The organism is Gluconobacter kondonii, assembly GCF_002723995.1.
GTDB classification, from domain to species: domain Bacteria; phylum Pseudomonadota; class Alphaproteobacteria; order Acetobacterales; family Acetobacteraceae; genus Gluconobacter; species Gluconobacter kondonii.
The window spans coordinates 1-57,671 of sequence record NZ_BEWP01000005.1 but is presented as its reverse complement, the minus strand read 5'-3'; the positions used below and the strand labels follow the sequence as shown (position 1 = coordinate 57,671).

At 58.8% G+C, this 57,671-nt stretch carries 44 protein-coding genes and 1 tRNA gene (1 of these 45 running past the window's edge); 19 read left to right on the top strand and 26 right to left on the bottom strand.

The window, feature by feature from the left end; translation table 11 throughout:
- Both GKO01_RS06845 and GKO01_RS06840 read right to left on the bottom strand, forming a co-directional pair.
- Positions 1-511 carry the 5' end (the start) of an APC family permease gene (locus GKO01_RS06845; RefSeq protein ID WP_099286403.1) on the bottom strand. The gene continues 1,031 nt to the left of window position 1, outside the view, so the window shows 511 of its 1,542 coding nt (coding positions 1-511); it begins with the start codon at positions 509-511; its stop codon lies beyond the left edge, outside the window.
- 38 nt (positions 512-549) lie between these two features.
- Positions 550-1,392 carry an undecaprenyl-diphosphate phosphatase gene (locus GKO01_RS06840; RefSeq protein WP_099286402.1) on the bottom strand — a complete coding sequence of 281 codons (843 nt, stop codon included), beginning with the start codon at positions 1,390-1,392 and terminating at the stop codon, positions 550-552.
- Between the two features lie 158 nt (positions 1,393-1,550).
- Here GKO01_RS06840 and GKO01_RS06835 point away from each other — a divergent pair, with 158 nt between their 5' ends.
- Positions 1,551-2,015: an MlaD family protein gene (locus GKO01_RS06835; RefSeq protein WP_099286401.1), complete on the top strand. Its 465-nt coding sequence runs from the start codon at positions 1,551-1,553 to the stop codon at positions 2,013-2,015.
- Positions 2,016-2,027: 12 nt separating this feature from the next.
- Here GKO01_RS06835 and GKO01_RS06830 read toward each other — a convergent pair whose 3' ends face one another.
- Both GKO01_RS06830 and GKO01_RS06825 read right to left on the bottom strand, forming a co-directional pair.
- Positions 2,028-3,092 (bottom strand): ATP-grasp domain-containing protein, encoded by a 1,065-nt coding sequence (locus tag GKO01_RS06830; protein ID WP_099286400.1) that lies wholly within the window; start codon positions 3,090-3,092, stop codon positions 2,028-2,030.
- 5 nt (positions 3,093-3,097) lie between these two features.
- Complete coding sequence (locus GKO01_RS06825; RefSeq protein WP_099286399.1) at positions 3,098-3,664, bottom strand: DedA family protein; 567 nt, start codon at positions 3,662-3,664, stop codon at positions 3,098-3,100.
- Between the two features lie 193 nt (positions 3,665-3,857).
- Here GKO01_RS06825 and GKO01_RS06820 point away from each other — a divergent pair, with 193 nt between their 5' ends.
- Genes GKO01_RS06820 through GKO01_RS06785 form a run of 8 tightly spaced genes read left to right on the top strand, consistent with a single transcriptional unit; the run spans position 3,858 to position 11,679 of the window.
- Complete coding sequence (locus tag GKO01_RS06820) at positions 3,858-4,865, top strand: lytic murein transglycosylase (RefSeq protein ID WP_099286553.1); 1,008 nt, start codon at positions 3,858-3,860, stop codon at positions 4,863-4,865.
- Entirely contained in the window at positions 4,819-5,703 is an 885-nt protein-coding gene (locus tag GKO01_RS06815; RefSeq protein WP_244901365.1) for a septal ring lytic transglycosylase RlpA family protein, read from the top strand. Before GKO01_RS06820 ends, GKO01_RS06815 begins: the two co-directional genes overlap by 47 nt.
- Positions 5,700-6,974 (top strand): D-alanyl-D-alanine carboxypeptidase family protein, encoded by a 1,275-nt coding sequence (locus GKO01_RS06810; RefSeq protein ID WP_099286398.1) that lies wholly within the window; start codon positions 5,700-5,702, stop codon positions 6,972-6,974. The genes GKO01_RS06815 and GKO01_RS06810 overlap by 4 nt, the downstream gene beginning before the upstream one ends.
- 4 nt (positions 6,975-6,978) lie before the next feature.
- Entirely contained in the window at positions 6,979-7,623 is a 645-nt protein-coding gene (gene tmk / locus GKO01_RS06805) for a dTMP kinase (protein ID WP_099286397.1), read from the top strand.
- On the top strand, positions 7,620-8,543 hold the full coding sequence (locus GKO01_RS06800; RefSeq protein ID WP_099286396.1) for a DNA polymerase III subunit delta': 924 nt from the start codon (positions 7,620-7,622) through the stop codon (positions 8,541-8,543). The genes tmk and GKO01_RS06800 overlap by 4 nt, the downstream gene beginning before the upstream one ends.
- A gap of 30 nt (positions 8,544-8,573) precedes the next feature.
- Positions 8,574-10,109: a methionine--tRNA ligase gene (gene metG / locus GKO01_RS06795; protein WP_099286395.1), complete on the top strand. Its 1,536-nt coding sequence runs from the start codon at positions 8,574-8,576 to the stop codon at positions 10,107-10,109.
- Positions 10,106-10,891, top strand: a complete 786-nt coding sequence (locus tag GKO01_RS06790; RefSeq protein ID WP_099286394.1) for a TatD family hydrolase — start codon at positions 10,106-10,108, stop codon at positions 10,889-10,891. The genes metG and GKO01_RS06790 overlap by 4 nt, the downstream gene beginning before the upstream one ends.
- Complete coding sequence (locus GKO01_RS06785; protein WP_099286393.1) at positions 10,888-11,679, top strand: MBL fold metallo-hydrolase; 792 nt, start codon at positions 10,888-10,890, stop codon at positions 11,677-11,679. Before GKO01_RS06790 ends, GKO01_RS06785 begins: the two co-directional genes overlap by 4 nt.
- Before the next feature lie 46 nt (positions 11,680-11,725).
- Here the strand turns inward: GKO01_RS06785 and GKO01_RS06780 are convergent, their stop codons facing one another.
- Positions 11,726-13,351 carry a porin gene (locus tag GKO01_RS06780; RefSeq protein WP_099286392.1) on the bottom strand — a complete coding sequence of 542 codons (1,626 nt, stop codon included), beginning with the start codon at positions 13,349-13,351 and terminating at the stop codon, positions 11,726-11,728.
- Positions 13,352-13,923: 572 nt separating this feature from the next.
- On the opposite strand from GKO01_RS06780, the gene GKO01_RS06775 reads away from it, so the two are divergent.
- Positions 13,924-15,351 (top strand): peptide MFS transporter, encoded by a 1,428-nt coding sequence (locus tag GKO01_RS06775; RefSeq protein WP_099286391.1) that lies wholly within the window; start codon positions 13,924-13,926, stop codon positions 15,349-15,351.
- Here the strand turns inward: GKO01_RS06775 and GKO01_RS06770 are convergent.
- From GKO01_RS06770 to mutM, 12 genes are all read right to left on the bottom strand, one after another.
- Entirely contained in the window at positions 15,348-17,921 is a 2,574-nt protein-coding gene (locus GKO01_RS06770) for a cation:proton antiporter (protein ID WP_099286390.1), read from the bottom strand. The two genes, GKO01_RS06775 and GKO01_RS06770, sit on opposite strands and share 4 nt — an antisense overlap.
- 49 nt (positions 17,922-17,970) lie before the next feature.
- Positions 17,971-18,591 (bottom strand): thiamine phosphate synthase, encoded by a 621-nt coding sequence (locus tag GKO01_RS06765; RefSeq protein WP_099286552.1) that lies wholly within the window; start codon positions 18,589-18,591, stop codon positions 17,971-17,973.
- Between the two features lie 117 nt (positions 18,592-18,708).
- Entirely contained in the window at positions 18,709-21,675 is a 2,967-nt protein-coding gene (locus GKO01_RS06760; RefSeq protein WP_099286389.1) for an FAD-binding and (Fe-S)-binding domain-containing protein, read from the bottom strand.
- Positions 21,676-21,753: 78 nt separating this feature from the next.
- Positions 21,754-23,580 carry a glutamine--fructose-6-phosphate transaminase (isomerizing) gene (gene glmS / locus GKO01_RS06755; protein WP_099286388.1) on the bottom strand — a complete coding sequence of 609 codons (1,827 nt, stop codon included), beginning with the start codon at positions 23,578-23,580 and terminating at the stop codon, positions 21,754-21,756.
- The gene (gene glmU / locus GKO01_RS06750) at positions 23,580-24,914 is read right to left on the bottom strand and encodes a bifunctional UDP-N-acetylglucosamine diphosphorylase/glucosamine-1-phosphate N-acetyltransferase GlmU (protein ID WP_099286387.1); all 1,335 of its coding nucleotides are present in this window, start codon (positions 24,912-24,914) and stop codon (positions 23,580-23,582) included. The genes glmS and glmU overlap by 1 nt, the downstream gene beginning before the upstream one ends.
- A gap of 103 nt (positions 24,915-25,017) precedes the next feature.
- Positions 25,018-25,809, bottom strand: coding sequence for a DUF3108 domain-containing protein (locus GKO01_RS06745; protein WP_244901364.1), 792 nt, complete (start codon positions 25,807-25,809; stop codon positions 25,018-25,020).
- Positions 25,799-28,243 (bottom strand): DNA topoisomerase (ATP-hydrolyzing) subunit B, encoded by a 2,445-nt coding sequence (gene gyrB / locus GKO01_RS06740; protein WP_099286385.1) that lies wholly within the window; start codon positions 28,241-28,243, stop codon positions 25,799-25,801. The genes GKO01_RS06745 and gyrB overlap by 11 nt, the downstream gene beginning before the upstream one ends.
- An 85-nt stretch (positions 28,244-28,328) precedes the next feature.
- The gene (gene recF / locus GKO01_RS06735) at positions 28,329-29,432 is read right to left on the bottom strand and encodes a DNA replication/repair protein RecF (protein ID WP_099286384.1); all 1,104 of its coding nucleotides are present in this window, start codon (positions 29,430-29,432) and stop codon (positions 28,329-28,331) included.
- Positions 29,433-29,445: 13 nt separating this feature from the next.
- On the bottom strand, positions 29,446-30,570 hold the full coding sequence (gene dnaN, locus GKO01_RS06730; RefSeq protein ID WP_099286383.1) for a DNA polymerase III subunit beta: 1,125 nt from the start codon (positions 30,568-30,570) through the stop codon (positions 29,446-29,448).
- Positions 30,571-30,660: 90 nt separating this feature from the next.
- Positions 30,661-32,085: a chromosomal replication initiator protein DnaA gene (dnaA, locus tag GKO01_RS06725; RefSeq protein ID WP_241009321.1), complete on the bottom strand. Its 1,425-nt coding sequence runs from the start codon at positions 32,083-32,085 to the stop codon at positions 30,661-30,663.
- A gap of 333 nt (positions 32,086-32,418) precedes the next feature.
- Positions 32,419-32,688, bottom strand: coding sequence for a 30S ribosomal protein S20 (rpsT, locus tag GKO01_RS06720; protein WP_062031354.1), 270 nt, complete (start codon positions 32,686-32,688; stop codon positions 32,419-32,421).
- A 136-nt stretch (positions 32,689-32,824) separates the two neighbouring features.
- A complete protein-coding gene (gene mutM / locus GKO01_RS06715) occupies positions 32,825-33,658 on the bottom strand; it encodes a bifunctional DNA-formamidopyrimidine glycosylase/DNA-(apurinic or apyrimidinic site) lyase (protein ID WP_099286382.1) in 834 nt (277 codons plus the stop codon).
- Between the two features lie 30 nt (positions 33,659-33,688).
- Between mutM and GKO01_RS06710 the strand changes: the two genes are divergently transcribed.
- From GKO01_RS06710 to GKO01_RS06690, 5 genes are all read left to right on the top strand, one after another.
- Entirely contained in the window at positions 33,689-34,477 is a 789-nt protein-coding gene (locus GKO01_RS06710; RefSeq protein WP_099286381.1) for a class I SAM-dependent methyltransferase, read from the top strand.
- 4 nt (positions 34,478-34,481) lie between these two features.
- Positions 34,482-35,681: a bifunctional phosphopantothenoylcysteine decarboxylase/phosphopantothenate--cysteine ligase CoaBC gene (gene coaBC, locus GKO01_RS06705; RefSeq protein WP_099286380.1), complete on the top strand. Its 1,200-nt coding sequence runs from the start codon at positions 34,482-34,484 to the stop codon at positions 35,679-35,681.
- A 19-nt stretch (positions 35,682-35,700) separates the two neighbouring features.
- Complete coding sequence (dut, locus tag GKO01_RS06700) at positions 35,701-36,156, top strand: dUTP diphosphatase (protein ID WP_099286379.1); 456 nt, start codon at positions 35,701-35,703, stop codon at positions 36,154-36,156.
- A gap of 92 nt (positions 36,157-36,248) precedes the next feature.
- Positions 36,249-37,892: an ABC transporter permease family protein gene (locus GKO01_RS06695; RefSeq protein ID WP_099286378.1), complete on the top strand. Its 1,644-nt coding sequence runs from the start codon at positions 36,249-36,251 to the stop codon at positions 37,890-37,892.
- Between the two features lie 38 nt (positions 37,893-37,930).
- The gene (locus GKO01_RS06690; RefSeq protein WP_099286377.1) at positions 37,931-39,244 is read left to right on the top strand and encodes an ABC transporter ATP-binding protein; all 1,314 of its coding nucleotides are present in this window, start codon (positions 37,931-37,933) and stop codon (positions 39,242-39,244) included.
- 3 nt (positions 39,245-39,247) lie between these two features.
- Here GKO01_RS06690 and GKO01_RS06685 read toward each other — a convergent pair whose 3' ends face one another.
- From GKO01_RS06685 to GKO01_RS06675, 3 genes are all read right to left on the bottom strand, one after another.
- Positions 39,248-40,630 (bottom strand): DUF2252 domain-containing protein, encoded by a 1,383-nt coding sequence (locus tag GKO01_RS06685; protein ID WP_099286376.1) that lies wholly within the window; start codon positions 40,628-40,630, stop codon positions 39,248-39,250.
- A gap of 51 nt (positions 40,631-40,681) precedes the next feature.
- The gene (gene msrA / locus GKO01_RS06680; RefSeq protein WP_099286375.1) at positions 40,682-41,236 is read right to left on the bottom strand and encodes a peptide-methionine (S)-S-oxide reductase MsrA; all 555 of its coding nucleotides are present in this window, start codon (positions 41,234-41,236) and stop codon (positions 40,682-40,684) included.
- A gap of 73 nt (positions 41,237-41,309) precedes the next feature.
- Positions 41,310-43,253: a CocE/NonD family hydrolase gene (locus tag GKO01_RS06675; RefSeq protein WP_099286374.1), complete on the bottom strand. Its 1,944-nt coding sequence runs from the start codon at positions 43,251-43,253 to the stop codon at positions 41,310-41,312.
- 152 nt (positions 43,254-43,405) lie between these two features.
- On the opposite strand from GKO01_RS06675, the gene ilvD reads away from it, so the two are divergent.
- Positions 43,406-45,262: a dihydroxy-acid dehydratase gene (gene ilvD / locus GKO01_RS06670; RefSeq protein WP_099286373.1), complete on the top strand. Its 1,857-nt coding sequence runs from the start codon at positions 43,406-43,408 to the stop codon at positions 45,260-45,262.
- Here ilvD and GKO01_RS06665 read toward each other — a convergent pair.
- The 4 genes from GKO01_RS06665 to GKO01_RS06650 all read right to left on the bottom strand — a co-directional run bounded on the left by GKO01_RS06665 (position 45,240) and on the right by GKO01_RS06650 (position 50,850).
- Complete coding sequence (locus tag GKO01_RS06665; protein WP_099286372.1) at positions 45,240-46,121, bottom strand: alpha/beta fold hydrolase; 882 nt, start codon at positions 46,119-46,121, stop codon at positions 45,240-45,242. The two genes, ilvD and GKO01_RS06665, sit on opposite strands and share 23 nt — an antisense overlap.
- Positions 46,114-48,780: a valine--tRNA ligase gene (locus GKO01_RS06660; protein WP_099286371.1), complete on the bottom strand. Its 2,667-nt coding sequence runs from the start codon at positions 48,778-48,780 to the stop codon at positions 46,114-46,116. Before GKO01_RS06660 ends, GKO01_RS06665 begins: the two co-directional genes overlap by 8 nt.
- A gap of 55 nt (positions 48,781-48,835) precedes the next feature.
- Positions 48,836-49,234 carry a DUF2497 domain-containing protein gene (locus GKO01_RS06655; RefSeq protein WP_244901363.1) on the bottom strand — a complete coding sequence of 133 codons (399 nt, stop codon included), beginning with the start codon at positions 49,232-49,234 and terminating at the stop codon, positions 48,836-48,838.
- 158 nt (positions 49,235-49,392) lie between these two features.
- Positions 49,393-50,850 (bottom strand): TolC family outer membrane protein, encoded by a 1,458-nt coding sequence (locus GKO01_RS06650; protein WP_099286369.1) that lies wholly within the window; start codon positions 50,848-50,850, stop codon positions 49,393-49,395.
- Between the two features lie 156 nt (positions 50,851-51,006).
- On the opposite strand from GKO01_RS06650, the gene GKO01_RS06645 reads away from it, so the two are divergent.
- Positions 51,007-51,080 (top strand) — tRNA-Cys (locus GKO01_RS06645).
- 308 nt (positions 51,081-51,388) lie between these two features.
- On the top strand, positions 51,389-54,364 hold the full coding sequence (locus GKO01_RS06640) for a hypothetical protein (protein ID WP_099286368.1): 2,976 nt from the start codon (positions 51,389-51,391) through the stop codon (positions 54,362-54,364).
- 86 nt (positions 54,365-54,450) lie between these two features.
- On the opposite strand, the gene glk is transcribed toward GKO01_RS06640, so the two are convergent.
- Both glk and GKO01_RS06630 read right to left on the bottom strand, forming a co-directional pair.
- Entirely contained in the window at positions 54,451-55,419 is a 969-nt protein-coding gene (gene glk / locus GKO01_RS06635) for a glucokinase (RefSeq protein ID WP_099286367.1), read from the bottom strand.
- Positions 55,420-55,530: 111 nt separating this feature from the next.
- Positions 55,531-56,334 (bottom strand): SDR family NAD(P)-dependent oxidoreductase, encoded by an 804-nt coding sequence (locus tag GKO01_RS06630; protein ID WP_099286550.1) that lies wholly within the window; start codon positions 56,332-56,334, stop codon positions 55,531-55,533.
- 139 nt (positions 56,335-56,473) lie between these two features.
- On the opposite strand from GKO01_RS06630, the gene GKO01_RS06625 reads away from it, so the two are divergent.
- A complete protein-coding gene (locus tag GKO01_RS06625) occupies positions 56,474-57,667 on the top strand; it encodes a hypothetical protein (RefSeq protein WP_099286366.1) in 1,194 nt (397 codons plus the stop codon).
- Positions 57,668-57,671 lie beyond the last annotated feature (4 nt).

Sequence of the window (57,671 nt, the reverse complement as noted above, 5' to 3'; positions counted from 1 at the left end):
TCTGTGCTCCGGCCGTGCCTGCAACAGGCTGAAGCGTCGCATGGGTCAAGGCCGCAGGGATATGAAAACCGGTGATGCCCAGAAGGGAACTGGCATAGCCTGAAAGACCGGCGGCAACGGCGGAACACGATATGCCGTATTCCAGAAGCAGCAGCCAGCCGACCATCCAGGCCACTTTTTCGCCCATTGAGATATAGGCGTAGGAATAGGCCGATCCCGAGACAGGCAGCGTCGAGGACAGCTCGCCGTAGGAAAACGCCGTGAACAGGCAGGCGAGGGCGGCAATGACGAAAGAGATCAGAACGGACGGACCGGCATATTCGGCCGCCGCCGTGCCGGTCATGACATAGATGCCAGCGCCGATCGTGGACCCGACGCCGAGGATGACCAGTTGGGTCGCCGTCAGGCTGCGCTTGAGGCCGTTCGTATCGTTTTCGAACAGGACCTGTTCAAGGGTCTTCCGGCGACCTGATCCGGAAACGTCAGGAGGAGATTGTATCGAAGCTGGCATGATCCGTAATGTGCCGCGAAAAACGGCGACTGGGAAGTTTAGAGAAGGATGACGGCAGCGGAAAACGCCCCGGCCACGATGCAGTAGACGCCGAACGGTGTGAGCGCCCAGCCGTCATGGTTGCGGAAGAAGCGCAACATCAGAAGCGAGCAGATCAGCGCAGTGATTCCGGCGACGATGGCACCTGCGACGCACTGCACCATGACATCATGGGAGATCGTCATGTGGCGCATCTGCCAGGCTTCACGGACCGTGGCAGCCAGCACGATGGGCTGGGCCATCAGCAGGGAGAAGCGCGCAGCCGTTTCGTGGTCCAGCCCCCGCAGAAGACCGCCATTCATGGTGGCACCGGAGCGGGACAGGCCGGGCAGAAGGGCAAGGCACTGCCAGACGCCGATGATGGCAGCATCTTTCGGGGCAAGGGTCGAAATGGGGCGATGGTCGCGCTGGCCTTTCTGGCGACGGAGCCACTCGGTCGCCATCAGCAGGAAGCCATTGAGGATCAGGAAACCTGCGACAGCGATGGGGGAGCCGAAAACATTCCGCAGACGATGTTCCAGAAGCCAGCCGACCAGTACGGCGGGAATGGTGGCGATGACGAGGAGCAGGAAGACCCGAATCGCATCCATCTGGGCGTGGCGACCATGACGGCCCATCATTCCGGTCAGAATAGCCACCCAGTCTTTCCAGAACACACCTGCCAGTGCGACCAGTGTTCCGACATGCAGCATGGTCAGGAACGGCAGGAACGTCGGTGCGTGCTCATCCAGATCCCAGTGCAGCAGCGCAGGAAGCAGAACGGCATGACCAAGGCTGCTTACCGGAAAAGGTTCGGTAATTCCCTGGACGACGGCGAGAATGAGGGCTTGGAGAAGCGTCATGGAGCCTGTCTCGGTGAAAGCCTTCGTTTACAAAGGCGGAAAAGAGATCACTTGCCCGATGGTTACAATCGACGCAACCACGGATGTAGCCTTGACCGGTCGGTCATGGGAGGACTAACTCCCGATCTGTTCAAGATTTTCCGGAAGGCGAGGCTGGCATGCAGTCAACATTGAGCGGCCGTGGGGGCGCCATCCTGGCCAGTGGTCTGGTGCTGGCGATTGCCGGAACATTCCTCGCTTACGGTAACGCCCTGCGCAAGGGACCGGATTTTCAGGGCTCGGTCCTGCACGCCGCCTTCAATTCCGCGAACGGGCTTCATACGGGCGCGAATGTCGATCTCGCGGGTGTTCCGGTGGGGCGCGTCGTGTCCATTAAGCTCGACCCCAGAACGCAGATGGCGGATGTTGCCTTTACGGTGGACCAGCGTCTGCATCTTCCGGTGGATACGGCTGTGGGAATCGGTGCCCCGACCATGACGGCGGACAACGCCCTGCAGATCCAGCCGGGTCATTCCCGCACGACGCTCTCCAGCGAGGGCAAGATTACCGATACGCAGGATCAGCTCTCTCTGGAGCAGCAGGTCAGCAATTATATTTTCGGTGGTGGCAAGCTGGGCCAGTAAGGCCCGCTTTCGTCAGTCGTTCAGAGGATAGGACGCCAGCAGGCGACGCTGTTTGCGCCAGGAATGCAGCATCGAGAACGCGCCGGACGTTTTCCAGCCTCGCGCCCGGTTGGCGGCACCGATCAGGAACGTCTGGCGGTAATGGGAGAACTGGGCGCGATAGGCTTCCCAGAGCGTCGTCCGCCGGTCCCAGATATGGGTGGCTTCTGAGCCGACACCATTGATTTCGATAATCCGGAAATTCTCACCACGACGCAGGTCTTCGATGGAGGCGGCTTTCACATCCACACGCCCGAAATGGAAATCCGGTATGTCCTGCATGATGGCATCCAGACGGGCCGTCAGCGCATCCGTGGTATCGGCGCGCCCATCCCGGAAAACGGAACCCTTGCAGTGATTGCCTGCAAAAACCAGTGACATCTCCTCGCCTTTGGCAAGGACGTTCTTTTCCCGACCTGCAAGGCGCGGCAGGTAGATCTGCGGGACGAGGCTCATGCGCGCGTCGCTCAGGATCAGTTCCTCAATCGTCGACAAGCCATCGCCCGTCAGGACCGGTGCTTCCTTGTAAGTGATAGAGGTGATGCGGCCACGCGGCTCGTCGGGATGGCGGATGTAGAACAGTCCGGCCTCGACGGGATAGGTGATGAGTTCCTGAACCAGCATGTCCACATCGTCGGGAAACTGCGGCAGAACAGTTTCAAGCTGTTCGCGGGACTGGACGAGCTTCACACCCGTGCCGTTGCAGCCAATATCGGGCTTGATGACGACGGGAAAGGACAGGCCCTTGCGCGTCATGGCATCCAAAGCTCGATGGTCTGCGCCTTTGCCGCTGCGGAAGACAGCATAGGGCGCGATAAAGGACTGCGCCGTGGCGCCCCCCATGTCGAGAATGGACGACTTGCTCTCACCACACAGACCGCCCGTTTCGATGCGCGGGTTGGCGGCCGTGGAAATGCTGAGATCGCGGTATTTGATCCCCATGACGATCCAGTACAGGACGATGGGTGTATAGAAGATGGAACCGGGCCAGAATTCAAAAAGGGAAAGCGGGTTCTGGTCGGCTTCTGACTTGGACATTGCTGTTATTTGCTCACGGTCTGGAGACGGGCGATCAGATGCCCGACGACGACGATACACAGGACAAACCCCGCCAGTCCGGCCCAGCGCCAGCCGCCCTGATGGGCAAGAAGCCAGCCGCCGACCCGCATGGCGAGCAGGAAAAGACACGTCGTCCATACCAGCGTAGCCAGAACGGCGGTCAGGGCAAAACGCAGGAACGGCGCGTGGAAAAAACCGCAGGCGGTATAGAGCGGAAGCCTGGCGCCGGGCACGAAACGGGAGATGGCGACGATGCGGATGACATTCGTGCTGAACCAGTCCTGCGTGCGTTCGCGCTTCGGCAGTGTCAGAAAGCGTCTGAGATAAGGCCAACGCGCACCTGCCGCCCCGAGGCCGTACAGGCCAAGATCTCCGACCGCCACGCCGAAATAGAGCGCGCCCAGAGCCAGCGGAACACTGACCTCGCCCGCGCGGGCCGCGATGGCGGAGAGCACCGTGGCCACGTCTTCAAGGATGAAGGTGCCCACAATGATTGTGGCCGCCTTCAGCCATGCTGGCTGCGAGGCCATGGCGGGGCCGATGGCGATCATGAGTGGGGGGAGTCCATGAACATTCAGTCGCCGGTTTCGCATGCCAGCGCGCCAACCACAATCTTGCCGTGCCATATTTCGGCGCGAATGCTCTGCGAGAGTGCTGACAGAGTTCTGGCGAGGCTGGCGGTCCGGGCTGCGGATTGCTAGCGTGTGTCCTATCATTTTTCCCTGTAAGGGACTGGTCCTGACCGTGCTTCAAAGACGTCATCTGCTTGCTACCCTGACCTCCGCTGCCGGTTCGGCCGCAGTGGGACTTTCTTCTGCCAGAGCGCAGGCTGCCGCCCAGACACCAGCGCAGAGTTATGCCGCTTTTCTCGACAGCGTCCGGACGCAGGCTCTGGCACAGGGGATCGCGCCGTCGATCGTCTCACAGGCTCTCACCCTGACCCGCATCCCCAATGCCTCCGTCCTCAAGCTGGACCGCCATCAGCCGGAGTTCACCCTGACCTGGGCGCAGTATCGCGATCGCGTTCTGCCGGAGTCGCGCTTTGCGAAGGGCCGGAGCGTCTATGCCGCCCAGCAGTCCGTGATGTCTCCTGTAAGCGCACGTTTCGGATGTGACGACCGTGCCGTTATGGGAATCTGGGGGCTCGAGTCGGGTTTTGGTGCCCATGACGGGACATATTCCGTCATCGATGCACTCGCGACGCTGGCCTATGACGGACGACGCTCGGCATTTTTCCGTAACGAGCTCATGAAAGCGCTCCAGATCCTCAATGATGGCGATATTGCCCCTGCGGCCATGATCGGCAGCTATGCCGGGGCCATGGGGCAGGCGCAGTTCATGCCCAGTGCTTATCTGCGCTATGCGGCGGACGGGGACGGAGACGGCAAGCGCAATATCTGGACGTCGGAAGCAGACGTGTTCGCGTCCATCGCCAATTATCTCGGAAAGTCCGGCTGGCAGGTCAATGAACCATGGGGTCAGGAAATCATCCTCACCAAAGCGCTCGACAAAAATGAAACCGGTCGGACCCGCCAGCGGACACTGGGGGAATGGATGGCGCTGGGCGTGCGCCGGGCAGACGGGACGGCATTCTCGCGCCGGGACGTGAAGGGCGCTGTCGTGCAGCCCGATGGTCCGGGAACGCAGGCTTTCATGGTCTATCACAACTTCAACGTGATCCGCCGGTATAACCCGTCGGATTATTATGCGCTGGGCGTCGGGCTTCTGGGGACTGGCATTGTTTCTGCGTAATTGCGGGGCCGTTCTGGCCCTTCTGCCGGTTCTGGGTGCGTGTCATCGCGACGAACCTGCGCCTGTTGCGCATCCGCATTACGAACTGGGTGCTGCGTGGCATGGTGCACAGGGATGGTTCTACCCAAGCGAGCAGTTTGATTATCGCATGACCGGTCTGGCGACGCGCCAGAACGCGCCTGCTTCCGGCCTGAGTGCTGACGGGGAAATCTGGGCGGCAGAAAGCATGACGGGCGCGCATCAGACGCTCCAACTCCCGGCGATCGTCAGCGTCCGCAATCTGCTGAACGGGCGGATCGTGCGCATCCGCCTGACAGATCGTGGACCAGAGGGGCAGGGGCGCATTATTGCACTCTCTCCGAAAGCGGCTGACCTGCTGGTTATGACCGCAGACACGCCCGTTGAGGTGATTGAAGATGAGGCGGCCAGCCGCACGCTGGCGGAAGGGCTGGGGGGAAGACCCGCCGCGCAGAGCATTTCCGCCGCACCGGTAGGCGAAGTGCGCGAAACATCGCTCAGTGACGGGTCTTCGCATGTCTATGGCAACGACTCGTCTTCGGCGAAGGCATCCGCGGCCGTTGGGCCGCTGCCCGCGACATGGATGCAGGGCAGTCCGGGGCCGTCGGGGTTGTATGTCCTGATGGGAATATTTTCCGGCCATGCGGCAGCAGCAGGTGTCGCCCTGCGCTGTAACGGTACGGTTCTGCACGCCTCCGAAGGTGCTGGACTGGAGTGGCGCGTTCTTGGTGGACCCTATGCCGACATCGCACAGGCCGATGCGGCACTGGACCACACCCGCCTGTGCGGGGTAGAGGGCGCGCGGATCATTGTGGAATGACGGCCCGTTGTCTGAAGGCCGTGGAACTGGGGACGAACGTGCGGACTAGACGCTCTCTTTTCGGTGGGGTGGCAGGCATCGCGGCCTGTGCTTCTTTTGCGGGACCCCTGAAGGCGTTTGCCCGCCCGCACCACCATGCGGCTCACGCTGCGAAAGCTGCTGCGGCCCCTGTGGCCGAGGCTCCGGCTGGAACGCCCGCGAATACGCCGATCGGCCCGTTCGATACCGTGGCGCGCTGGGCCTATGTCGTGGATTACGACACGGGCGCGGTCCTGCTCGACAAGGCATCTGACGAGCGTATGGCCCCGTCTTCGCTGACGAAGATGATGACGGCCTACATCGTGTTCGGCATGCTGGCTACTGGGCGTCTCCGTCTGGAACAGAGCCTGCCGGTCAGCGAGAAAGCCTGGCGCACACAGGGCTCCAAGATGTTCGTGCCGCTGGGCCAGAGCGTTCTGGTGTCCGACCTCATTCAGGGTATGCTGATCCAGTCCGGCAATGATGCCTGTATCGTGCTTGCAGAAGGTATCGCCGGGTCTGAAGAACGCTTCGTCGCGATGATGAACGAGGAAGCGCCGAAGCTCGGCATGATGAACTCGCACTTCCTCAACGTAACGGGCCTTCCGGCGGACGGCCACTACATGACGGCCCGCGATGTAGCGACGGTGGCCTCGCATCTGATCCGTGATTTCCCGCAATATTACCATTATTTCGGCGAGCTTGAGTTCACCTACAACCACATCCGTCAGGGCAACCGGAACGTGCTGGTCGACAAGGGCCTCGCTGACGGCCTGAAGACCGGTCACACCGATGCAGGCGGGTTTGGCCTCTGTGCCAGTTCCAAGCGCAATGGCAACCGCGTGATTGTTGTCATCAACGGCACGTCGTCGAGCAACGAGCGCGCGCATGAGGGCGAGCGGCTGATGTTCTGGGCGTTTGCGAATTTCGAAAATGCCACGCTGTTCCGTCGTGGGCAGGTCGTGGATTCCGCTCCCGTCTGGATGGGCGAGCGTCGTCAGGTTCCGCTGGTTGCCGGTGCGGATATCGTCATGACGCTGCCCGTCGGCTGGCAGCAGCGTTCGCATATTGCCGTGGACTATGCCTCGCCGGTGATTGCCCCGGTGACGAAGGGGCAGGTTTGTGGCGCGCTCGTGATTTCCGCCCCGAACATGGCCGATATCCGCGTCCCGCTTGAGGCTGGCGAATCGGTAGCGAAACTTGGACTGGTCGCCCGCGCCATGACGCGTCTGGGCCACGGCCCCGCGCAGTAAGGGGATGGCTGGAACAGGACTGTTCATTACGCTTGAAGGCGGTGAGGGCGCGGGGAAATCCACGCAGGCCCGCCTTTTGGCCGAAGCCCTGCGCGTGGAGGGACATAACGTCCTTCTGACACGGGAGCCCGGTGGCACGCCGGGCGCGGAAGAAATTCGCAACTTGCTGCTGTTTGGGAAAGTTGATCTGTCCTGGCGGGCGGAAATCCTGATGCACATGGCGGCGCGTTCGGACCATCTCGATAACGCCATTCTCCCGGCGCTGGAGCGCGGTGAGATCGTGGTGTGTGACCGCTTCCATGACTCGACGCTTGCCTATCAGGGCTATGGCGTTGGGCAGGGTTCACCCGAGGTTCTGGCGTTTCTGAATGGTGCGCGCAAACTCGTGAATTTCGAGCCGGATCTGACGCTCATGCTGGAACTGCCTCGGGCACAGGCGCTTGAACGTCTGAATGCCCGCGGCGGCCAGACGGATCGTTACGAAGGTCAGGCAGAAGCGTTTCACGAACGCGTTCTGGCTGGATTTGACGCGATTGCCTCAGCTGACCCATTGCGTGTGAAACGTGTGGATGCTGGACAGACGCCGGAAGCCGTCAGTGCAGCTCTTCTACAAGCGGTGCAGAACCGCCTGATGGTTCAGGGCGTGTGAGCGACCCGCGTCACACTCTGGATCTGTACGGTCACTCTGAGGCCGAAACGACGTTTCGGCAGGCTCTGGCCACCGGCAAGCTGCATCATGCCTGGTTGATCTGCGGTCCGGCAGGGATTGGCAAGGCGACGCTGGCCTTCCGTCTGGCCCGGCTGCTGTTGAATGCGGAAAATCCGGACTCGGCACCGGCGCGGCGCATCGCAGCGTCCACACACGGGGACCTGCTGGAAATCTCGCGGGCCGTAGACGAGAAAAAAGGCCGTCTGCGAGGCGAAATCACGGCGGCCGATGTCCGTCCGGTCCAGACCTTCCTGCATCACACAGCGACCGAAGGCGGCTGGCGCGTGGTGATTGTGGATGGGGCGGAATATCTGAACCGGTTCGCAGCCAACGCCCTGCTCAAGATCCTTGAAGAGCCGCCCCCACGCTGCGTCCTGCTGCTGACGACGTCTGCTCCGGGTGCGCTCCTGCCTACGATCCGCAGCCGGTGCCGGATGCTTACCCTGTCCGCGCTGTCCGACGCGGATATGCGCGCTGCACTGCCCGCCATTTCTGTGGATGTGTTGGCGCGCGCCCACGGATCGCCGGGCCGGGCACTCTTTCTCTCGCACGATCGGGACGGGGCGATTGCAGCGTTTGTGGCGGAAATCCTTGGCGGACAGGTGCGCGCTTCGGCAACCATGGCCCTGAGCGAACGTATTGCAAAAGAAGCGGAAGGTTTCGCATTGCTCTGCGATTTGCTAGGCGAAGGACTGGCAGACCGTGCGCGCTCGGCAGCGCGACATGGGGATCTTGCAAAGGCCGATCTGGCGGCGCGGCAGTGTTCTGAACTGGACACGCTAAGGCGTCAGACCGAAGGCTTCAATCTGGACAAGGCCCAGGCCATCCGTCAGGCAGCGGAACTCGCTTCCGGCAGCTGAGATGGTCAGGGCGTTATGAAACGAGTGGACATGACGCGGCGCTTCACCATCACGACCCCGATCTTCTATGTGAACGGCGCTCCGCATATCGGGCATGCCTACACCTCCATCGCGGCCGACGTTCTGGCGCGCTTCCATCGCCTGAATGGCGAAGAGGTCCTGTTCGTCAGCGGGACGGACGAGCATGGCCAGAAGGTCGAGCAGACCGCTGTGGCCAAGGGCATGGAGCCGCAGGCTTATGCCGATGAGGTTTCGGCCTCCTTCCGCCAGATGCAGAAGGATATGGCGATCTCGACCGACGAATTCATCCGCACCACCGAGGAGCGTCACAAGGGCGCGGCCAAGGCGCTGTGGGAGAAGGTTACGGCGAACGGGCATATCTATCTGGGCGCTTATGAGGGCTGGTATTCTACCCGCGATGAAGCCTTCATTGGCGAAGACGAACTGGTCAAGAAGCCCGATGGAACATTCGTGGCTCCGTCCGGTGCGCCGGTCGAGCGCGTCAAGGAGCCATCCTACTTCTTCCGTCTGTCCGATTTTCAGGACCGCCTCCTGAAGCTGTACGAAGACAATCCCGACTTCATCGGCCCCGTTGGCCCGCGCCGTGAGATCGAGAGCTTTGTGCGTCAGGGGCTTCGTGACCTGTCCGTCAGCCGCACGAGTTTCAAATGGGGTGTTCCGGTTCCGAACGATCCGGATCATGTCATGTATGTCTGGTTCGACGCGTTGGCGAATTACCTGACGGCCGTGGGCTATCCTGATCTTGATGATCCTCGTGCGAAGTTCTGGCCTGCCAACATCCATGTCGTCGGCAAGGAAATCGCTCGCTTCCACTGCGTGTACTGGCCCGCATTTCTGATGGCAGCTGGCATCGATCTGCCAAAAAGCGTCTTTGCCCATGGCTGGTGGACGGTCGAGGGCGAGAAGATGAGCAAGTCTCTCGGCAATGTCCTTGATCCGAAGGCGCTTGCCGACGAATTCGGGCTGGATGCGCTGCGCTTCTTCCTGATGCGCGAAGTGCCGTTCGGCGGCGATTCCAATTTCAGCCGTCGCTCCATGATCACGCGTACGAATGTCGAACTCGCCAACGATCTCGGCAATCTGTGCCAGCGCACGCTGAGTCAGGTGGCCCGTAATCTGGACGGTATTCTGCCCGCGCGTGGAACGTTGACCGAAGACGATCAGGCTATGCTGGCGATGGCAACGCTTTTGCCGACGATCATGTCCGAACAGATCGAGCGCAAGGCGATTACGGATGCGCTGGAGGAAGTCTGGAAGGTCATTCGCGCCGCTAACTCCTACATCGACCGTCAGGCCCCCTGGGCTTTGAAAAAGACTGATCCCGAGCGGATGGCCGATGTGCTGCGCGTTCTTGTGGACATGATCCGCGGCATCGCAACCATGCTCCAGCCCTTCATGCCGGACACAATGGCCAAGATGCTTACGCAGCTTGGCGTGCAGGACGACGAGCGGACATTCGCGGCCCTCGAAACGCTGCTCCCGGCTGGCCGCACACTTCCCAAGCCCGAAGGCCTGTTTCCGCGCTTCGTCGAGGAAGAGGCATGACGGGATTGATCGACACGCACTGTCATCTGGACAAGCTTGACGACCTCGCGCCTGCTTTCGAGCAGGCTCGGGAAGCGGGCCTGTCCGGAATGATCACGATCGGAACGCGGTTTTCCAAAGCAGACACGCAGATTGCCCTGACCCAGCATGATACGCCGGAGTTGCGGATCTGGTGTGCGATCGGCATTCACCCTGATTATGCGGGTGAGGAGCGTCTGCCGTCGGTTGAGGAGCTTGTTGCTAAAACCGAAGCGCCTTGCGTGGTAGCGATCGGGGAGACCGGGCTGGATTATTTCCATAGCGACGATGAGGCTAAACCCGCCCAGCACGCCGCGTTCCGAACCCATATCGTGGCTGCGCGCCAGACGGGGCTGCCGGTCGTTATCCACACCCGCAACGCCGACGACGATATGATTGCCATCCTGCGCGAAGAGCATGCGAAGGGCACATTTCCGTTCCTGATTCACTGCTTTGCGTCCGGTCCAAAACTGGCGGAAGCGGCTCTGGAACTGGGGGGCTATATCAGCTTTTCCGGCCTGCTGACCTTCCCGAAATGCGAGGAAATCCGCGAAGTTGCAAGGATGGTGCCGGAAGATCGTCTTCTGGTTGAGACGGACAGTCCGTATCTCGCGCCTGTCCCGAAACGCGGAAAGCCCAACACACCGGGTTATGTCGCGCATACGGCAGCACGGCTGGCAGAGGAGCGCGGTGTTTCTCTCGCAGATATCACACGAATCACGACCGAAAACGCCCGCCGTCTGTTCACGAGGATCGCTGCATGAAGGTGACGATCCTTGGATGTGGCGGCTCCGCTGGCGTTCCGATGATCGGGGGCGAGGAGGGGCCACAGACGGGGATCTGGGGCGCCTGCGACCCCGCCGAGCCGCGCAACCGTCGTACCCGCTCCTCAATCGTGATCGAAGGTGAGGGCGGGTTTCGACTTCTTGTGGATTCAGGACCGGATTTTCGGGATCAGATGCTGAATTGTGGTCTGAGCCATGTTCATGCGGTCCTCTATACACATCCGCATAGCGATCACATCGGCGGTCTGGACGAATTGCGCGCCATCAACCGCGTGATCGGAACGCCGCTGCCATTGTTGGCGACACAGGATGTGCTCGAAGAGCTGCGCCTTCGCTATGCCTATGCATTCGCGCCTTGGAAGGGGCCAGACTTCTATCGGCCGGTCTTCGATGAACGGATTGTGCAGGCTGCAGAGACGGTTTCGTTTCCCGGACTTAACGCTCAGATTTTCGAACAGCGTCACGGGCGGATCACGTCTCTGGGCGTACGATGTGGTAATTTTGCCTACAGCACAGATGTCGAAACACTTTCGGACGAAACCCTGTCGCTACTCGAAGGGGTGCAGACCTGGATTGTGGACTGCTTCCAGTATGATCCACACCCAGCCCATGCGTGGCTCGAGCGCGTGCTGGAATGGCGCGAGCGTCTTGGCGTAGAGCACGTCATTTTGACCCATATGGGCCCGGACATGGACTATCAGACCTTGTGCAAAACACTACCCGAGGGTGTTGAGCCTGCCTATGACGGAATGGTTCTCGAACTCTAGGGTGTAATAAAGGACCGGGCAGGGAGCATCGCCCGGTCCTGCGGTATCAGAATGTCATCATCGCACCGGCCGACATCGTGTGGTCGCTCTCATGTGCAGTGCCATGGGCATCGGATTCCGTGTGGGCGTATTCACCCACCAGCGTGAACCAGTCCGTCAGATTGTAATAAACTGCTCCGACTTCAGACTGGTTGCGGCGGACCATGGATGGATTGTCTTCGCCGGGGGCCTGATAGAGATTGCTGACACCATAGCTGCCGACAACCTTGAGCTTCGGTAGGATCTTGTAGGCCGCCTGAACGTAGTAGCCTTCCGAATCACGCTTGCGCCCCTGCGCCGAAACACCGTCGAAGAAGAGCCCCGTCGTGCCGAGGCCGCTGCCATAGTAATAATACGCAACACCTTCAAACGGACCGCGTGAAACTTTGACGCCCACGTCTCCGGCCTCGACCGTCGTGCCCTTGCGGCTGTTGCTGCCAAGGGTCGCGCTGGTAAGGTTCTGCTGGTGCTGAACGAGAAAGCTGCTCCAGAAGCGTGTCGTAAAGCCAGCGATATTGCCGTCATAGGTGACCTTGCCCTGAAGCATGGGCGAACTGTGCTGGGTCGTCGTCGCGGAAAGGCCGCCGCCTGCGAAGTTATATTCGTCAAGCGGTGTCATGACACCGACGGAAGCCTGAAAGCCTTTCCATTTCGGTGAGATATAGGTGATCTGCGGAAGCCAGTCGGTATAAACGTAACCGACGCCAATGCGGCCGAGAGACGTATTGGCCGGATTGGCATTGCTGCCGGTGCTGCCGACGCTGAGAAGCGTGGCATCGTTCAGGATGGCATCCGACGCAAACAGCGCAATATCACGACCCAACTTGACTGTACCGAGTTCGTCGGTTCCCGCAGTCATGAAAACCTGACGGAAATCGAGGCCGGCTGTTCCAAGGCCCACCGGGCTACCACCAGAATTGGCGTTGAAAGTGCTGGGGTCGTTGTTATTGATGCCGGGATACATGCCGAACACGGCGCCCAGTTTGATGCCTTCCTGTACCGTGTTCAGCTTCAGGATCAGACCACCCGGCAGAAGGCCGTTACGGACGGACGACGAATCGAACCCGCTGCTGCCGGTAGAAACGCCGCCCGCGACAGGGCGGCCGCCGCTCGGACTGTTATAGGTATAGTACGCGTTGACGAAGCCGGAAATGTTGATGTCGATCTGGCCCGCTTGAATCGTAACGCCTTTGCCCGCGACATAGGGCTTCACGCGCACGATGCTGTCCGGATTATACGTCCTGCGTGCTTCCATCAGAGAGTTGCGCGCGTCCTGTGCGCTCGCCGAGGCTTCCATGGCGGCACGGCGCGCTGCGGAGACTGCGGCAATGGTTGTCACGTCCGGCGGAGCATCAAGGCTGCTGCCTTCGTTCTGGGGTCCATAGCGCATGTAACGGTTGCGATGTTTTGCGGGAGCCGGAGACGATCCATCATCGTCACGCTGAAGCGATGGATGGGCATGATGCTGATGATGCGACAGCAGCACGTTATATTCAGAACGGCTCAGGCTGCCCTTGGCGCGAAGGATGTCTAGCAGTTCCGTATAATCATCGGCCCGTGCGACGGTCGGGAGGGCGGAGAGTACAGCAACGCAGAATGTGCTTCCCAGAAGACTCAGTCGGCACAGGGACATAGATGACATATAAACAGCCGCTCCCGCGGATATGCCGATGATCGCAACGCGCGCTCAACGGTAAAATGGACTACAACGCTTTTCCTAGCGCGAAAGAAGACATTCTTCGCAACAATAGGACGTGTTCTCACAAAAAAGTCAGAAATTTAGAGTTTCCAGACATATAAGTTGGCATAATATATCTTATACGACATTCGTGTGTCGCAGATCCCGCCTCTGATTCATGCTGGATTTCAAATCTTTCAGCTTGTGCCCAACGCATTGAACCCATCGAATTTCAGAATTTATTCTATGGCAAAATGCCATCATCACCCCATTGCCCCAGATTTTCGGCGCCTTTGAAACGGATTTTTGAGATGCAGATCGCGTTCCTAGTATTGATCTGATGTCCATGGCAAATTGCCACAAATATGATTAATGGCAATTTGCCATGGGAATTTTGGCCTGAAGATTTAATGGCAAAATGCCACTTCAGCTAGATGATGGCATTTCGCCATAGGCATCTCTCCTCTTTACCTCCGCGGGTTTCTGCCGTTACGCAGGATCTTCCTCCCCTGCATCACTGAGGCTGCATGACCGAGATCCTTCCTGCTTCCCCCGTCATCGAACCGTTTGCTCCCTCAAGACAACGTGAACTCTGGGGGCATCCCATCGGGTTGTGGGTGTTAACACTGACGGAGGGCTGGGTCGGATTTTCGCTTTATGGCATGCAGGCCATCCTTGCGCTTTATCTCACGGATCATCTGCTTCAGCCCGACCATTCCGGACATGTATTTGGTCTGGCGCCGCTTGAAGCATTTGTTTCGGCCTTATATGCGCCAGTTGGACCGAGGGCGCTGGCGGGAGCGATTACGGGGCTTTTTCTGGCTCTGATCTATGCCACCCCTCTCCTTGGTGGCTTTCTTGCAGACCGTGTCCTCGGTCAGACACGCACCATTCTTCTTGGAGCAGTTCTGATGACGGTGGGCCATTTCCTGCTGTCATTCGACTGGAGTTTTGTGCTGGCTCTGGGTTTTCTGCTTGCAGGTCTTGGCATGGCGGGAGGATTGCGGGCGCAGGTTGGCGCGCTTTATGCCCTGGATGACCGGAGACGTTCGGACGCCTATCAGATTTATATGATGGGACTTCAGGTTGCCGTCATCGTGTCGCCGATATTATGTGCAAGCCTAGCGCAGATCGAATGGCACTGGGGCTTTCTGGCCGCGGGCGTTGGCATGCTGATCGGGCTCGTCGTCTATCTTTTTGGCCGTCGTTGGCTTCCTGCCTCTGACCTCACCGTCCATCTGACGCCTCATGATGCGAGCATTTCAAAACGCACACGCCCTGCCCTGACGTCACAGGAAAAAAAGACAGTCTGGCTGCTTCTGGCGCTTGTGCCGGTTATGGCAGTTGGAGCTGTCCCGAACTCCGAAATTTTTGACGGTTATCTGCTCTGGGGACGCGAGCACTTCCAGCTTCGTCTTCTGGGGCACGAAATGCCGGTGAGCGATCTGATCTCTCTGGACGGCTTCATCAGTACCCTATGTGCTGTGGCTGTTCTGTGGTTCTGGAAAGCCTATTCCCGGCGGCGGCAGGATCTTTCCGAGATTACGAAAGTCGCACTGGGTACTTTTATCGGGGCATTCGGTCCCCTGCTGCTGGCTTTGGGATCATGGATCAGCCCGGGCCTACATCAAGTCAGCCTGCTCTGGGGGCTGGCTTTTCACATCGTTAATGATATCGGCTTTTCGATGAGCTATGCGATCGGAATGGCCCTTTTCTCCCGGGCTGCTCCCGTGAGCGTCAACACCATTCTCGTGGCCTGCTTTTCGCTGCATCTGTTTCTCTCCAATCTTCTGATTGGAAAGCTCGCAACACTTCTGGGTCGTATTTCCGACGTCTCGTTCTGGCTGCTGCACTCTGGAGCCGCTCTGCTAGCGGCGGTCATTCTTGGGTTCTGCGCGCTCCGGTTCCGCGATCTGCTGGCTCCCGAAAAAGAGACCCTACCCCCGGCTCTTTAAGGCGGCGAAACCAGATGGCGCATCTCTGCGGCGGAGGTCGTTGAGATCGCGTCTCCGTCCAGCGTGCGGACTGTGACAGGCATCAGAAGTCCGTCTGCTCTCTTCTTGCTGCGCTGGATAATAAGGCGCTGAACAATGGGGTAATCCCGGATCAGCTTTTCGAAAACCGGTCGCGGAATGGCCAGAAGATGGCTGAACTGAAGGGAACGGACGGTGCCGGGCATGGCCTCGTTGCGGATAACGGAGGCCGCTCCGATCAGATCTCCACTACCGAACAGGATCTCCTGCTCGGCCAGATTGACTTCAGCCAGCCCCGCGACCTGAGCGTAGACCACACGAACGCGCTGGCCCCGTTTGAACAGCATTTCCCCCGGTGAGACGAAGTGCATCGAAACCTTGGAGGACAGCTTTTGCAGCACACTGTCCGGAACGCCATTGAATGCCGGAAAAGCCCGGAGCCGCTGTTCGATGCCGCTTTTCAGATTAAAGCGTAGCGGCGCATCAAGTCGTGCCCGCTGACGTTCGATCTCACGATGCAACTCGCGGTGAAGCTCTTCGGAAATCAGACTATCGGCTTCAAGAGCATCATATTCTTCATCTTCGAGACGCAGGGCGATCTGCCGCAGGATGCGGCTTTCCAGAGCTTCGGAATAGCCGGAATAATGTAGGCGAAGTGTTTCAAGCGCATCATCTAGCAGTTTGCGCTGACGGCCGAGCACTTCAGCCACGATTTCCGTGATACGCGGACCGAGTGTGGGTTCCATGCGCTGGCGAACGAAGCGCTGAAGCGAAAGCGAGACGAGATGCGCGATGATGAGCATCTCGAACCGCTCCATCATGCAGTTCGTCAGGGGCTCATCAATATGCAGACGACTATGAAGTCCCTGCGCGATCCGAAAGCGCAATGAAGGCTGAAGACGTCGCTTGAGCGCGCGCACATAGCCATAACGCCCCTCCAGTCTGGCGCCATCCGCCATGGATTCCGCCGTTCTCAGCAATGTTTCCATCACACGGCGAGACAGCCCCTGAATCCGAAACAGGTCCAGCAGCAGGGAGCGTTCCTGATTGGCGATGGTAATTAGGGCGATATTGACGCGGTTACGGTCGCTTAGGGCAGACTCAAAATTATTGGCCGCCCTCTCCTTTTCGGCGCGACGTTCAAGACGGCTGATAACACCGGCGCGTGTCTGCTCACTAAAGCCGAGTTCTTCAGACAGTTCCCGCGTCCGCTCCGCGACTTCACCCAGACCAATCCCCACGATTTGCTGGCGAATGGCCTGATCGATGGGGGAAAGCTGATCCAGTTTGAAGAACAGAACCAAGGCCCGCAGCGTCGTGCCGTTGATCAGAAGCGTGATGAGAACAAAGCCCGTGGCGATGATACCGACGAAATGGGCCACAGGGCTGGAAACGCTCTGGTTCTCCGTCACGGCAAGGGCCAGGGCAAGTGTGATGGCGCCGCGAATACCACCCCAGGCCATCGTGGCCTTGAAAGGATTTGGAACGGGTGGCGACAGTTTTGTAATGGCCAAAAGAGGCAGCATGCCGAAAATCACGGCAGAGCGCGCGATCAGACCAGCCACACTCGCAATCAGGATCAGCACGAAATCCCATTTCGTCATGCCGATCAGCAGGCGTGGAACCAGCATGGCCGCCAGAAGGAAGACGAGCGAACCGGCCCAGAAAACGAGCTGTTCCCACATCTCGTTCAGAAAACGCCAAACTTGCGGGCGGAAGGTGGACGGCCCGTAAGCGGAAACGGTCAAGCCTGCGGCGGCTGTTGCCACAACTCCCGAGAAGCCGAGCATTTCATCGCACAGGATATAAACGGCATAAGGAAGCGCCAGCGTCAGTGTGACTTCCGAAGCCGCCGACCCGCCAAGTCCTGCAATCAACAGCAATGTCAGGCGCGCCAGACAGACCCCGACCACGATGGCTCCGATAAAGGCCGTCATAAAGTCCATCAGGGCTTCTGTCGGATGAATCTGGTGATGGGAGGTGACAGCGGCAAGCAGGATCGAGAAGATCGAAATGGCCGCAGCATCGTTCAGGAGCGCTTCTCCTTCAACGAGGCGTGTCAGGCGGGATGCAGCACCAATTTCACGGAAAATTCCAGCCACGGCGGACGGATCGGTCGTCGCTACGATCGATCCCAGAAGTAGGCAGACAACAAGGCTCTGTTTGGCAAAAGGATAGAGCGCAAAGCCGATCGTAGCCGTGGACACAATCACCGCCACGACCGCCAGAAGAAGGACCGTCGCCGTCTCATGGGCCAGACGGCGCACATCAATGGCCATTGCACCCTGGAAAACCAGAATGGGCAGGAAAATCAGCAGGAAGGCTTCGCTGTTGACTGGAAAATAGATCAACGCTTCCGCCGCGCCGTCCAGAAGATCGGTCGCAGAGGATCGCACGATCAGTGACGCAACCAGCCCCAGCCCGATCCCCGTCAGAGCCAGCAGCACAGCTTCTGAAATTTCAAGACGCTTTGCGAGAGGCTGAATGATGCTGACAAGCGTGAGCAGGAACGCAAGCGCTAGGAGTACGGCTGCCAGTCCTGTCACCATCATCGTTGTCTCGGCTCTTTCATCAGATCGTCCGCAGACGAGGTGGTATGTTTCAGGTTGAGGTGGATTCTTCGGAGACGGCGTCAAGCCAGTGCCGGACCTGTCCTTCCGGGTCTGAGTGGCCGATGAAATCGCTCATCACAGCCACCGTATCCGCTCCGGCTTCAAGGCACTCTGCCAGTCGAGGTACTGTGAGGCCTCCGATGGCCACCAGCGGCACATCTCCGCACAGCTCCCGCCATTCCGCCAATTGTTCCAGACCCCTGCCCGTCAGCTTCACGCCTCGAAGCTCCGTGGACCAGACAGGACCAAAGGAAATGTAATCCGGCTTGCAGGCCAAAGCCGTTTCCAGTTCCTGACGGGTATGGGTCGAGATACCAAATCTGATACCTGCGGTCCGGATCGCCTCCAGATCAGCGGTTTCCAGATCTTCCGGCCCAAGATGCAGCCACTCATAACCCAGTTCGATGGCAGTCTGCCAGTAGCGGTTCAACGCGAGAGACACATTGAAACGTGCCGCAAGTTCCTGAGCCAGCAAAGCTTGTGCCCGAACGTCCTCTTCAGACAGATCCCGGAGATAAAGCTCGATGAATCGCAGCCCGGCTCCGCCAAGCCGTTCCACCCAGCGGGGCTGGTCAACAACGGCGTAAATCTGGGACGGAAGGGAAGACATGACGTTCATACTCCACAGGGCCTGCTGGCAAAGATGAGCCTTTTGAGATCGGGCAACACTGTTACAGTTCGGACCCTACGCGTCCAGAGGTGCGATGTCGTTATCAACGCCCTGTTTTCACAAGCGTTCCTGCAAAATGGAAATCAGCGTTTCTGCAGGATGGGACGGACGGAGCCCGGCCATGCGCTCGGTCTGACAGCGGCACGAAAACCCCGTCGCGAGAACCGGTGCCTCAACTTTCCTGGCCCAGTTCTGTTCAAACATATCCCGTGACATTCCGGCATGTTCCCTCTGATGCCCGAACAGCCCGGCCATGCCACAACAGCCTGCTTTCCCAGCCTCCACCGGCACACCATAATGCTGAAGGACAAAAGCCCAGTCTCCGGCACTTTCGGGACGGGCGGCCTGTTCCGTGCAATGCGAAATCACGGTCATACGAGGCTTGTCACGACTGGACGGAAGTGGTTGCAAGGTTCCCTGCCCGATCTGTTGCCGTAGAAAAACCTCCAGCGGAAGAACTGCCGGTATCGGGCTGTTTCCCGCTACTTCCCGGTATTCCTGTGTGAACATGAGACCGGTTGCTGCATCCAGCGAAACGACAGGAATATCGAACTCGGCCAGTGCCCTCAATTTCTTCAGGGTCGCGCGTGCGGTTACGCCAAAGCCTTGGCGAAACCCCAGAACATGACGTGCTTTGCCATTGTGCCAGACAGGCGTGAGTTTCGCATCGAACCCGAGCTGCGTCAGGAGCGCATGAACCTTCTCAACAAGCCCCCCATCAAAGCTGCCGGTGAAGGAATCCTGCATCACGATGACAGCGCGCGGATTGCTCCGGTTGCGTTGCAGCCACGACCGGCTGACTTGACTACCCTCCTTTAGTCGCGCTGGTCGCAGATGCGGAAGATCCACCAGCCCCAGACGGGACAGAACGGCTTGCGATGCGGGGTTGTGCATCAGGAAGTTGGCGAGCTTGGGAGTTGTTCGTCCTGCTGCCAGAAGCGGTTCCAACCAGTAGACGATATAATCCCTTACCGGCCTGCGGTTTTCACGAAAATAGGTTGAGAGAAATTTGGAACGCATGGACGGAATATCCACGCGGATCGGACATTGCGTGGCGCAGGCTTTGCACGACAGGCAGGTGTCCAGCGAGGCCTTGAGCTCTTCTGTCAGAGCAGGAAGCATCCCTCGATCTGGAGCATCTTCCGCTAAAGAGCGCAGTCTTGCCCAGCTTCGCAGCAGCAGGGCGCGGCCTTTCGGAGACTGCGACCGGTCTTTCGTAATCTTGTAAGACGGACACATGGCCATGTCCGGCTCGCGGTTGAAACAGGCACCATTGCCGTTGCAGCTTACGGACAGGCCGTAAGATTCATGCAGCGAAGGTGTGATCTCCTCGTCAAACGCGCCCTTGAAGGGGATGCCATCAATCCGGTCAACGGGATAACCTGCTCCACCCGGGGCCAGCTTGCCGCGATTAAAAATATCTTTGGGATCAAAGACATCCTTGATGCGGCAAAGTTCCTCGAAAAGCGTTTCGCCGAAAAACAGTGGCGAAAATTCCCCGCGGAACCCCCGACCGTGTTCCCCCCAGAGCAGACCGCCATAACGCTTCGTCAACTCAGCCACGGCATCAGAAATTGGCCGGATCAGCGCCCGGTCTTCAGCCGTCAGCATGTCCAGAAACGGGCGTACATGCAGGCAGCCGACGTCTGCATGCCCAAACATGCCATAAGACAGGCCATATCCATCCAGAATGTCGCGGAACTCGCTGACATACTCGGGCAGAACTTCGGGAGGAACGGCTGTATCCTCGACGAAAGGAACACCCTGCTTGTGACCGTCCGGACGACCGAGCAGACCCACAGATTTTTCCCGGAGGGTCCAGAGGTTCGCAATGATTTCCGGATCAGAAACTGCTTTATAATCAATGGGTTTGTGCGGAGAGCTTTCAAGAAGCCCAACAGCATGAGCCATCTGCTCTTTCAGGACTTCCAGATCGTCTCCCACGAATTCGACGAAGCTCATTCCCTTGACCGGAAGAGCTGACGTATTGCCCAGAACGCGTTCAAGGGCATGCCATGTCACATCCTGCTGGGCCTTGGCGAGAACACGGTCATCCAGCACTTCAACGGCGGCGGGATTGGCGGGCAAAAGGGTCTGGACGTCTCGCAGGGTCTCATTGAAGCTGGCATAGCGGACGACGATAAGCTGGCGGTATTTCGGCAGTCGTCTGACGTGCAGAACGACCTTCTTGGTCAGGGCAAGCGTGCCTTCCGATCCCGCCAGAAGCCGTGCGAGATGAAAGCTCCCGTCTTCGAGCAGGATATTCTGCAGATTGTATCCGGTCAGACCACGATTCATGTCCGGGAAAACGCGTCGGATTTCGTCCGCACGTTCCGTAACAACCCGGTGGACCTCGAGATAAGCCCGGGCGGCAAGCCCGGTTCCGGTCATTGCGTCTTGCAGCTTTTCAGCAGTCAGGTGGCCAACTGCAAGATCGCTTCCATCCGCGAGGACGACATCCATCGCCTCGATATAGTCGGATGTTCTGCCATAGATCCGTGAGCCTTTGCCAGAAGCATCCGTCGCAATCATCCCCCCGATCGTGGCGCGGGTGGCGGTTGAGACGGTTGGCGGAAAGAAAAAACCATGGGGTTTCAGAAAGGCGTTGAGCCGCGCCAGAATAACGCCCGGTTCAACGGTGACCGTCCCTGCTGCGGCATCGAAATCGAGGATCCGGTCCAGATGGCGTGAGACGTCAACCACGACGCCATCGGTCAGGGACTGGCCGTTGGTGCCAGTGCCGCCGCCCCGGATTGCGAGCGTCAGATCGCCTTCAGAAGCTGCTTTCACGGCCCGGTTGAGGTCTTCGCCGGTGCGCGGGTGAATGACCGCAGCCGGGAGACGCTGATAAATGCTGTTATCGGTGGAAGAAATGAGCCGCGAGGAAACTCGCAGGTCGATATCGCCTTCAAAGCCCTGCTCGTTCAGCCTTCTGACGAAAGCTTCACGCAGGACGATTTCGGGGGCGCTGGGGGAAAGGCCTGAATTTCCGGCTGGCGTTCCGGATATTGCGTCTCCACCCATCTTTACGTCCCTTTTAGTGTTTCATGGTCCATACCGTTATAATGAATGAAAAATAAGCTCTCCGAATAGGAAAATTCTTCACTCGACCGTTACGGATTTCGCAAGATTGCGCGGCTGATCCACATCCGTGCCTTTCAAAAGAGCGACTTCATAGGCCAGCATCTGAACGGGAATGGCGTACAGGATCGGTGCGACGAAAGCGTCCACATCGGGCATGATGACGATCTGTTCCGCCACGCCCTCAAGGCGCTTGGCACCTGCCGCATCGGTGAAGACAAGAATGCGCCCACCCCGTGCTTTCGCTTCCTGAAGGTTGGACAGCGTTTTGTCGAACAGGATTGTGGATGGGGCAATTGCGACGACTGGAACGGTCTGGTCGATCAGGCTGATCGGACCGTGTTTCAGTTCACCCGCAGCGTAAGCTTCGGCATGGATGTAACTGATTTCTTTTAATTTTAAGGCGCCTTCAAAGGCAATCGGCGTACAAATCCCACGTCCCAGATACAGGACATCACGCGCCTGCGCCACGAGAGCGGCCATAGCCTGAATGTCCTTGGTGCGGGTAAAAACTTCTGCTGCCCGCGACGGCAGATCCAGCAGGCTCGCCGTCAGACGTTCTTCGCGGGCCTGATCCATCGTCCCACGCGCACGGGCGAATTCGATCGCCAGTGCTGCCAGAACGGAAAGCTGCGCGGTGAAGGCCTTGGTCGAAGCAACGGAAATTTCCGGCCCTGCATCCATGCCTAGAACGAGATCGCTCTCCCGCCCGATTGTAGAGTGTTCGACATTCAGAACCGAGACAATGCTCTGACCGGCTTTTTTGAGGCTGCGCAGAACACCCAGCGTATCGGCGGTCTCGCCGGACTGTGAAATCAGCAGCGCCACGCCTTTGTCCGGCTGGGGCGGTTCGCGGTAGCGCATTTCGGACGCAACATCGATTTCCACCGGAATGAGCGCAAGGGATTCCAGCCAGTATCGGCCGACCATCCCGGCATAATAGGCGGAACCGCAGGCCGTGATGGTGATGCGCGGAACCTGCGCCGGATCGAACGGCATCGGCGGCAGCGTAATGCGCTTGGAGGCCGGGTCCGTAATCCGTTTCAGCGTCTGCCCGATGGCGACCGGATGTTCATGGAGTTCCTTCTCCATGTAGTGCCGGTAACCATCCTTGCCGACCTGCCCTGCCATGAAGGTGAGGTCCTGAACCGGACGGCTGACTTCAGAGCCCGTCATGTCGAAAATTCTGACGCTATCGGTTGTGAGTTCGCACCAGTCCCCGTCTTCGAGATAGGTCATTTTCCGGGCCATGGGCGCCAGTGCAATGCTGTCTGAGCCCAGAAACATCTCGCCGTCACCGTAGCCGACAGCCAGCGGTGCCCCGTGGCGGGCGCCAATCAGCAGGCCTTCATGATCCTTGAAGATCATGGCGATGGCATAGGCCCCTTCCAGTTGCTTGATAGCCTCAAACGCGGCTTCCCGGGGCGGCAGTCCCTGCTCCAGATAGTCATCGACCAGATGGGCGACGGTTTCGGAATCCGTTTCGGTCCGAAACACACGCCCTTTCGCTTCTAGTTCTTCCTTAAGGGCTGCGAAGTTCTCGATAATGCCGTTATGAACGATTGCCACACGCCCGGCTTCATGGGGGTGGGCGTTGTTTTCGGTGGGAGCGCCATGCGTTGCCCAACGGGTATGACCGATGGCCGTGGTGCCGTGCAGCGGATGCTCTTTGAGAACGCGCTCCAGATTATCGAGCTTACCCGCAGCGCGACGACGTTCGATATCGCCGGACGCTGTCAGGGTCGCGATCCCGGCAGAATCATATCCGCGATACTCCAGGCGTCGCAGCGCCTCGAAGGCGATCGGGCTGGCAGGCTTGTGTCCGACAATACCGCAGATACCGCACATCAGCCCTGTTCCTTCCGAGCTTTAAGAGACTGTTTGATATGAAGGCCGCGTCCGGCTTTCAGTGTTTGGCGCGTCCGGCCCAGAGCCAGGTCACCGGCAGGCACATCATCCGTAATCACACTGCCCGCGCCCACGAGTGCATCGTCACCGATGGTTACGGGAGCCACGAGAATGGCGTCCGAGCCGACGAAAACCCGTTCCCCGATGATGGTTCGATGTTTGAAAACGCCATCATAATTGCAGGTGATTGTCCCCGCCCCGACATTGGTGCCGCGTCCGACCGAAGCATCGCCCAGATAGGTCAGATGGTTGGCCTTTGCGCCCTCGCCCAGTTCCACGTTCTTGAGCTCGACGAAATTGCCTACATGTGTTTGAGCGGCACAGACCGTTCCGGGACGCAGCCGGGCGTAAGGACCGATCAGCGCAGCTTCACCAACCGTGCACCCCTCAAGATGAGAAAAGGCACGAATAAGCGCGCCTGAGCGAACAGTCACACCCGGCCCGAAAAAGACGTTCGGCTCGACCGTCACGTCAGATTCCAGAACAGTGTCCGTGCTGAAGAAGACGGTATCCGGCGCAACCAATGTCACTCCAGCATCCATCGCAGCATTTCGCAGGCGCGTCTGGAGGGTTGCCTCGGCGCGTGCGAGTTCAGAGCGGGAATTGACGCCAGCCAGTTCGTCTTCAGGCGCTTCCACACAAACAACTGAACCGGCTTTAGCGGCCATTTCAACGACATCCGTCAGGTAATATTCGCCCTGAGCATTGTCGTTACGAACGTTCTCCAGCCAGTTCCGGAAATCCTCTGCTCCGGCACACATGACACCAGCATTGCAAAGGGTGATGCTGCGTTCGTCTTCAGTCGCGTCCTTGAACTCGACGATTTTCACGACCTTGCCGTGGTCTTCGACAATCCTGCCATAACGTCCCGGAACGGCTGGACGCATTCCCAGAAGCGCCAGACTGGCACCCTCTCTACGGGCCGCAAGCAGGCGTTCCATGGTCTCGGCGGTAATCAGCGGATTATCAGCATAAAGAACAGCAATATCCCCATCCCCGAACAGGTCCCGCGCTGCATTGGCTGCGTGCGCCGTGCCGAGCCGTTCGACCTGCGTGACGGTTCTGAACGGACGGACAGCCTCTTCGAGTTCCGGCATATCCGGTCCCGTGACGACGACCACATCATCGAAGACCTGCCGGGCAGTTGTGATGAGGTGATTGATCATGGGCTGGTTGCCCAGACGATGCAGCGCCTTTGGTAGGCGGGATTTCATGCGTGTGCCGAGGCCCGCAGCGAGAATGATGGCAGTGGTGCGATGGGTTGTGTCGGTCATGTCCTGCCCGGGGTATCCAAACCACGGGTCCGCGTCAAACGAAGCCCGCAGACTGTGTCATCACTTCGAATTGCCGATTATTGCAATTCGTTCGAGTGCTCGCTCACGGAGCCACGGCATGCTGCATGACGACCATGACATGACCGAGTTTGGGATGATTGAACTCGATCCGCACGGGAACAAGCCCCAGACCACTGATCTTTAAAAACCATACTGCGCCGGGTTGTGGGGCGGCCAGTTTGGCCCGGTTCGGAGAGTCCTTGATGAACCCTGCGATCTGGCGGCCAATGAAATCGCATCGCATGGCCTGCCCCGAATAGGCTTCATCCTGACCTTGGGGTATATCCACCATGACAGGGCCATGTACCACCATCTGTGTCAGCCGAAGTCCGTCGAAAATGACCTGAGATCCGTCACATTTTCCCGTCGTCGCAAGGGAATGCAGCAGATGCGCCATCCCACTCAGCGTATCGACCGTATGGGGCAGCAAATCTGCTGGAATGGGTTCGCGATCGGTTTCCGGCGGCTGGAGATCCACAACCTTCGGGGTATCGTTCGAAAACTCCAGTAGAACATGTCTATTTTTGCCGCGCGAAACGCCGCCGCTGTCAAACAGCACCGGCTGCACATTGCCGTCCGGGGTGAACTGCCCCTGAACATGCGACGTCACGTCCATCGTTACGAACCAGCTGATCAGGCCTGCGGGCTTGATTTGGGTACTGCCACCATATCCCCAGGGCTGAAGCTGGTAGGACGTTCTGGCGTTCAGGACGTGAAAGCCCTTGATATAGACAGCATAGGCCGCGTTGATCTGGGGCTCAGCTCTGGCCGAACCACAGATCAGCCCCGCCGTTAAAACGAGGCTGGCTGCGGCTGCAAAAGCCTTAAACGTCAAGATTGGCGACCTTCAGAGCATTTCCGACAATGAAGTCCCTGCGCGGTTCCACAACGTCACCCATCAGCGTCGAGAACACCTGACCGGCATCTTCGACATCCCCGATCTTGACCTGCAACAGGGTCCGGGTCGAAGGATCGAGCGTCGTATGCCAAAGCTGCTCGTCATTCATCTCGCCCAGCCCCTTGAAGCGGTTGATGGTCAGTCCGCGGCGTCCCTGAAGCAGAATGCGCTCCATGATGGCTGCGGGGCCGAACAGTTCGTAGGACGTCGGATCGAGTGTCAGGGTGACGGGTTTTGCAAAATCACGGGCCAGACGCTCCCATTCTGAAACCAGCCAGCGTGCCTCCACGGAGCGCAGGAGCGAAGGCTCAATGCGGTAGACTTCACCCACGCCCCGGACAGAGCGCGCACATTCCAGACCGGTTTCCGAAATGGAGACCTTCCAGCCACGCTCGTTGACAAGGGAGGCGCCATCAAGCCGCTGCTGAAATTCCGCCATTCGTGAGGTTGCAACAGCGATATTGCTGTCTAGAACCCCAGAAATAGCAGCCTGCTCCATGACCCAGACCGGCACTTTGGAGGCAATGCTCTGAAGGCGACGGGCGGCCGCTGACATGAAGGTAATTTCTTCTGCCAGAGCCTCGCCTGTCAGTTCCCGACCATCAGCAAAGCGGAGGGTTGCATTCGCCAGCGCCTTGTCCAGCAGGTACTGCTCGAGAGCGGCATCATCCTTGAGATAACGCTCTTCCTGTCCACGCTTGGCGCGATAGAGCGGCGGCTGGGCAATGTAGAGATAGCCCTGCTCGATCAGTTCCGGCATCTGGCGGAAGAAGAACGTCAGGAGCAACGTGCGGATATGGGAGCCGTCCACGTCGGCATCTGTCATAATGACGATCTTGTGGTAGCGCAGCTTTTCCGCCGAAAAACCACCCTGATCGACTTCGCCGCGGCCAATGCCAGTGCCGAGAGCGGTAATCAGCGTGCCGATTTCCGCCGATCCCAGCATCCGGTCAAAGCGCGCGCGTTCTACGTTCAGGATCTTGCCACGCAGCGGCAGGATGGCCTGGAAGCGACGGTCCCGGCCCTGCTTGGCCGTGCCGCCTGCAGAGTCACCCTCAACGATGAAGATTTCAGCCTTGGACGCATCGCGTTCCTGACAGTCCGCGAGCTTGCCCGGAAGCGACGACACATCCAGCACACCCTTGCGGCGCGTCAGCTCACGCGCACGGCGCGCAGCCTCACGGGCGCTGGCAGCGTCGATGATCTTGGCGACGATCGCCTTGGCTTCTTTGGGATGTGTCTCGAACCAGTGGGAGATCGCATCTGATGCGGCGGCATGCACGACGGGCTGGACTTCGGACGAGACCAGCTTGTCCTTCGTCTGGGACGAGAACTTCGGATCGGGCACCTTAACGGATAGCACGGCCGTCATGCCTTCACGCATGTCTTCGCCCGTCAGCGAGCCCGCCTCACGCTTGGCCACACCTTCGGCATACTTACCCACAACGCGAGTCAGAGCCTGACGGAAACCCGCCAGATGCGTGCCACCATCGCGCTGGGGGATGTTGTTCGTAAAGCACAGCATCGTCTCGTGATAGCTGTCGTTCCAGGTAAGCGCGAATTCGACGCGAATGCCGCTTTCCGGATTGTCGATCTCGCCCACGATCGGTGGTGTGACGATGGAAGTTTTTGAAGAATCAAGCCATTCCGCGAAAGCGCTCAGACCGCCTTCATAGTGGAAACGCAGTTCTTTCGGCTCCGCATGACGCTCATCACGCAGGACGATCAGCATGCCGGAATTCAGGAATGCCAGTTCACGGACGCGGCGCTCAAGAATGGACAGCTCGAAATCGACCTTCGTAAAGGTCTGCTTGCTGGGCTTGAACGTGACCAGAGTGCCGCGGTCTTCCGTGGACGGACCGATGACGTGCAGGGCCTCGTCACGTTCGCCATGCTGGAAGCGGATCTTGTGCTCCAGACCATTGCGCCAGATGAGCACTTCCATCCATTCGGACAGCGCGTTCACCACGGCCGCACCGACGCCGTGCAGACCGCCCGAAACCTTATAGGAATTCTGGTTGAATTTGCCGCCCGCATGCAGTTTGGTCAGAACGACCTCAGCCGCGCTGATGCCCTCTTCGGGATGCAGATCGGTCGGGATGCCACGACCGTTGTCGCGGACGGAAACAGAACCATCCCCGTTTAGGGTCAGAATGCAGTATGTCGCGTGTCCGGCCTGAGCTTCATCGACGGCATTGTCGATGATCTCGAAAACCATGTGATGCAGGCCCGAGCCATCATCCGTATCGCCGATATACATGCCCGGACGTTTGCGGACGGCATCTAGCCCTTTGAGTACCGAAATGGACGACGCGCCGTAATCTTCACCATCTGCGCCTGGGATCTCGGGCTGGTTCTGGGTCTCTGACATGCGCGTGACGGTCTCCGTGGTACTCTGAAAAACTGTTGAATCAGTATAGCCTGCGCCGGACGGTTAGACCAGCGGTGGGCGTGCGTCAGGCCGGAGATATGCTTCCGTTCCTGACCGAAAAAAACTGGGCCCGGCCTTCGAGTGCTGCAAAAGGCGCGTGGTCCGTACCGGTAATCAGAACGGGGGCCTGCAGTTTCGCAAGACTGTCGAGAAGGGCGAAGCGGCGGGTTTCGTCCAGATGGACCAGAGGTTCATCCAGCAGGATAGCGGGAGCCTGCCCCCGTTCCTGTGTCATCAGCCGCGCGTGGGACAGAATTGTGCCAGTCAGCATGACTTTCTGCTGACCGCTGCTGGAGAGTTCTGCAGGACGTCCCGTGGCAGTGTCCGAAAGGGTGAAATCGGTCCTGTGCGCCCCGATGGACGTGGTGGCGCGTTGCCGGTCTTCAGTGCGGGATTGCTGAAGACTGTTTCTGATCCAGTCTTCGACGTCCAGAGCGGGTTGAGATGCCAGGCGGTTGGAAACGGCGCAGTCCAGATGCAATGTGCTGGCAGAAAATCCATTATTCTCAAATGGATGTGCGTTCATACTCTCAACGAGTGCGAGGCGGGCTGCAGAGGCCGCAACCGCATGCCGGGCGATGGAATCTTCAATGGACGCGAGCCAGGCTGTCTCGGTCGGGCGATCCGCCAGAACCCTGTTCCGACTGACAACCGAGCGGTCATGGGCGGCAATCTGGCGACCATGATCGGGAGAGAGGGCCATGACCAGCCGATCCAGAAAGCGCCGCCGACCGCTGGAGCCTTCTTGAAAAAGCCGATCCATCTGCGGGGTCAGCCAGACACAGGAAAATCTTTGGCCGATTGCGGCCTGAGAGCGGATGTTTTCGCCGTCGAGCCGGAATGTCCGGCGCTGTTTTTCGTTTAACTCACTTCCTGTTCCGATCCGGAATTCATCCAGGCCGGACTGGAGCGTCGCCGCAACGCCCCATCGTTCTGCTCCCGTACGACACAGGGCAGGAAGTGGCGCGCCCCTTAATCCGCGCCCGGGGGCCAGCATGGAAACGGCTTCCAGCAGATTGGTCTTTCCGGACCCGTTCTCTCCCGTCAGGACCAGAATGGAGGCATCCGGGGCCCAGACGCTGTGGGTATAGTTCCGGAAATCCGTCAGCGCGAGCCGGATGAGTTTCAATCGTGGCTCGTGTTCAGACCCGCATGGGCATCAGAACATACAGCGCCGAAGGCGACGCCGTGTCACGTACGATGGTGGGCGCGGAACTGTCGGAAAATGCGAATTCCACTTCCACGTCGATCTGATCGGTAATGTCCGTCAGGTAACGCGCCTGAAAGCCGATTTCGATGGGTGCGGCATCGTAGGAGACGGCGTTTTCGTCCAGTTCCTCATGCGCCACGCCCTGATCGGGGCTGGTGGCGGAGAGGTTGAGCATGTTTTGCGTGACAGACAGTTTGACCGGACGCGACCGCTCCTGGCTGATGGCCGCGACGCGACCGACAGCCGCTGCGAAATCACGCTTGCCGACGCGCAGGATGCGGTCATTGCCCTTCGGAATAACGCGCTCATATTCCGGGAAGGTTCCGTCGATCAGCTTGGAAGTCAGAAGGACTGGCCCGGCCTGAAACTGGATGCGTGTGTCGGACAGGGAGACTTCCAGATCGGCTGCTCCTTCATCCAGCAGCTTGCGCAGTTCGTTAACCGTCTTGCGCGGAATAATGACGCCCGGCATGCCACGCGCGCCTTCGGGCAGATCTGTCTCAACACGCGCCAGACGATGACCGTCCGTGGCGACGGCGCGCAACATCGGAGTGGCCGCATTTTCCGCGACGTGCAGATAGATACCGTTCAGGTAGTAGCGGGTTTCTTCGTTTGAAATCGCGAATTTGGTGCGGTCGATCAGACCGCGCAGTGTTGCTGCGGGAAGCGAGAAACGATGCGGCAGATCTCCGGCGACCATAGCCGGGAAGTCGTCGACCGGGAGGACGTTTAGGCTGGTGGCATAACGGCCCGCACGCAGGGCGAGCGGCGCTTCGCTGTCCTGATGATCGAACTCAAGTGCCACACCATCCGGCAGTTTGCGGACAATTTCGAAAAGCACCGCAGCAGGCACAGTGGTAGAGCCGGAGCGCTCGCCCGTCGCGGGAACATCTTCCACGACGGCGATTTCCATATCCGTGGCCGTCAGGCGCAGAACATCGCCCTCAAAGCTCATCAGAACGTTGGCCAGAATGGGAATGGTATTCCGCTTTTCCGCAACGCCATGAATATGCGCCAGAGCCCGTTGCAGCAGGGTACGGTCAACCTTGAATTTCATTCCGGGCCTCGGGGAAGATCTTGAATTAATTGAGAGAACCTAGCAGACCCCCGCCCCTCGGGAAAGAGAGGGATCGGGGGCTGGCGGAGGTCAGCCTTCGAGCATCCGGCGCAGCAGTTCTACGTCTTCGGCAAAGGACGTATCCTGATCCATCAGCTCGGTCACGCGGTTGACGGCATGCATGACCGTCGTGTGATCGCGGTTGCCGAATTTGCGTCCGATTTCCGGCAGCGAGCGGCTTGTCAACTGTTTGGCCAGATACATGGCGACCTGACGCGGGCGAGCGACGGCGCGCGCGCGGCGGGCAGAGGACATGTCCGTCAGGCGGATATTCCAGTGCTCGGAAACCTTGCGCTGGATTTCCTCGATCGTGACGCGGCGATCGTGGGCTTTTAGCATGTCCTTGAGAACATCCTGCGTCGTATCGAGTGTCACCGGGCGGCCAACGAGATCGGCATGGGCGATCAGACGATTGAGCGCCCCTTCAAGCTCACGGACATTGGTCGTGATCTTGTGGGCGAGATATTCCAGAACCTTTGACGGAACATGCGTGCCCGAAGCTTTGGCCTTGGCTTCCAGAATGGAAATGCGCAGCTCGAAGGTCGTGGCATGGATATCCGCGACCATGCCGCAGCCCAGACGGGTCCGCAGACGGTCCTCAAGTCCGGAGAGGTCAGACGGGCTCTTGTCGGCACTGACGATGATCTGGCGGCCAGCATCCACAAGAGCATTGAACGTATGGAAGAATTCTTCCTGCGTGTTGTCTTTGCCGATCAAAAACTGAAGATCGTCGATCATCAGCACGTCAACGGACCGGAGCTGTTCCTTGAATTCCATCGTGGACTGCGAACGGATCGCCGCGATGAAGCGGTACATGAACTTTTCCGCAGACATATAAGCCACGGAGACCTTGCCGGTGCGGGTTAGTTCCGTGCCGATGGCGTGCATCAGGTGCGTCTTGCCGAGACCTACGCCGCCATACAGAAACAGCGGATTGAAGCCGGGGCTTGATGGCTTTTCGGCCACACGACGCGCACAGGCATAGGCGAATTCGTTCGGCTTGCCGACGATGAAGGTGTCGAACGTGAAGCGCGGATCAAGCGGGACGGCCAGATCGCTCCGGCTCTCGGACACAGCGCTTTGTGGCGCAGTCTCACTGGAAAGACCTGTTGTGTCGTCCGAGTCTTCGACGTCGTCCGCCGGAACTTCGGGTAGCCCTCGCTTGACCTGAAGCTCCACGCCTTTGATGTCTTCGCGCTCAGTCCGCCAGAGCGTCTGAAGACGCTCCTCATACTGGCTGCGAACCCAATCGCGGAGGAATCGCGTGGGCAGATAGAGAGTCAGTTCATCTTCGTCGAGTGGCCCCAGAACGATCTGCCGGAGCCATGTCCGGTATTCGACCTCGCCAACCTCACTCTTCAGTTTCTCACGAACGCGGACCCAGGCGGTCTCAAGCGGTGTCGTCGAACCGGGGGCGGAGGCGCTGGCGTCCAGATACTGAGCGTTTTCCACCATTGTACCCCCTTTCATATCCAGTCCCGCAGCACGCGGGCATCAGTTGTTGGTCCCTGCGCGCAGGGCGGTTGTGCTCTCGACAGAAAATCCGCATCAGGAACGCAGGAAAATCCCGGAGAGCCAGACATCCGATATTTTTTTGTCGAACGCTCAGGATAGGCGTCCGTTCTGCCCGAAGCAAGCTGGAACACGAAGGGTTCAGCGGGATGTCATGGGGGTGTTCCCCATAAGCAACCCCAAGTCAGATGCTCGGAAAAAATTCTGGGGCGCAGTCAAAAAAGAACGCGCTCCTTGAGGGGAGCGCGTTCTTCAGTTCCAACCCGAAGGTGAAGCTCAGGCGGTTGCCAGAGCCTTTACGCGAGCGGACAGGCGGGACAGCTTGCGGCTGATCGTGTTCTTTGCGATCACGCCCTTGCCTGCTGCGCGCTGCATTTCCGGCTGTGCAACCTTGAAGGCTTCCGCAGCAGCGGACTTGTCGCCGGACTGGATGGCGAGTTCGACCTTCTTGATGAACGTACGCATACGGGACATGCGGGCGACGTTGCGCTCACGGCGACGTTCATTCTGACGGATGCGCTTACGGGCAGAAGCTGTGTTTGCCATGGATCTTTCGGTTCACTTTGCGTTTTGGTCGCGTAAATGGTTGGCGCCCTCTACTCCCCTCTGGCGGGTCCCGTCAAGCGTTTTGCACATTTTACACAGGATGGGGGCATCTTTCCGCCCTCGCTTCTCTCCGCGGTTATTTCTGGCAGGTCGGGCAGAAGAACGTCGAACGCCCGGACTGCGTGATGCGCTGGATCGGACTGGCATCCCCGCAATTCGGACAGGGCGCTCCTTCGCGGCCATAGACAAGATGCAGATCCTGAAAGCCGCCTTTGGTGCCGTCAGCTTGCACATAGTCGCGCAGGGACGACCCCCCGGACGCGATCGCCTGCTCCAGAATCTGTGGAATGGCCTCTGAAAGAGCCTGCGTCTCAACATTGGTCAGTGTGCAGGCCTGTCGTTCGGGATGAATGCCGCAGCGGAACAGGGCTTCGCAGACATAGATATTGCCCAGACCCGCAATCAGCTTCTGATCCAGTAAAGCGGATTTAACCGGTGTACGCCTGCCCCGAAACAGCTCCGTCAGTGCCTGTCCCATCATGGTGGGAGAAAGAGGCTCCATGCCCAGATGCGCGAGAAGGCGATGATCCTCCTCTTTGCCTGTGCGAACAAGATCGACGCTGCCAAAGCGCCGGGGATCGACAAGCCCTGCCCGCGCACCGCTGTCCGTCTCCAGAACTAGATGTTCATGTGCTGGCGGAGTCGCATTCGTCCCGGCCCTGCCGATCGTGAGTCGGCCCGACATACCCAGATGCAGCAGCATACTCCAGCCGCCTTCAAGACGCATGAGAATATACTTCGCGCGTCTGCGGAAGGAGAGGACGCGCTGACCTTCCAGCTTCTCCCGCAGATCTGCGGGAAACGGCCATCGAAGATCGGGGCGGTTGACGGAAACATGGCTGATTCGATGCCCTTCAAAGGCATCACGAAACCCGCGCATGACGGTTTCGACTTCTGGAAGCTCTGGCATGGCTGGCCTCAACGATATATCGATTGCCCCATGACCGATAGCGCAGAACACAACGCCTCGCCCTTCCAGTCCTCCGAACATGTCGAGGACACCATCGATTTCGGCTACCGCAATGTCCCGCGTGGCCAGAAAAAGACGATGGTCCGGGAGGTGTTCGAGAGCGTCGCCGGGAAATACGACATCATGAATGACGTGATGTCGCTGGGAATTCATCGCGTCTGGAAGCGCATTTTCGTTGGGATGCTTAACCCGCGCCCCAACATGAAGCTGCTGGATCTGGCAGGCGGTACGGGTGACATCACGTTTGGCTGGCTGCGTGCTGGAGGTGGCCCGGCCATCCTGTCCGACATCAATGCCGCCATGCTGTCCGTCGGGCGTGACCGCGCCATCAAGGCCGGGCTGATCGGCAAGATCGAGGTCTGTGTCGTGGACGCGGAAGCCATCCCTCTCCCCGACTGTTCCGTCGATCGCGTGACGATTGCCTTTGGCCTGCGCAACTGCACAGACAAGCTGGCAGTTCTTCGGGAGGCGCGTCGCGTTCTCAAGCCGGGCGGACGCTTCTTCTGCCTCGAATTTTCGCAGGTTGAGATCGCGGCCCTCGCACCGATTTACGATCTCTGGTCCTTTCAGGTTCTTCCCAAAATGGGCCAGATCATCGCCAAGGACTCCGAGAGCTACCAGTATCTCGCCGAGAGCATCCGCATGTTCCCCGATCAGGAAACGTTGGCCCAGATGATGCGCGATGCCGGGCTGGAGCAGGTCCAGTACCGCAACCTGTCGGGTGGCATCGCCGCCATCCATTCCGGCTGGCGTCTGTAAGGCCATGCGCCGCGTCCTGCTGATCGTCTCGGGAGGCATCGCGGCGTTCCGGGCGCTCGAACTCGTGCGCCTGCTGCGGGCGGATGGTATTGCCGTCACGCCCGTCATGACCGAAGCAGCGAAGGCGTTCGTCACGCCGCTCAGCCTTGAAACGCTGGCGGGCGAGCGTGTTCATGACGCGCTGTTCGAACCCACGCAGGAAAGCGAAATCGGCCATATCGCCTTGGCCCGAAGCGCGGATCTGGTCGTTGTCTGCCCCGCCACAGCCAACATTATGGCGCGTATGGCCCATGGGCTGGCGGATGATCTGCCGACCACACTGCTTCTCGCGACCACGTCCCCCATTCTGCTGGCCCCGGCCATGAATGTGCGGATGTGGGAGCACCCCGCCACACAGGCCAATCTGAAGCTGCTGGAGGCACGCGGCGTTTCCGTGATCGGCCCTGATGTGGGCAGCATGGCTTGTGGCGAAGTCGGCGCCGGACGTCTGAGCGAACCTCCGGTTATCCGCGATGCGATTCTGCGTCTTCTGACGCCCGACCAGTCCCTCTCCGGACGTCATGTTCTGGTGACGGCAGGCCCGACGGTCGAGCCGCTCGATCCCGTGCGCTTCCTGTCAAACCATTCTTCAGGACGGCAGGGCTATGCCATCGCGGCGGCTCTGGCGAAGCGGGGCGCGACCGTCACGCTCGTTAGTGGTCCGGTTTCGATTCCTGTCCCCGAGGGCGTACGCCGCATTCCGGTCCAGACCGCGCGCGAGATGCTCGCCGCCTGTGAAGCCGCTCTGCCAGCCGATGTCGTAATCTGCACGGCAGCCGTCAGCGACTGGCGTGCAAAAGACATCGCCTCCGGCAAAATCAAGAAAACTGGCGGCGGGCCTCCCACGCTTGAACTGGTGGAGAACCCAGACATTCTGGCAACGCTCTGCCGTTCGCCTCAGCGTCCGCGCCTTGTCGTGGGTTTTGCCGCCGAGACGGACGATGTGCTGCAAAACGCGCAGGCCAAACGGCTGCGTAAGGGATGTGACTGGCTGGTGGCCAATGATGTCCGTCATGGCGTGTTCGGTGCGATGCGCAATACGGTCAGCCTGATTGACGATCATGGCCTGCAAAGCTGGCCGGAAATGGACAAGACCGACGTTGCGGAACAGCTCGTTGAACGGATTGTCGCGTTCTTCGTCAACCCGCTTTCACAGGGTGCATAATCCGGGGTAAGACAGGGTCATGACGACAGACCTGATTGATGTGCGCATCACGCGCCTGCCTCATTCCGAGGGGCTTCCCCTCCCTGCCTACGCCACTGCCGGGGCCGCAGGATTCGATTTTCTGGCCGCTGTGGATGCGCCTTTGACGATCGCTCCGGGTGAGCGCGTCCTCGTCCCGACCGGGCTGTGCATCGCCCTGCCGCCTGCCTACGAGCTTCAGGTCCGTCCGCGCTCGGGGCTGGCGCTCAAGCACGGCATTACCCTGCCCAATTCGCCCGGCACCATCGACGAAGACTATCGCGGCGAACTTCGCATCATCGTCATGAACGCGGGCACCGAACCCTTTACGGTCGAGCGTGGCACCCGGATCGCACAGGGCGTTCTGGCCCCCGTCTCCCGTCTGCGCTGGTCAGAAGTCGAGACACTGGACGAGACCGCGCGGGGTCACAGCGGTTTTGGCAGCACCGGCCACTGATCTTGGCTTGCTGGCATGCAAAAAACACTTGAGACTTCCAGAGGTCTTTTTTTAACCTCTGGTTTCCATCAGGAACGAGGACAGCACGCACCATGACGGGCAGCCCGATGGCCATGCCCCTGCGGATCATGCATCGCTGGCGCCAGCGCATGAGCGGCGTCGAGCTTTCGATCCTGTTCTGTGCCGCCGCAATCGCGCTCCTTGTGGTTCGACACGCTCCGGCGGTCCCGGTCGTATCGGGGGCATTGCCAAGTATCTCTGTCGGCGTTTGGAGCGCCGCAGTCCTGACCCTGCTGCATGTCGCTCTGGCGCTCATGACCGTTGTGATCCTCTCCCTGCTCATATCCGGAGCCGCATGTCAGTGGCCGCGTTTCAGAGCGTTCCTGATCCCCGCTCTCTCGGTTGCACGGGCCGTTCCGGGTCTCGGCCTGATCGGGATCTTCGCGGCTATTTTCCCTGCTTCTGTGACCATCGTTCTGGTTGCGGCCTCCAGCATGATCTGGCGGATCGTCACGGCTGTTCTGGATGCGGAAGATACGCTCCCACCCGCCCTCGACGAAGTGGCCACCGGCCTGCGGATGACAGGATGGCAGCGTTTCTGGCGATTGCAGATTCCCGTCGCAGTACCGCTGACGACCTTCAGGGCCATGCAGTCCATGCCGGCGTTCTGGGTGCGCCTTCTGGCTGCGGAAGGTCTGATGATGCTGATGAGCCATCGGACGGATGGAGGATGTGGTGCAGCAGTTCTCCACGCCATGCTGGATCACCACCCGCTCAGAATTGTCGAAATCTCGCTCGTCATTCTTCTGCTGATCCTTCTCGTCGATCAGGCCGTCATGCGCCCGGTTCTGGGCTGGGCGCAGCGTTACCGGCCGGAAGGTCCTCTGGAGGAGCGCCCTCGCCCCCAGTCCTGGCTGCTGAGGATCTGGCGTCGGACAAAACCGATGCTCTGGCTCAGCGGAACATTGGGCGAGGCTCTCGCCTGGATCGGAAACTGGCGGATCGGGCGCCCCCGGAGCATTCTTCCCGAACAGGACGTGGCTGCCCGCGAGTTCCCCCGAGCGATCCTTCCGGTCCTTTCGCTGTTTGTGCTGGTTTACGCGATCTACCATGCGGGCTTACTGCCGCTTGTTCCCTCGGACCTCACCGAGAGTATCCTGACGCTGTCGCATGTCTGTGGAACGCTGGTCCTGTGTCTTCTGGTGTGGGTCCCCTTGGGGCTGCTCATCAGCGAAAGCCGGGCGTCCCTACGCAATGTCTGCCGAAATGCTGCCGCGGCCTGCGGACTTTTTCCGGCTGTCCTGCTCTATCCGCTGTGTCGGGAACTGGGTCTCAATTCCGCGATCGTGCTGCTTTTTCTGGGCGCACACTGGCTGGTCGGGATCGTGGTGCTGGACGCAGCAAAAGCTATTCCTTCAGGACTGCGACAGGTCGCCACCGGCCTGAGACTGCGAGGTTTACTCCTGTGGCGCAGGCTGCTTCTGCCCGCCATCGCCCCCGAACTCTGCGGCGGTTTGCTGACGGCTGTGGTGCCGGTCTGGAATGCTGTGATGGTGGCAGAGGCTTTCGTGCCGTCCGATAGCGGTCTGGGCGCCACACTGCTGTCCGAAGTGCTCGGCGGGGCCTTGGGCGCGCAGATCCTTGCCCTGATGCTGCTGACGCTGCTGTCCATGCTGCTCGACCGTCTGATCCTACAACCTCTCGCCGTGAATGCGGCCCAAAAATATACTCTCTAAAATATACCCTCTGAACCTCAGGCTGAAATTCCAGATCCATGAAATCCCTTCTGTCCCTTCGCGAATGTCGCCAGACTTATCTTAAGGAGAGCAGCACGGATCTGGTCGTGCTCGATCACATCAGCTTCGATGTGAGAGCCGGAGAAATCCTCGGCCTTCTCGGACGGTCGGGGTCGGGGAAATCCTCCCTGCTGCGGATCATGGCGGGACTGACTCCGCCGGTGTCGGGAGAGGTGCTCTGGCAGGACATGCCCGTGGCCGGCCCGCTGGATGGCGTGGCGACCGTCTTTCAGTCCGGTGCGCTGTTTCCTTGGCTCACGCTGCGGCAGAATGTGGCTCTTGGTCTGGAAATGCGCCGTCTGCCGCGGGCAGAACGCGAAGCCATGACGGATGCTGCCATCGCGGTCATGGGGCTTGAAGGCTACGAAAACGCCTATCCGAAAGAACTGTCAGACGCTCTCAGTCAGCGCGTCTCTTTCGCCCGAGCCCTGGCGCTTCAGCCGTCGCTGCTGCTGCTGGACGAGCCGTTTTCGGCGCTGGACATGCTGAGTGCGGAAAACCTGCGTACCGACCTCATCGAATTGTGGGACGAAAAACGCCTGCCCCTCAAGGCCATGCTTCTGGCGACGCACGGGATCGAGGAAGCCGTTCTGATGTGTGACCGCATCCTCATTTTCTCCTCCAGCCCCGGCCGCGTCACGCACGAGATTGCGGTGCCCTTCCCCCATCCCCGTAACCGTGAGGACGAAGATTTCCGCCGCTTCGTGGATCAGATCTACACGTTGATGACCCGTCGTGCTCCGATCGTGTCTGAAGCAGAGCTGGTGCAGTCAAATTCCGGCTCAGGTGAAAGCCTGCCACCCTTCTCCATCGTCCTGCCCGATCTCGCCGTGGAGGTTCTGGTCGGGCTGATGGAAGTGCTGCAAAGCGAACCGCTATCCGGTCGTGCGGATCTGCCGGAACTGGCGCAGCGGCTTCAGATGACGCTCGATGACCTGCTGCCGCTCGGGGAATCCCTTCAGCTTCTGGATTTGGCGGAACTGGAAGATGGCGACATCCTGCTTACGCCCGATGGTCAGGCGTTTGTCGAAGGCGATTCCGACACCCGCAAGGACCTGATGCGGACTGCATTGCTCCATCACCTGCCCCTGCTCCGCTCCATCCGCGGCACGCTCGACGAGCGTTCAAGCCACGTCGTGGATGCCGCGCGTTTCCGCAAAGCGATGGAAGAGAGCATGTCGCCTGATTACGCCCGCCAGACTCTCACCACGGCGATCGGCTGGGCCCGCTATGCCGAACTCTTCGACTACGACGAAGAGTCCGACCGCTTCCATCTGGAAAACGAGGAGTAAACCTCAAGCACAGCAGACGCGCTTGTCCGCAATCGCCTGCGTGAAGGCTTTCCAGTCCTTTTCGCTCTGATCGGCGTAACGAACCGCAAAATCGGCAATGGCGGAGGCAAAGGACTGGCCTTTCCCCAGATAACCCGCCAGCAGCGAAAGATCGGCCGATCGGCCATGCGACCGCCCAAGCGTGCGTCCACATAACGCCGCATATTCGGGCAGAAGAGCGTTCTCGATTTTCTCGCCGATCATGGCCAGACGCACATCCTTGGTCTGACGGACATAGAAGTCCCGGCCCCCGCCAGCCTTGCGGCCCGTCTGGGACGTTGTGTGTTTGCCCGTAGTCTGGGTCCAGCCCAGAAATGTGTCTGAACTGGCCTGCATGATCCGCTGCCCCGTCACGACGCGCTCCCCGTGATTGGGAAGGTCCACCGCGCCCTGAAAGGGCTCAAGCACGGATGTCTGGGCTTCCTTGATCTGAAGGATGAGTGGTTCATGATCCGCTGTGGTGAAGAGCCCGAGCGCACAGAATGTCCCGACGCTGCCAATCCCCACAACCTTGAACAGCACGTCCTGCAGTGCATAGCGTTCCAGCACGATCCTGCGCTCGGGCGGCAGATCGCTGACATAGCGCGCAAAGGCGCCACGGACGATATCGTTATGCTGTGGCAGGCGCGTGACGAAGGGCGGGTGCTCCTTCAAGCGCACCGAGGACTTGGGGTCGATCATCCCGAAATGACCGGAAATAGCCCCAAGTTGTGACTGGATTTTCTCCATCATGCCCGTACGCGTCGTATTGTCCTTGATGCCGTCTATGACGGCCCGCAGATCAATCCGCACATTCCAGGCCTGAAGCGGCGTCAATTCCGACAGGCGCGCAATTTCTTCGACATACTGCCGGACAGCGGAAACGGCCAGACGGCGACAGTGCTTTTCAGACAAGGACGCCTCGCGCCCGGCCAGCACAAGGCTGGTTGCCAGACGTTTGAGATCCCACTCGAATGTCGCCGGTGCCGTCTCGTCGAAATCATTGATATCGAAAACGGGCAGCCCTTCCGGAGATGGATAGCAGCCGAAATTATCGAGATGGCAGTCTCCGCAGGACTGAACGCGAATCCCGGTCGCGGGTGTGAAGGACAGGTCCGAGGCCATAATGGCCGCGGCACCACGCAGGAATGCGAAGGGCGAGGCTTTCATGCGCTGATGGCGGATGGGAAGCAGGTCCGCAATCCGGCTCTTTCCCTGCCCCAGCAGAATTCCGATCGGATCGGGCCGTGTGGCTGGAGGCGTCCAAAGCGCGTGGCTGCTGCGCTTGACAGTTTTGCGGAGTGCCACGCCCGCTGCGTAACGGGCCTGACGGGTACGGAGTGTGGGAAAGACGGGAGTTTCTGTCATGGTTTGTCACGTTATCCGAAAAATGTGCCATGACAAAGCACCCCGCGCCTGTCAGTCCGGCTGTTTGAGACGATCCCGATAGAGCTTGCGCGCCTTGGCAACCTTGGGCGCCACGACGGCTGCACAATAGGCGGTCTGCGGGTTGCGGGCGAAATAATCGTGATGCTTTTCCTCAGCGGGCCAGAAATGGGCCGGACCTTCAATGGAGGTGACGATCGGCTCCGGCCACAGACCCTCCGCAGTAATTTCATCCAGAACTTTTCTGGCAGTGTCCTGCTGGACGGCATCGCCAAAAATAACGGACCGATACTGCGTACCGATATCGTTACCCTGACGGTTGAGCTGTGTGGGATCATGGGTCGTGAAGAACACGCGGAGTACGTCCTCCAAACCGATTTCGGCCGGATCGAACACGACTTTCACAACTTCGGCATGGCCCGTCCGGCCTGTGCAAACGTCTTCATAGCTCGGGTTTTCAACACTGCCGCCAGCGTAGCCCGGCTCAGCCGAAATAATGCCGCGCAGGCCCGTAAAGACGGCCTCGACGCACCAGAAGCAGCCTGCGCCAAGGAGAATGGAGGACAGGTTGGAAGACGGGGTCGTCATGATGATGCTCCGTTAAAAGGACAGCCTCCCCATATGGGGAGGCCGAACCTGTCTGACGAGTTTGCTGAATAAATTACGGTGCTGCCGTGACGACTGGGAGCCAGACGGCGCTGGCATGGTCGCCACCCCGGTGGATAGTCTGTGTGGCCGCACGGTACTCCGGTGCCTTGGCGTCGAAAATGTTCGGCACGAAGGTCTGGGGATTGCGGTCATAGAGCGGGAACCAGCTCGACTGGATCTGGATCATGATCCGGTGTCCCTTGAGGAACACATGGTTCATGGCCGGAAGCGTGAAGTGGTATTCCTGCACCTGTCCCGCCGGAATGGCGGACGGATGAGCAAAATTCTGCCGGTAACGGCCGCGGAAAATATCCATGGACATCGGAAGCTCATACCCGCCCATTTTGGGATTGTCCGGCGTGTGACCGGGCTGGACGTCGATGATCTTCACGACCCAGTCCGCATCCGTTCCGGTGGTCGAAGCGAACAGATCCGCCGTCGGTACGCCCGAAACCCGAACCGGCGCATCAAGAACGGGAGTCTCGTAGGTCAGGACATCCGGGCGGCTCTCAGCAAAGCGCTGATCTGACACAAGCCAAGGCTTCCAGCGAGGATCTCCGTCCATCATGTAAGGACGCTCGACAAACGGCACCGGATGCGCTGGATCGGCCACATAGCTGTCCGTTCCGGGCAAGGTGCGCTTGAACGCAAGACCATGGTCCGGCTGGAGATACAGGCGCTCACCTTTCTGCAAGCACGACGTGCCACAGTCGCTCAGCCAGTTGCGGAAGTGGTCCCAGTGGTTCTCGCCGGTATTGTAGATAATGGCTTCGTCCAGATGCGGATCGGGCGCGTCTTTCAGATAGTGGTCGAAGAACGGACGCATGACAGTGGCGCGATACCACAGCGCCGTATCGCCATTGAAATGCAGCGGACCGAGCGTGGAGCCATCATAATTCACACCGCTATGGCGCCACGGCCCCATGACGAGAATGTTCGGAACCTGCGTATGATGCGCCTTGAGGTTCATCCAGGAATGGATCGCGCCCCACATGTCTTCCTGATCCCACAGTCCCTGTTCCCAGATGGTCGGAACCTTGAGCGGCTTTTTCACGATCAGCTGATCCAGCGCCTGATCCTGCCAGAACGCGTCATAGGCCGGATGCGCTTTCGTGCGGCGCCACCAAGGGAACTGGTCCAGCCCGGCTTTCGTCGCGAAATTGCCTGTGGAAACATCCGCAAGGAACGTCGTGTAGTCATCCTCGTCAGGACGGTCGAGCGAAACACCGGAGCCCGCGGCCGCCATCTGAGCGGCAAAATAATCCAGACTGGGCTGGCGGAATGCGCCGTAATGGAACCAGTCGTCGCCCATCCAGCCATCGACCATCGGGCTTTCCGGAGAGGCAACCTTCAGAGCCGGGTGCGGGTCCAGCAGCGCCATGACGACCGTCCAGCCCTCATAGGACGATCCGGTCATGCCAACGCGGCCATTCCCCTGCGGCACATTCTTAACCAGCCAGTCGATCGTATCCCAAGCATCGGTCGTGTCATCCGTCTTCGTCGGGTTCAGCGGACCGATCGGGGGCCGCGTCATGACATAGTCGCCCTGTGAGCCGTATTTGCCGCGAATATCCTGAAAAATGCGGATATAGCCCCCATCCACGAACACGTCGTCTCCCTGCGGCAGGAGCGCGCGCATGGTTTTCGCATCCGCATCGCGGCTGGCGCGCTCGCTGGCATTGTAGGGCGTGCGCGTCAGAAGCATCGGCGCATTTTTGGCGTTTTTGGGAATAACGATGACGGTATGGAGCTTGATCCCGTCGCGCATCGGAATCATGACGTCGCGCTTGATATAGTCGCGATCGACCGGTGGCATGCTGACATGGGCAGGAATATCGCTGCCAGTCTGGATCATGTCCGGTGTGACCGGCAGGCTGGAAGTGGGTTCGGCGGCCTGTGCTGCATACAGACAGGTTACGGCCAGAGCTGTGCCGAGGCTCAGAAAATGACGTCTCACAAAGGGCTCCTGATCTTTGTTCCGAGTTTGGACCGGACGGAGACTTTCGGGCAAGAGCAGCACGCACCGGTTTTCATATCTTTCCTGCACTGGCTTCCGCGCGTTTGATTCGCTATGGATCAGGGCCTTATTCCGTCATGAAAGTTTGTTCCATGCCTGCCTATCGCTCCCGCACCACCACTCACGGCCGCAACATGGCGGGCGCCCGTGCGCTCTGGCGGGCGACGGGCATGAAGGACGGCGATTTCGGCAAACCCATTATTGCCATTGCCAACTCCTTCACGCAGTTCGTCCCCGGCCATGTCCATCTGAAAGACATGGGCAGTCTGGTGGCGTCCGCGATCGAAGAGGTTGGCGGAATTGCCAAGGAATTCAACACGATCGCAGTCGATGACGGCATCGCGATGGGCCATGGCGGAATGCTGTATTCCCTGCCTTCGCGTGAGCTGATCGCAGATTCCGTGGAATACATGGTCAACGCCCATTGCGCGGATGCCATCGTCTGCATCAGCAACTGCGACAAGATCACGCCGGGCATGCTGATGGCGTCCATGCGCCTGAACATCCCCGTTGTGTTCGTCTCGGGTGGCCCGATGGAAGCGGGCAAGATCAACGGCCCCGGTGTGACGCGTAAGCTGGACCTTGTTGATTCGATGGTGGCTGCGGCCGATCCGGAAGTCTCCGACAGCGAATCAGAGCAGATCGAACGCTCCGCCTGCCCGACCTGCGGGTCGTGTTCGGGCATGTTCACCGCCAATTCCATGAACTGCCTAACCGAAGCGCTCGGCCTGTCCCTGCCCGGCAACGGCTCCCTGCTCGCCACGCACAGCGACCGCCGCGAACTGTTCCTGAGCGCCGGGCGTCTGGTCGTGGAACTGGCACGTCGCTGGTACGAACAGGACGACGCCTCCGCCCTGCCCCGCAACATTGCCACGCGTGCGGCTTTCGAGAACGCCATGACGCTTGATATCGCCATGGGCGGCTCGACCAACACGGTTTTGCATCTTCTCGCTGCCGCCAGCGAAGGCGGCGTTGACTTCCATATGCACGATATCGACCGCCTCTCGCGCCGTGTGCCCAATCTGTGCAAGGTCGCTCCGGCCAAGAACGACGTGCATATGGAAGACGTCCATCGCGCAGGCGGCATTCCTGCCATTCTGGGTGAACTGGACCGCGCGGGCCTGATCGACACGAGCGTCCCGACCGTCCATGCGCCCACGCTCGGCGATGCGCTAAAAAAGTGGGACATTCTGAACGGCGATGCGCAAGCCGCGCATCTGTTCAAGGCCGCTCCCGGAAATGTCCGAACCGTCCACGCCTTTTCGCAGTCCAGCCGCTATCACGAACTGGATCAGGACCGTGAAGCCGGTGTTCTGCGCGACAAGGCACATGCCTTCTCGCAGGATGGCGGTTTGGCCGTGCTCTACGGCAACCTTGCCGAAGATGGCGCAATCGTCAAAACAGCCGGTGTCGAAGCCAGTATCCTGATCTTCACGGGAACGGCGCGCGTCTTCGAAAGTCAGGATGATGCCGTGGCCGCCATCCTCGGCAATCGCATCGTGGCCGGTGACGTCGTGGTCATCCGCTACGAAGGCCCCAAAGGTGGCCCCGGCATGCAGGAAATGCTGTATCCGACGAGCTATCTGAAATCGAAGGGTCTGGGCAAGGTCTGCGCGCTCATTACGGATGGCCGTTTCTCAGGCGGAAGCTCGGGTCTGTCCATCGGCCACATGTCCCCCGAAGCCGCTGAAGGCGGCCTGATCGGACTGGTCGAGGACGGCGACCGGATCGAGATCGACATCCCCAAGCGCGGCCTGCATCTCGCTGTTTCGGATGCCGATATCGCCGATCGGCGGGAGCGGATGAATGCACGTGGCGCAGATGCGTGGAAGCCCAACCGCGAGCGCGTCGTTTCAAAAGCCCTTCAGGCCTATGCCGCCATGACCACAAGCGCAGCTCATGGCGCCGTACGCGATCTGTCTCAGATCATCGTGAAGACGCGGACCTGATCGCATTCTCCACGGCGTCCTGCAATTCGGCGGACGCCAGCATTTTGGACGCAACATGTCCCGTTGCCGGGACGAGCATAATCGTCCAGCCAAAGGGCACATTGAGCCTCTCAGCCTGTTCGCGGGCTTGGGCATAGGCCCACTGTCCGCGTTCCAGATGGTTGCGCCCCTGCCCCGCAGCGTCGGGGACGCGCTCATTGGGTAACGAAGGTGTGGTATCGTCAGCGCCCAGAATGATTGCGATATTCCGGGAGAGATAGCGCTTGAGGTCCGGGAGGCTGGCCGCTTCAGGCCAGTTATGAAACCCGTATGGAACGGGGGTTTCCGTCTCCGGTTCGACGTAGGTGGCAGGATTCATGATGACCGTCATGACTTCCTCGCCGGGAACATAGGCTGCGACCCGCTCCAGATATTGTGCCCCTGCGGAGTGCCCAATCAGAATGATCGGAAGATGCGGCTCATCAGAAATGTTTCGAGCCCACTGCTCCAGTGGTTTCATATACAGGGACGCTGGAGCCGCCCTTTGTGATAAAATCGGAAATCCCCCACGCTGATACTGTTGGACAGGAAATCGCGATAAGGGAAAATTAGGCGCGAACACCAGACTGCATTCATGTCTGGCCAGTGGAATAGTGTTGTCGCGATACGTCGCGCTATCGCGCTCTTTTCCGGCCAGCACGATCAGGATCGCCCTGATCGTGCAGGATGCAGGTTTGAAGACCGAAACATCAAGATGCTCGCCCGCTATGGCAGCATGCTCAAGGCTTCGTCCCTCCGGCAGCGGTCTTGCTGTCGCCATCCCCGCCATAACGGCAAGAATGACAGCAGCAAGGCTGGCGGATGTTCTGAAATCAGGCAAGGCGCCCCAGAGCCGCTTTAAGGCGAGCGAGATCGCTCTGGAATGATGTCAGACGATCCCGATTTTCCTCCACGACCTCCGGTTTGGCGCGGGCGATGAAGTCCACATTATCCAGCTTGCGTGTCACTTTGAGAATTTCGCCTTCGATCCGGGTCGTTTCCTTGGCGAGACGTGCCCGCTCCGCGTCCAGATCAATCAGCCCTTCGAGCGGAATGAAAACAGTGGCCTCGTCCAGAACGATCTGTGCCGCGTTACGGGGCGCATCCTCTCCCACAACGCCAACTTCTGACACCCGCGCCATCCGGCCAATGGCTTCCGCCCAGGTGTGGGCACGACCCAGATTTTCCGCAGTCGCATCCCGCAGCAGAAGCGGTGCTTTCTGCGAAGGTGGAATGTTCATTTCCGAACGCACGGTCCGCACATCACTGATCAGACGAATAACCCAGTCCAGTTCCGACCGGGCTGCATCCGCCTGATCAACCTGCATAGGTTCCGGCCAGCGGCTGTCTTCAAAAGCCCCCGCATAGCCCAGTTCTTTCCACAGCGTGGCCGTCACGAACGGAATAACCGGCTGCATCAGACGCAGGATCAGCCCCAGAACATGCGCGCTGACGGCCCGCAGTTCGATGGTCTCTGCGTTCTCCGCAGCAAAGACGGGCTTCGAGAATTCCACGAACCAGTCACAGAACCGGCTCCAGACAAAGCGGTAGCAGCAGTTGGCATATTCATCGAAACGATAGGCCGAAAGCGCGCGTCCAGCTTCAGCCACGGCATCGTTAGCTTCCGTCAGGATCCAGCGCCCAAGCGCACTCTTGACGCTCGCCGGATCAAAGCCTTCCGTCGGTGTCGCCCCGTTCATTTCAAGGAAGCGAGCGGCATTCCAGAGCTTGGTAATGAACGCGCGATGTTCCTCAACCCGCTTGCGCCCGAGCTTGATATCCCGGCCCGGCCCTGTCCCCGCACAGATCGCAAGGCGCGTCGCATCGGCTCCGAACTCGGCAACGAGATCCAGCGGGTCCAGACCATTACCCTTGGACTTGGACATTTTCTGTCCTTTTTCGTCCCGGACCAGCCCATGAATCAGGACGGTTCGGAACGGAACATCGTCCATGAAGTGAAGCCCCATCATCATCATCCGGGCAACCCAGAAGAAAATAATGTCAAAGCCTGTGACAAGAACACTCGTCGGATAATAGCGCGCCAATTCTTCCGTTTTGTCCGGCCAGCCGAGCGTGGTGAATGGCCAGAGCGCGGAGCTGAACCAGGTGTCCAGAACGTCTTCATCCTGTGAGAGCTTCACGCCTTCACCGGCCTGGGCCTGAGCCTCTTGCTCGTTTTCGGCAACATAAACTTTGCCGTCCGTGCCATACCAGGCCGGGATGCGATGCCCCCACCAGAGCTGGCGGCTGATGCACCAGGGCTGGATATCGCGCATCCAGGCATGGAATGTGTTTTCCCACTGGCGTGGTTCAAACGCGATCTTTCCGCTTTCGACAGCTTCAACCGCAGGGCCAGACAGTGTCTTGGCATCGCAGTACCACTGGAGCGTCAGGCGCGGCTCAACGATGGCCCCGCCACGTTCTGCATGGGGAACCTGAAGCTTGTGCGGCTCGATTTTTTCCAGCCATTCCAGGCGCTCAAGCTCGGCGACGACCTGCTTGCGGCCCTCTTCACGGCTCAGGCCATTCAGGGTTTCGACGAATGCGACCGAAGCGAGCCCGTCAATATCCTGCAGTTCAGGCCGGATTTCTTCGATCCAGAGACAGGCAGTTTCATCGAGAACCGTCAGAGCCGGGAGATCGTGACGCTTGCCGACTTCAAAATCGTTGAAATCATGGGCTGGCGTGATCTTGACGGCACCTGTGCCTTTTTCAGGATCGGAATACAGATCGGCGACAACTGGAATACGGCGCCCTGTCAGGGGCAGAATTACGGTCTTGCCGATCATGTCAGCATAACGTTCATCTTCGGGATGAACAGCGACTGCGACGTCGCCAAGCATTGTTTCCGGACGCGTTGTGGCGACAGTGATGGTCCGCCCGTCTTCCAGCGGATAGCGAATGTACCACATGGACCCTTTGGTCTCGTGGTTCTCTACTTCCAGATCCGATATGGCAGATCGGAACTTCGGATCCCAGTTGACCAGCCGTCGGTCGCGGTAGATCAACCCTTCCTTGTAAAGGGTGACGAACACCTTACGGACCGCGCGGGACAGTCCTTCGTCCATTGTGAAACGCTCACGCTCCCAGTCCGCCGAAGCGCCGAGTTTGCGAAGCTGCTGGACGATGGTGCCACCGTATTCTTGCTTCCAGTCCCAGACGCGCTCGAGAAAACCTTCGCGTCCCAGAGCGGTTCTGCTGGTGCCTTCCTTGTCCAAGGCGCGCTCGACAACCATCTGTGTCGCAATTCCGGCATGGTCTGTTCCCGGTTGCCAGAGGACATTGAAGCCTTCCTGACGTTTCCAACGGATGAGCATGTCCTGAAGGACGAAGTTCAGCGAATGGCCGAGGTGAAGCGTTCCCGTGACGTTTGGCGGGGGAAACATGATCGAAAAAGGCTCACCGGGTCTGTCGGGGTGAGCCCGGAAAGCGCCGCTTTTCTCCCACGCATCGTAGAGGGCGTTTTCATGGTCGGCGGGGACGAAGCTTTTTTCGAGCATGGTTATCCAGGACAGTCAGTACAGCAGGTGGAAGAATGCTCTTCCACCCCCCTTCTTACTCCCGTGGACGCAGACGGGCAATTTCTGCACGGACAAGAATTTCAACCAGTGATGGCAGGTGCGCGTCCAGCCATGTCCGGACCATGCTACGCACTTCGCTACGAACCATATCTTCGATTGTCAGGCCGCTCCCGCGACTGATGACAGTATCCGGCGCAAAGGGAGTCGTGCCACTGAATGCGGCATGCAGTTCATCGAGAGAGCGCTCTGCCGCTGCAACTGTCTGGGCGTTCATCAGATCATTCCGGCTCTGCACGGTTTCTATGTGAGGTGTCGTTGTCATGTCGGTTGTTGCCGGGGTGGCTGTCGAAGTGGGACTGGTCGTTACAGAGGGCGTTGGCGGCGTCACCATCATGGAACTGTCGAGTGTCAGTTCTTCTTCGTGGTGTGCCATGCCTTGTCTCTCCTCGGTTGTCCCGGCCGAAGCAGGATCGTCATGAAGAATGCGCCTAATGGAGCTTAAAACGTCCGTCATGGCTTCGTCATCGTGTTGTTCAGGCTGGTTCAAATCAGAAGAGGTCATAGATTTCGAATATTCCGTTTGTTTAAAAATTATCGGCCTGGCTGATTGATCGCGTAGTCGTTCATGCCCCAGAGCTTGTTCTTGACCGCGTTATAATAAGCTTTTTCATTATAAAGCGGGACACCCAGCTTGAGGTCTACCGCGGTCAGTCGTCCGATTGAGGCGGCAACTGCATAAGAAGATGTGACAAGGTTTGAAAGGTGCTGAACAAGTGTTCTCTGGGATTGCAGTAGAGTTTGCTGCTGCTGGAGAACGGCGAGAGTGGTGCTTGTTCCGACAAGGGCCTGACGCTCCACGCCATCGAGTGCAATCACATTTGCGGAAATGGCCATGCGATCACTGGAAATGGATTGTTTGTAGGCCACCATTTGCTGCCAGCTTGAGGCAGCTTTTTGCAGGGCTGTTCTGCGCTGTACGTCGACTTCCCGATGAGCAGCCTGCGCGTCCTGGCGGGCTCCCCGGATTGCAGCGTATTCCGACCCTCCTTGATAAAGAGGAATGGAAAATTCGATTTCACCGAATTTATTATCCTGAAGGGAGTTACCGTACCCTTGATTGACGGCGTGCTGGTAGTTGAGGCTTGCAGAGACCTTGGGCATGATCTGCGAAATCTGAACAGAAACATTATCTTTGCGCTGAGCCTCAGCAAAGAGCGCGTTTACGACTTGAGGATTGTTCTGTACTGCGACAGCAACTGCTTCCTGTTCACTATGCACGGGAAGATTCAGCGGTTGAGGCGGCTCCAGATTGGGATATGCCGCGATTCCGACGACTTGAAGATAGGTCGCCTGAGCGCTCTGTAGGGTTCCTTCGGCTTGTTGCCTTTCGGCAGTAGCGCTTGCGAGTGCAGCTTGTGCCTGTGCGACGTCGGTCCGGGTGATTTCGCCAACGTGAAAACGTTCCTGAGTTGCCTCAACCTGCTGTTGCAGGACATGTTCGTTGTTAATCGCGATCTGTAATAGCTGTTCGTCTTCGATAATGCCGACATAGGCATTGACAACGTTGCTAAAGACGTCCTGTTCAGTCTGGATCAGATGGGCGCGTTCTGCCATGATCTGGTTCGTTGCGGCGTGAACACCAGCAACGGTTTTTCCGCCCTGATAGAGTGGCTGGGTAATGGTGACGCTGCCCGTATATCCGGGTGTCTGATAACGTCGGGAACTGCCGAGATAGCCGCCGCTGGAAGCGTAATTTGTACTTCCATCATAATACGTCAGATTCATGCCCGTCTGAACGGTCGGGCGCCAGCCTGCCAGTGCAGTAGGAACCTGTTCGTCCGTTGCCCGCAGATGGGCCCGCTCTTCCCGCAGCGTCGGATTGGTCAGATAAGCTGTTGAGAGGGCTTCTTGCAGCGTGTGCGGAATGAAATTCGGCGAACCGCTACCATCGTATTTTTGGGCAAGAGCAGTTCCGCTCAGGAGAAGCGACAGCAGACCCAACCCAAGGGGAGTCGTCAGTTTTGTCGCGCCATTGCACCCTGAAGTCATGAGATTTCCTGCTCTTGAAGTCTGCACTATATCACAGTGTTATGTGAATCAGTTCTTAATAGCCTGTTCGAGAGAAGAAGAAAAATCCTTCTGAAGATCAATTATCTGTCTTGACCCTTCAGGCGCTAAGAGAGATATAGCGCTTGTCTCCATCGAGGTCCGGTGGCAGAATGGTGATGTAGCGGACTGCAAATCCGCGTATGTGGGTTCGATTCCCGCCCGGACCTCCAGAGACAATTTTAACCCCAAAAATTAATCACTCTCCGATCGGTTTTTCAAAACCGTGGATTTGTTGCTGTGGCATCAAATTAAAAAATCTATTGCGTTCAACGCAATACTGTAGATAATGTACGATATAGGCATAATGAGAATGAAATTTTCATTCTATAAACATCTAGGGAATATACTCTGGTGGTGCCCATAATATATAAAAATCAATTTGAATAATTTCTGCTTGGACCAAGGTATAAGCCTTATCTTCCTAAGCTTTCTTGCTGAAGCCGCCCACCCGGGCGGCTTTTTTTTATGAAAAATCCCCATGCATGAAACCGGCATCGTGCTGGCCACGGCGCTGTCTTGCGTGGTCAGGGTGACGCTCTCAAACGTCCAGCGCGCGCTCGTTCTCGGTCTCATTGCTCCCCCTGACACTAAAGAACAGGATTGTCTGATGGTTCAGAATTTCACGCCTCCCTGGAAATCTGTGGTCGACACGGGGGTTCTGGCCGATCTGGTCAAGTCGACGCAGGTCGCCGCAGCTCTTGGCAACAAAGTGGATGCAGACGGGGGCCAGTCGATCCGGCAGTCGATCCAGTCCGGCACCATCGATGCGGCCAGCACGCTCGATGGGGCTAGTGTTGCGGATGTGCTGGCTTCCAGCATCCGCGCCAGTGTGGCTTCGATCGCAGAGTTTCTGGCGCTCACGACATCGCCGGCTGCGGTCATGCTGACGTCCTGGGACGGTACGGATCTAAGGCGTGGCGCGGCAGGTCTCTTCGTCCGCTCTTCGGAAGCTGGTGTGTCAGATTTCGGCACCATTATCGTGACGGCTGGCGGGACCACGTATCGGCGCGTCTATCAGGGTGGCCTCAATCCGCAATGGTTTGGCGCCGTTGGTGACGGGAACAGTCACAAACTGTCCGGCTATTTTTCGACGCTGGCCGAGGCTCAGGCGGTCTTTCCGATTGCCTATAGTCTGGATCAGGAGTTCGATTTTGTCGCCATCCAGACCGTCTGCAATTCCGGCCAGGGCATCAGTTCGCCTGCGCTGCATTACATCATGTGTAATGATGCGGTCGCGCTGGACGACAATCCTCTGATCTGGATTTCGGGGACGTCGTTCGGGGATTTCACGAACTCCATACTGGATTTTACGGCGCTAAAGGCCGTGAACACGGTTATGGAGTATATTGACGACCCCACGTTTGCGACCGGCAATGCCAGCGGTGCGTTCGTCAATGCGTCAATCTATTCTCCCGCCCAGATCACGGATGTCGTCTTCGAGAAGGGTATGGCGGTCTATACTGATCCGGCGAATGCAACCCAGATCACGGGGTCTGTGTCGGGCGGCGTTCTGACCGTGACGGCCATGACGGGAAACCCTGACATCAAGGTCGGGGACCCTCTGTATGATTCGCAGTGGAAACTCGGTACGCAAACCACGATCACGGGCTTCGGCACGGGCACAGGTCGCACCGGCACCTACACCCTGTCCAACACCACTGCGACGATTGCTGCCTCTGACAACAACAGCATGTCCACGGCAACCGGGCACTGGAACCAGTTCGGGCAGAAGCTGACGCTTCCCAAGGGCGCATATACGTTCGAGATCGAGTATTCCTGCACACTCGGCGGGTCGTATGCCATGCTGAACAGCCAGCCGGGCAGCATCGGTCTGGGCGTCAACAGCGGTAGTCCCGGATCGGGGCAGTCCAGCTGGGTCATGCAGGGTCCGAGCGTCACCCTGTCCAATCTGTCAGATGTTCCGGTGACAGGTTCGATTTCCGTGCCTCTGTATGTGCCCGAAGACAGTACGCAGTTCGTGGTCGTGTCCGTGTCCGGGTATGTAAACGCCACATTCACCCGGTTCTCGGTGACGAAGCTGAACCGGAATGCGGCGGTATTATCCACGAGAGATGGTGCGACAGAGCATTACCCTCTGGGGTTGCTGACCAAGGGTTTTTCCATCAACGGACCGGGAAGAGATTCAGGTCTCATCGGCATCTGGTACAATTCCTATGAAAACATAGACGGGACCGTTCAGAGTTTTCAGACAGGCAGCGTCAATTCATTTGGCGTTGGCATAAACTACGGCAGCGGTGCGTATCTGTCAGAATATTGGGATTTTTCCGTCGGTGATTGTGGGGTTTGTGTTCAATTTCTTCAGGGCAGCATCAACGCCGGTGAGAATTACAGATGGTATGGCGGAAGTCTGGGAAATTCCGCCTGCATCATCAATAATCCAGGTGGCGGTGAATTTACCTTCTATGGCACGTCGCTGGATTACTCGGACCAGTGCATCATCAATAATGCCGGACGCATCGAGACCCATGGCTGCCACATGGAGATGATGGGGCCGTCTGCGTATGACAAACCGCTTTATCACTGCAAAGGCAGCGGTGCGATCATCTGCCACGGCGGCATGTTCCTCGGGGCGGGCAATCACGCAAACTTCCCCGGCCCACCGGTCTTTCTCGAAACTAATATGTCTCAGATGATTTTCCACGAGACGCAGCTTTACAATCTGACCTGTGCGGATGGCAGGGCTTTGCGTGGGCCGGGTCAGCTTAAGATCAGGAGTTCGGTCAACACCGGCAACGCCAATGTCGGGACATACAATAACTGGACTTCCGATCCGCTGGGTCTGGCCGGGTTTTTCATTCCGCAATCAAAAAGCGTTCTGACGCTGAATGGAGGCGTCGGACTGACGGGCGGTCTTTATTCGGAGGATGTTGCGGGGATTGACCAATGGACGTCCCAAGGGGCCAGCGCCGCACTTTCGACGGACTATATGTTTAATGGCTATCCGGCGTCTCTGAAGGTTCAGACGCAGGGGCAGAGCCGGAACGACAGAATTGTCATTTGCGTCCCGATTGAGAAATACCAGTCTGGGAACATCGCGCTCAATGTCCTGTTTCCTTATGACCTGTCGACGGGAGCCGTCTCAACCAATGACGTCATGCCCACAGATGATGCGGATCTGGCGGTTCTATATTTCCGAACATTCTTTGTGCAGGTGATCGGGTCGGACCAGTTCGGAAGAGCTACTTTTGGCGGGGCCAATCTGTTCTGTGGTGAGGACGATATCCACGTTCCAAAAGCCGGTTATACCAAATGGCTCTCTCATGGGACATCACCGGGATATCTGGGAAATCCGGGAACTCCCGGTGAATTGGAAACAGACACGATAGGGGCCGGTGCGCCTGCGTTTGCCACGCATGTCGCGTTGATTCTGGATACGGAATCCCTTCCGAAATGTACGTTCTATATCGGCGCTGTAACCGCCAATCTGTATTGAGAACGCCAAAAATAAGGCGTTTTTTTCTTTGATGTCAGTGCTTGGATTTCCGGAGGTCGTCTTCGGAAATCCAAGATATTGCCGTGTTACGGATGGGCTTCCGCATATGCGGCGGCGGCTCCGAACAGGCCGGGTTGTGGGTGGGTGATGATCTTGACCGGCATCTCGGTCATCATTGTCTCGAAACGCCCTTTTGCGACGAAGCGTTCGGCAAATCCGGAATGGCCGAGGCTGTCTGCAAGTCGCAGGCCCAGTCCACCACCAATCACGACGCCTCGTGCTCCGTGCGCGAGTGCCAGATCGCCGGAGACTGCGCCCAAGCTCAGGCAGAAGCGTTCCAGTGCGGCAACGGCCACGGTGTCCGAGCCGTCGAGGGCGTTCTGCCACAGGGTGCGGTTGTCACGCAGGGTAATGGGCCAGCCCTGTATTTCCGCAATGACTTCATAAAGATTGGTTAGTCCCGGACCAGAGACAATCCGCTCTGCGGAAACGCGGCGAAAGCGCAGACGCAGGGCTTTAAGAATTTTGTCTTCCAGTTCGTCGAGGGGAGGATAGTCCAGATGACCACCCTCGGTTTCCATCACGAAATACCGGTCGTTGCGACGAAGGAGGCACGCAGCACCCAGTCCGGTTCCCGGCCCTACAATCGTGATGGCACCTTCGGTGGGAAGGTCGATATCTGGCCCACACAGATGTTTCATATAGGATGAATCGACCTGTGCTACGGCATGGGCCACAGCTCCAAAATCATTGACCAGCACGAAATTATCGAGATGCAGGCGCGCGGCGAGTTGGCTGGGCTGGATGATCCACGGATTGTTGGTCAGTTTGAGGATTTCTCCACTGACCGGACAGGCGACCGCAATACCGGCTTCGCGCGGCAGGTCACGATTCAGGGAGCGGCCGAATGTTTCCCAGGCCAGCGCCAGACTGCCATGTTCCGCACATTTCAGTGTCGTGGCCTCACCCAGTGTGATGACCTTGCCATCCTCGATGGTCGCGATTGCAAAACGTGCGTGCGTTCCACCGATATCGACGGCGACGATTTCCCTCATGGCACCTCAAGTCCTCTGGCGATGCTGGCCGGCGGCCCGCGCTTTTTCTGTGTGCAGCAGTTGCCTACCGGTTCCTCCGCGTCAAGTTCCGGATGTGATGGAAGTCGTAATTCAGCGAGCGGGCCGCTGTCGGACTTCTGCGGTTCGTAGCAGTCGGTGAACGATGGCGCGTGGCATGATCATTTCAAGAACCCGGGCTATGGCGAAAGGCCAAGGGAAAAGCAGGTGCGCCCTGCCCTGCCCGATGGCGCGTGCGATCATGCGGGCAGCGCGTTTTGAGGAGACGAGGAAAGGTCGTGCTCCTTCGAGCCGTTGGCTCATCGGTGTGTCGACGTAACCCGGAGAAATCAGGGTGACAGAAACATGATGCGGAGTCATGGCGGCATGCAGGGCCGTGCTGAAGCGTGCCAGACCGGCTTTTGAGCCGCTATAGGCTGTTGCAACCGGAAGATCGTGGAACGCCGCGACGGACCCTACCAGTGCGATCCGGCCTTCTTTTCGGACAGCCATACGTGAGGCCATTTCGGTGGCAAGGGTCGCAGGGGTTGTGAAGTTGACAAGAGAGATGTCGCGGACCTGTTCGGCTGTTTCCGTCAGGGCGCCTTCGGGACGGATATCGCCCAGTCCCGCCCCCAGAATCAGAATATCGATTTTTCGCGCGTCGTCTGTTTTTCGCAGAGCATCCAGAGCGTCGTCCGTGCGGCACAGATCGAGGGACAGAATGTCTGCCGAGGCGCCTTTACGGACGACCTGTGCGGCAATGTCTGCAAGGCGTTTGGGATTGCGGCCCCAAAGCGTCAGATGTGTTCCCGGACGGGCGTAGTGGAGCGCCAGAGCGGCGCCGATCCCGCTCGATCCTCCGGTAATGAGGACGTGAAACGGGGCGCTGGAAGAGGAAACAGAAGTCTCTGGCATGGAAAACCGCTTTATTCGTGGTCGGATCGGGGCTGGAAGGGTATAGCCCTCCCATGCAACAAGATGCGACCCCGTGCCGTACTGGCACATCAGCCCGCTGGACGGGATGTTTTTTTCGATCAGAGGTACACCTGCCATTATGACACTGCCCGACAGGACTGACATCCCTGCGCCGCATGATGATCTTGTGGTTCGGCCAGTGACGACGCGGGCTGATCTCAAACTGTTCACGACGCTTCCGCGTCGTATCTATGCCGGAATGGCGGGTTTTGTCCCGGCTTTCGACATGGAACAGGATGATCTGCTGAACCCGAAAAAAGCGCCGATTTTTCGCCATGCGAGCATCCGCTATTTTCTGGCATGGCGTGGAAACACGGCTGTGGGGCGCATTGCGGCAATCGTGGACCATCGTGCCATTGAGCACTGGGGCATGAAAATCGGCTGTTTCGGGGCGCTGGATGCCGTTCCTGAAGGCAGTGTCGTCAGCGCACTGCTGGAGACGGCCCGGAACTGGCTGCGTCTTCAGGGCATGCAGACAATGCGCGGGCCGGTGACGCTGAGCGGCAATGGCGAATCCGGCCTGATGATCGAAGGGCAGGACCAGCCCCTGATGGTCGCCATGCCTTGGCATCCGCGCCTGATGGGGAAACTGGTTGAAGACGCGGGCTATACGCCCGTTGAAGACCTTTTGAGCTATAAGCTCGATCTCGATGATCAGACGGAATCGCGTTTCAAGGTTCCGGGCGATCTGAAAATTGGTGAAGGCCGACTCGGCTCCATTGCCATCAGGCGTCTGTCGAAGAAGCAGATTGCCGAGCAGGGCGAAATCCTGCGTCAGCTTTACAATGATGCCTGGAGCGACAAGTTCAATTTCGTACCGCTTCAGGATTACGAAATGAAGGCCATGATCAAGCAGCTTGGTCCGGTGCTTCGTCCTGAACATTACGTCCAGATCGATCAGGATGCTGAACCCGTCGCCATGGCGCTGGTGGTTCCCAATCTTTACGACATTGCTGGTGATCTGGGTGGTTCGCCTTCGCCTCTGGGTTGGGTGAAGCTTGCGGCCCGGCTGACGACGCATCGCTTTCATTCGGCACGAGTCATTCTGCTCGGTGTGACGCAGCGTCTGCGTGGCACCGTTCTGGGGGCGCTTCTGCCGTCTCTGGCGATTGCCGAACTGATGCGCCGCCGGAAGTCCCTGCCCTATTCCTGGGTGGAGCTGGGCTGGATTCAGGCCTCTGATTCCAACATGCGTAATCTGGCAGAAAGCATCGTGCCTGAGCCGTACAAGCGCTATCGGCTTTATGAACGTCCGATCGACGATCCGGCCTGAAGGC

Bases quoted from the DNA above. Each gene is read 5' to 3' on its own strand.
- glk (WP_099286367.1), bottom strand. From the start codon at position 55,419: ATGAGGGAAATCGTCGCCGTCGATATCGGTGGAACGCACGCACGTTTT.
- GKO01_RS06690 (WP_099286377.1), top strand. From the start codon at position 37,931: ATGAAATCCCTTCTGTCCCTTCGCGAATGTCGCCAGACTTATCTTAAG.
- metG (WP_099286395.1), top strand. From the start codon at position 8,574: ATGACGCGGCGCTTCACCATCACGACCCCGATCTTCTATGTGAACGGC.
- mutM (WP_099286382.1), bottom strand. From the start codon at position 33,658: ATGCCAGAGCTTCCAGAAGTCGAAACCGTCATGCGCGGGTTTCGTGAT.
- GKO01_RS06765 (WP_099286552.1), bottom strand. From the start codon at position 18,591: ATGTCTTCCCTTCCGTCCCAGATTTACGCCGTTGTTGACCAGCCCCGC.
- GKO01_RS06810 (WP_099286398.1), top strand. From the start codon at position 5,700: ATGACGGCCCGTTGTCTGAAGGCCGTGGAACTGGGGACGAACGTGCGG.
- GKO01_RS06840 (WP_099286402.1), bottom strand. From the start codon at position 1,392: ATGACGCTTCTCCAAGCCCTCATTCTCGCCGTCGTCCAGGGAATTACC.
- GKO01_RS06660 (WP_099286371.1), bottom strand. From the start codon at position 48,780: ATGCTCGAAAAAAGCTTCGTCCCCGCCGACCATGAAAACGCCCTCTAC.
- GKO01_RS06790 (WP_099286394.1), top strand. From the start codon at position 10,106: ATGACGGGATTGATCGACACGCACTGTCATCTGGACAAGCTTGACGAC.
- msrA (WP_099286375.1), bottom strand. From the start codon at position 41,236: ATGACGACCCCGTCTTCCAACCTGTCCTCCATTCTCCTTGGCGCAGGC.
- GKO01_RS06650 (WP_099286369.1), bottom strand. From the start codon at position 50,850: ATGACTTCAGGGTGCAATGGCGCGACAAAACTGACGACTCCCCTTGGG.
- GKO01_RS06770 (WP_099286390.1), bottom strand. From the start codon at position 17,921: ATGATGGTGACAGGACTGGCAGCCGTACTCCTAGCGCTTGCGTTCCTG.
- GKO01_RS06780 (WP_099286392.1), bottom strand. From the start codon at position 13,351: ATGTCCCTGTGCCGACTGAGTCTTCTGGGAAGCACATTCTGCGTTGCT.
- GKO01_RS06685 (WP_099286376.1), bottom strand. From the start codon at position 40,630: ATGACAGAAACTCCCGTCTTTCCCACACTCCGTACCCGTCAGGCCCGT.
- GKO01_RS06760 (WP_099286389.1), bottom strand. From the start codon at position 21,675: ATGGGTGGAGACGCAATATCCGGAACGCCAGCCGGAAATTCAGGCCTT.
- GKO01_RS06655 (WP_244901363.1), bottom strand. From the start codon at position 49,234: ATGGCACACCACGAAGAAGAACTGACACTCGACAGTTCCATGATGGTG.
- tmk (WP_099286397.1), top strand. From the start codon at position 6,979: ATGGCTGGAACAGGACTGTTCATTACGCTTGAAGGCGGTGAGGGCGCG.
- GKO01_RS06835 (WP_099286401.1), top strand. From the start codon at position 1,551: ATGCAGTCAACATTGAGCGGCCGTGGGGGCGCCATCCTGGCCAGTGGT.
- GKO01_RS06625 (WP_099286366.1), top strand. From the start codon at position 56,474: ATGACACTGCCCGACAGGACTGACATCCCTGCGCCGCATGATGATCTT.
- ilvD (WP_099286373.1), top strand. From the start codon at position 43,406: ATGCCTGCCTATCGCTCCCGCACCACCACTCACGGCCGCAACATGGCG.
- GKO01_RS06785 (WP_099286393.1), top strand. From the start codon at position 10,888: ATGAAGGTGACGATCCTTGGATGTGGCGGCTCCGCTGGCGTTCCGATG.
- rpsT (WP_062031354.1), bottom strand. From the start codon at position 32,688: ATGGCAAACACAGCTTCTGCCCGTAAGCGCATCCGTCAGAATGAACGT.
- dnaN (WP_099286383.1), bottom strand. From the start codon at position 30,570: ATGAAATTCAAGGTTGACCGTACCCTGCTGCAACGGGCTCTGGCGCAT.
- GKO01_RS06815 (WP_244901365.1), top strand. From the start codon at position 4,819: ATGCGCTGGGCGTCGGGCTTCTGGGGACTGGCATTGTTTCTGCGTAAT.
- GKO01_RS06695 (WP_099286378.1), top strand. From the start codon at position 36,249: ATGACGGGCAGCCCGATGGCCATGCCCCTGCGGATCATGCATCGCTGG.
- gyrB (WP_099286385.1), bottom strand. From the start codon at position 28,243: ATGTCAGAGACCCAGAACCAGCCCGAGATCCCAGGCGCAGATGGTGAA.
- GKO01_RS06825 (WP_099286399.1), bottom strand. From the start codon at position 3,664: ATGATCGCCATCGGCCCCGCCATGGCCTCGCAGCCAGCATGGCTGAAG.
- dut (WP_099286379.1), top strand. From the start codon at position 35,701: ATGACGACAGACCTGATTGATGTGCGCATCACGCGCCTGCCTCATTCC.
- coaBC (WP_099286380.1), top strand. From the start codon at position 34,482: ATGCGCCGCGTCCTGCTGATCGTCTCGGGAGGCATCGCGGCGTTCCGG.
- GKO01_RS06640 (WP_099286368.1), top strand. From the start codon at position 51,389: ATGCATGAAACCGGCATCGTGCTGGCCACGGCGCTGTCTTGCGTGGTC.
- GKO01_RS06830 (WP_099286400.1), bottom strand. From the start codon at position 3,092: ATGTCCAAGTCAGAAGCCGACCAGAACCCGCTTTCCCTTTTTGAATTC.
- GKO01_RS06710 (WP_099286381.1), top strand. From the start codon at position 33,689: ATGACCGATAGCGCAGAACACAACGCCTCGCCCTTCCAGTCCTCCGAA.
- GKO01_RS06630 (WP_099286550.1), bottom strand. From the start codon at position 56,334: ATGCCAGAGACTTCTGTTTCCTCTTCCAGCGCCCCGTTTCACGTCCTC.
- dnaA (WP_241009321.1), bottom strand. From the start codon at position 32,085: ATGGTGGAAAACGCTCAGTATCTGGACGCCAGCGCCTCCGCCCCCGGT.
- GKO01_RS06775 (WP_099286391.1), top strand. From the start codon at position 13,924: ATGACCGAGATCCTTCCTGCTTCCCCCGTCATCGAACCGTTTGCTCCC.
- glmS (WP_099286388.1), bottom strand. From the start codon at position 23,580: ATGTGCGGTATCTGCGGTATTGTCGGACACAAGCCTGCCAGCCCGATC.
- glmU (WP_099286387.1), bottom strand. From the start codon at position 24,914: ATGACCGACACAACCCATCGCACCACTGCCATCATTCTCGCTGCGGGC.